The following is a 57,671-nucleotide window of genomic DNA, read 5'->3' as shown; positions in this document are numbered from 1 at the left end:
CAGGGGATAGAGCACCGCTCTCCTAAAGCGGGTGTCGCAGGTTCGAATCCTGCCGGGGGCACAAGATCGGAATGGCGAAGGCCCAGGTCACGGAGTGAGTCTCCGGGCCTGGGCCTTCGTTGTGTGCGTTTGCGGGCGTCCGGTCAGGTGCACGGTCCGCTGTGACGCCAGTACGGACTGTCGAGGATCAGGTTCTGGCGGCGCACGATCGCGGCGGTGCCTGCCGGGGTCGGTCCGAGGGGGGTGCAGACCGGGCAGATGCTGGAGCCCGCCGAGCTGCGGATGGTGCGCGTCGGTGGCCCCTCGTGCTCGGAGCAGATCGGGCCGCTGCTCAGCGAACGGCCATTGTCGGGCGGTGCCTTGCGCACGTCGTACGCCTCGGTGTCCGGGTCAGGTTGTGGCCGCTGCCGCGTCGAGCTCGTCCTTCGTCGCCCGGAACTCGTCGAAGTCACCCGCGATCACCCCGTCGAAGAACTCGGTCATCTCCACGCGGCTCATGAGGAGCACCGGAGCGGCCGGGTCCTTGTCGTCGCTGATCGCGATCATCCGCGTCCCGTCCGGGATGCCGTGATGCGGGTGGTTCTTGGCGGGCGGGGCCTCGGCGAGGATCACGCAGTCCTTCAGGATCGGGTCGAGGTCGGTGCGGCCCGCCTTGCGCCAGTTGAGGTGCGGGGCGGTCCAGTTGTCGTAGGGGATCGTGGTGCGGCCGTTGGTCAGCGTGCCCATGGGGCGTCTCCTGTCGGGTCGGGGTGGAGCGGGGGGCTCGGGTTCCTTGAGCAGGGACCGCACGGCCCGCAGCGCGCGGCGCATGCGTACGCCTTCCTCGCACTCCTCGGTGCGGCAGTCGGGGCAGCCCGGTGTGTGCCCACGGAGTCGGCTGGTCAGCAGAGCCACTGTCGCCTCCGGGCTGGACATCGCGAAGACCGCCCGTCCGCTGGGGGCATTCATCGTGCGCCCGCCCGTCGCGGGTCGCGGGCCATGTGGACGAGCGCCGCGACCGACGGCACGGCGCACAGGTCGCCGACGATGCGGGGGCGCACCGTCCAGTACAGGCCGGTCGGGCCGGTGAGGTCGGAGGCCGGGACGGAGAGGAAGTGGCCGGCGCCGAGCATGGGGGCCTCGGGGTACTGCTGCGACCAGGGCCGCCACGGGGTGCACGCCACGAGCGCGTAGTACCCGTTCTGAGGGTGGTTGTGGATGACCGGGCCGTCGAGCAGCTCGGCGAACGTGCGGGTCACGACGTGCAGGTCGCTGGTCCCGGCGGCGAGGTGCACGAGCGGGGCGGGCAGATGCACCGAGTTGAACCGCGTCCCCAGAGGCAGGAGCGCGATGCCTCGTTCCGTCCACTCGCGCTGGGCATGGCGCGGCGCGGCCTGAGCGCGCGCCAGCCAGTCGAACGCGGCGCTCAGCAGTTTCGGCGCTTCGCTGGTTCCCGCGTCGCAGGCTCGGTCCGTGATCCCTGCCATGTGGACTCCATTTCGGTCGGCCGTGCACCGAGGGCCCTCCGCGCGGCCATCGGCGATCTCACGCCTATGGAATCGACTCACTACGCAGCGTGACAGGGATGTGGCGTCCTACTTTTGCGACGTTAACCGGGGATCACGCGGCGACTACGCAGCGACCCCAAGGAACTCGGCCAACGGGCGCAGTCCTGCGGGGTGGTTGGGGAGCGACCACAGGTCACGCACGATGGCTACGGCCAACGTGTGGTGTTGCATCCAGGTCGGAGCCACCCGGCGCAGCGACTCCAGGGACTTCACCGCCTCTGCCGCGTTCCCGAGGTCCGTGTGGGCCCGGGCCACGTCCAGGAGCAGCCACGTGCGCCAGGACGGAGGGGTGTCCTTGCTCAGCCGCATCCCCGCGGCCAGCTCCAGGGCTTCCTCAGGGCGGCCGTACTGGACGGCCAGCCGGACGCGCTCGATACGCACCGAGGACGGGCTGAACACGCTGACCATGCGGCTGTCACTGCCTTCCGGCAGCTTGCCCACGCGCGCGGCTTCTCTTTCGGCCTGCGCCATCAACGCGGCCGCCCGTTCATAGTCGTTGCCGCGCGCGGCCGACGTGGCGGCGGACATGGTGAGCGCACCCCAGACCTTCAAGCCGTCGGCCGTGCTCGTGTGCCCGCAGTCCTTGGTGTCGTCCGCCGCGTGCAGGGCGATGCTCAGGGCATCCCTGAGACGGCCCTGCCGCTGGTACGTCCACGCAACGGAGTTGACGACCATGGGGCGCAGCAGGGCGTCGGACGATCGCCCCGCGGCTTCTATGGCGCGCTCCAGGCTGATGAGCGCGAGGTCCGTCTTCCCCATGCGTACGGCGACGTGCCCGGCCAGCTGGAGGGCCTTGCCCAGCGCTGCGAAACCGGCCCCGCGATCGTCGTCGTTGCTCGACGCCGCGGCCGCCCGCGCATCCGAGATCAGGTCCGGCAGTGCCTTCATCACCGTGTCGAACTCGGCCGCGTGATACTGGGTCCATCCCTCCGCGATCCGCTCGCGCAGGGCGTCCAGCGAGAAGCCGGGCTCCGGCGGCTTCGGCTCCGGGCCCCACAGCGCCGGCATGATGGCGCGGCGCACCGCCACGAAGCGTGGCCCGTCGTTCTCTCCTGTCGCCGAGACGGCCGGAGGATCTCCGAGGAGCGTCGTCAGTTCCACGCCGAGGCCGTTCGCCAGGGCGTGCAGCGTCGGCAGGCGCGCCGAGTGCTTACGCCGTTGCTCAAGCTGCCGGATCACGTCAACGGATACGTCGGAGCGCTCGGCCAGTTCCTCTTGTGTCAGGGAGGCCAGGCGGCGCAGACGTCGGAGAGTTCGCCCAAGGTCGTCGTTTGCCACGCTGCCACGGTACGCCCGCCCCGCGATCGAGGAGGGCGTCGGCCGCGCCCTGGACCCGCGTCCGGCGCGCTGTTCAAGTCCCCCCATGCGCAGGGCAGATGAAACCTGGAAAGTCTGGATCACCAGCCGCGATACTGACGCGGCGCTGGGCCGAACCGGTGCTTCCCGGTGTGGGCTGACAGTCAACGCTGAGGGCCCTTCTCCCATCGGGACGGAACGGCGCCGCACTGTGGGGCAAGGTCAAGGTTACATTTCCCAGGGGGGACGAGTGCCGACCACCAAAGAGCTCGTTTGTCTGGCGAATTCCCGGAAGCACAATGGGCGGTGCATCGCCGGAATCGACATCCAGTCGAATCTGTGGGTGCGGCCCGTGAGCAGTCGGCCGGGACATGAAGTCTCGGAGGCGGAAAGACGGTATCGAAACGGTGCGGAGCCGCGCATACTCGACGTCGTTTCCGTGCGGCTCCTCAGGCCCAAGAGGTTCGGGTTCCAGACCGAGAACTGGATACTCGACCCCGGCAGCCAGTGGGAGAAGCGGGGGCGTGTCGGGTGGGACGATTTACGTCGGCTTGAGCAGAGGCCCAAGCATCTGTGGGTGAACAGCGAGGACAGCACCCGGAAAGGGCTCAACGATCGAGTCGCCGTCGAGCAGGAATTCGCGCTGCTGAACTCCCTCAAGTTGATCAGAGTTAAAGCTGTCACCGTTGAGGTGGATCGGCCCTATGACGCGAACAGGGACCTTGAGGTACGGGCAAAGTTTCGCCATGCGGGGGCCACGTACATACTCAAGGTGACCGACGCCGTGTACGAGGAGAGGTTTCGGGCGCTGGGCGTCGGAAGTTATGAGTTATCCGAGTCTTTCCTGACCGTGAGCTTGGGCGAAGAGTTTAAGGGACACTTCTATAAGATGGTGGCGGCCATAATCGAACGTCGCACCACAGAACGCACTACAGAACCAGGCAGCGACGGATGAGCTCCGACATGTTGATGACGATCGGTCACTCCAACCACGAACTCCCCACGCTGATCGACTTGCTGCGCCGCAACGGCGTCACGGCCGTCGCGGACGTGCGGTCGGTCCCCGCCAGCCAGTTCGCGCCGCACTTCAACCGGAAGTCCATCGAGCCCGCGCTGCGCGAGGCCGGCATGAAGTACGTCTTCCTCGGCGAGGAGCTCGGCGCGCGCACGGACGACGCGACCTGTTACGTCGACGGGCGGGTCCAGTACGGCCGTCTCGCCCGGACCCGCAAGTTCCGGTCGGGCATCGAGCGCCTGACCAAAGGCGCGGCGACCGAGCGGATCGCCGTGATGTGCACCGAGGGAGAACCCCTGAACTGCCACCGCACGGTGCTCGTCTCGCGAGTGCTGGCGGAGGGCGGTGCCTCTGTCCACCACATTCACGGCGACGGGCGGGTGGAGAGCCACGACGCGGCGATGGAACGCCTCATGACCAAGTTCGGCCTCGCGGAACCGGAGCTGTTCCGCACGCCGGCCGAGCGTCTGGACGAGGCCTTGAGCCGTCAGGAAGAACGCATCGCCTACGTCAGACAGGACTCACCCGCGAACCGGACGGCGGACGTATGAAGATTTACACGATCGGCTTCACGAAAAAACCCGCGGAGAAGTTCTTCGGTCTGCTGAGGGACTCCGGCGCGTCGACCCTCGTCGACGTCCGGCTCAACAACGTGTCGCAACTGGCGGGCTTCGCCAAGCGCGACGACCTCAAGTACTTCCTCCGCGAACTGTGCGGAATGGCGTACGTCCACCGTCCCGACCTGGCTCCGACACAGCCCATCCTGGACGACCTCAAGAAACACGGCTCCGGCTGGGCGGCCTACGAGGAGAAGTTCCTCGACCTCATGACACAGCGGAGGGTGTCGGAGACCGTCCCGCAGGAACTGGTCACCAATGCGGTCCTTCTCTGCAGCGAGAAGGAACCGCACGAGTGTCACCGTCGACTGGTCGCGGAGTATCTGGCCGATCGGTGGGGTGGAGCGACCATCGAGCATCTGGTCTGACGGACGGATCCGTGCGCTCGCGGGCCTAGTTGGTGTTGTGCGTCGGGTAGACCTGGACGTCGGTGTACGCGCCCTTGATCGCGCCGGCGCCCGTCGGCCAGTTCAGGGTCACGGTGTGGGTCTCGTTCGGGGGCGTCACCAGGATGTGGGTCGGGGACGCGAGGCTCTCGCCGCTGTTGTCGATCTCGTAGGCCAGGTTGAAGACGGCGGCGTCGCCGGGCTTCAGGGTGGTGACGCGGGGCTGGGCCTGGCCGCGCTCGATCGGGCTGGAGGTGCCGTCCTCGTCCTTGATGTCGACGCCCGGGAAGCCCGTCGCGGAGCAGGTCTTCGAACCGCGGTTGATCATCGTGATGTCGATCCGGCCCGTGTTCTCGTCCGGCGCGGCGTCCTGCGCGTCGATCGCCAGGTCCGCCGTCTTGCAGAACGTGACCCTGGCCCCGGCCTTCGACGCGCTGCCCGCCGCCTCGGCCTTGATGTCCTCGCCGGACCCGTTCTTCGAGGACGCGGAGGACGAGTTCGAGGAGGAGGACGCGGAGCCCTTCGAGGACGTGTCGGAACCCGAGTCGCTGCCGCCGCAGGCGGTGAGCGAGAGGGCGGCGGCGACGGTGACGGCGGCGAGAGCGGTGGGGCGGATCTTCTTCATGGTGTCCCCCGGGGGAGTGGCGGGTGTCTGTGCGGTCTGAACTATTTGTAGCTCTCACGGAGTTACGGGCGGTCTCCCGCGACGTCTCCGTTCCGTCACAGGCGGTGCCCTAAGGGGCCTCGCGTTGCCCTAAGGGGTCCTCCCGTTGCCTAAGGGCCCTCCGCGCCGCCCTGACCGCCCGCCTTCCTCACCCTGGCCCCTGTGTCGCCGTACGGTGGATCCCGTACGGAACGGACAGGAGGGCCGAGGTGGACCGGACAGGGTCGACCGGCGTGACGGTCGCCGAGGTGATGGCAGAGCTCGGCGCGCTCGCGGACCCGAAGGTGCGCGCGGTGAACGAGAAGCACGGTGACGACCACGGTGTGAACCTGGGCAAGCTGCGTGCCCTCGCCAAGCGGCTCAAGACGCAGCAGGAGCTCGCACGCGGGCTCTGGGCGACCAAGGACAGCGCGGCGCGTCTGCTCGCGCTCCTGATCTGCCGCCCGAAAGCGTTCGGGCACGACGAGCTGGACGCGATGGTGCGCGAGGCGCGCACCCCCAAGGTGCACGACTGGCTCGTGAACTACGTGGTGAAGAAGAGCCCGCACGCCGAGGAGCTGCGGCTCGCCTGGTTCGACGATCCGGATCCGGTGGTCGCGAGCGCCGGCTGGGCACTGACCGCCGAACGCGTCACGAAGCGGCCCGAAGGGCTCGACCTCGCTGGGTTGCTCGACGTCATCGAGCGAGAGATGAAGGACGCCCCCGAGCGTCCGCAGTGGGCGATGAACACCTGCCTCGCCCAGATCGGCATCACGCACGCCGAGTACCGTCCCCGTGCGCTGGACATCGGCGAGCGGCTGGAAGTGCTCAAGGACTACCCGACGTCACCGGGGTGCACGTCCCCGTTCGCACCCGTCTGGATCAACGAGATGGTGCGCCGGCGGGACGCCTAGGGTCCGCGGTGGGACGGCCAGGGCCCGCGGTGGGACGGCCAGGGGCCCCGTCGTGTGCGGTCACGCCTCGTCCCTCGCGCCGTCGTTCAGCGACCTGGACGTGATGATGCCCGACTTGAGCTGGGCGCGTAAGTCCTCGATCTCCCGTTGCATCGATCTGAGCTGGCCGTACGTCTCGAAGAGGTAGCGCGCCTTCGTGCGGAGGGTGAGGGGGTCGATCGGTTTCAGGGCCACGTCCGCCACGCCCAGGCGGAACGCCGCCGCCGAGATCTCCCTGCTGACGTCGAAGCCCGTGAGGAGGACGATCGGTATGGCGCGGGTCTGTTCCAGGCGGCGGACGTAGCGGACGACGTCGAGGCCGCTCACGCCCGGCATGCGGACGTCCAGGAGGATCAGGCCCACGTTCCCGCGGAGGATCACGCGCAGGGCGTCGTCGCCGTTGGAGGCGCTCACCAAGGGGTAGCCGAGTGGGGCCAGCGCACTCTCCAGTGCGAACAGGGTGTCCTTGTGGTCGTCGACGACCAGGATCACGGAGTTGTTCAGCATGGACCGAGACCCCCTCTGTCAGTAACCACGCTAAACCGACACCGGGTTGCGTAATCCCCGTGTCCCCACACGGGCCGTAACTATGTTCATGCCCGCAGTATCAGCAGCAACAGAGAAAAAAGCGCCCCCTCACGGCACTCAACTCCCTTGTTCAGGCGCGAATTCGTACTCCGTGCCGGGTGCTCATCCGGTGGAGCTCCCACAGGGCCACCGCCGTCACCGACACCGGGCCGCCCAGGATCGCACCCCACTGCGCCGCCGGCGGGCCGTGCGGCAGTCCGCCCTCCAGCGCGACGCTGCAGAGCATCAGCTCCCAGACGAGTACGACGGTGAGTGCCGCCGGGAGCGCCGCGTGCACGTTCGCCGTGTTGAAGGCGTAGCGCGCGGCGTACGCGGACGCGAAGGCGAGGAAGGGGAGCAGCCAGATCAGGCCGATGAGGAGGGCCAGGGCCACCAGGCCGTTCAGGAGCGTGCCGTAGTTCTGCTTGAGGAGCAGGGCGCTGCCCGCCAGGACCAGGGCGACGCCGGCCAGGATCCCCACGTACCAGCCCACCGCCTTCAGCGGCGCGCCGAGGCGGGAGCGCAGCACGTGCCGCTGGTCGGCCGGTGCGTAACGGATGAAGGCGAGCACCACCAGCGGGCCCGTGAGGATCAGGAGCAGCGGCGCCAGGATCAGCTTCACCACCCCGTCGTTGGCGACTCCGCTCCAGCCGTCGTCCGCCCCGTACGTGTAGATCAGGTACAGGGTCGCCGCCGCGCCCGCGATCGCCCGCCACAGCTGGACCCGCGTCACCAGCCTGTCCTCCACGCGGCCCGGGCCCGGCCGGTTGAAGATCGCCTCCGCACGGCGGCGGGCGGAACGGATCACCGGGATGAGGGGGGAGACGAAGAGGAAGCCCCAGAGTGTGCGGCGGCGTCGGGGCGGTTGCGGTCGGGGGTGGGGGGCCGGTGGCACGTAGGGGGACGGCGGTGGTGTGTAGGGGGACGCCGGTGGCGGGACGTGGGGGTGGTTCGTGGCCGGGTGCGGGGGCGGCGGGCCGCCTCCCTGTGGCTGACCGTTCGTCGGGCCCCAACCCTGGTATCCCCCGTGTGCCACTGGTCTTCCTCACCTTTCCGAGACTGCCGTGATCCCTATGAGCGCGCGCAGTTTACTGGCCGAAAACGTCCTGGCGCCCTACCCGTGCGGTTCGTTGGCCTGAGGGCGACAGTGATCGACGGAGTATGCCGGACCATGTCGGAGTACGGAGGTATCGCCATGGGGAACGTCCTGCCGATTCCAGGGCCCGAGTGGTGCGACGACGGTGGGGCCGGGGCCATCTCGGACGCGGGCGGGCTGCATCTCCACCAGCTGCGGCTGCACGCCGAGTACGGGGGCGTCGTACGGTTCCAGCTGCCGGGCGCGGGGGTCGCGGTGTCCGTCTCCGATCCGCTGGTGCTGGAGCAGACCGCCCGTATCGACGAGCGTCCCGCCTCCCTCTTCGCATTCCTGGAGCCCCTCTGCGAAGCCGGGAACCTTCAGGTCATCGGGGCCGAGGAGCACGGGCCCTGGCGACGCGTGCTGTTGGAGGTGTTCGCCGGACGGCCGTCCCACGAACGGCACTTCGGGGAGTTCGTCTCCCTGGTGGAGGAGGTCGCCGAGCGGTGGGGTGGTGCGGGCGGAGATGCCGTCCTCCTCCAGAAGGATCTGACCGCGCTCTCCCTGCGCATGATCTGCGCCTACGCACTGGGCGGTGTCGGTGTCGGCAGTGAGGTCGTCCGAGCCGAGGACGTCGTCGACGCCTTCGAAGTCGTGCTCAGCGGGGACGACGGCACAGAGCAGCAGACCTCCCTCGACTACCTGCGCTCCACCGTCGACCGTGTCATCGCCGCCCGGGAGGAGAGCGACACGGGCGCCGACCGGAGCGATCTCATCGGTGCCCTCCTCGCCGCCGGCACCACTCCCGCCCGCATCCGCGACACCGTCATGGTGACCATGCTGGCCGCCCACCACACCACCGGCGTCGCCGTCTCCTGGACCCTGCACCTGCTGGGGCGCCACCCCGAGGTCGCCGAGCGCGTCGCCGCCGAACTCGACCGCGTCCTCGGCGAGCGGTCGGCGCCCGACTACGGGGACCTGCGCGAGCTCACGTATCTGGAGATGGTCCTGAAGGAGTCCATGCGGCTCTACCCGCCCGGGCCCTACGGGGCCCGCGAGGCGACCGAGGACATGGTCCTCGACGGCGCCGACGGCACGTACGAGATTCCCGCCGGCACCACCGTCTTCTATCCCTTCTGGGCCGTGCACATGAACCCCGACCACTGGCCCGAGCCCGCGAAGTTCGTGCCCGAGCGGTTCACCCCGGAGGCGGTGGCACAGCGGTCGCGGTTCGCCTACGTGCCCTTCGGGCTCGGGCCGCGCAGCTGCGAGGGCGCCGGGCTCGCCATGGTCGAGGCCCAGTTGACGCTGGCCGTGTTGCTGAAGCGGTTCCGGTTCCGGCCCGTGGCGGGGCACGAGGTGACGCCCGTCGAGCGGTTCGTGCTCTGGGCCGCCGACGACATTCCGATGGTCGTCACCCCGCGCGCCGTCGGCGACTGAGCTCAGCCGAGGTTCTCGCCGTACACGCGATCCACCGTCATCGTCATCAGCACCCTGCGGTCGGCCACCATCGTCGCGCGGTACTCGTCCCAGTCCGGGTGCTCCCCGGCGGCCCGGCGGTAGTAGGCCACGAGCGCCTCCACCTCGGGGCCGTCGGGGTCGGTGCCCGGGCCCGTCAGGGTCGCCGTGCCCTCGACGGTGGCCCACGAGCGGCCGTCGGGGCTCGTGACCTCCAGCGTGGCGCGCGGGTCCCTGCGCAGGTTCGCCGTCTTGGCGCGGCCCTCGGTCATCGATACGTGGAGGAGGTCCGTCTCGGCGTCGTAGAAGGGCATGACGGGGGAGAGCTGGGGGCGGCCGTCCTTCTTGATCGTGGCGAGTACGCCGAGACGGGAGGCCGCGAGCAGCGTGCGCGGGTCGTAGGCGGGGCGGGGGTGCGGGATTTGGACACGGGGCCTCTCCGAGGGTGGGCTCGGGCCGCGGTTCCGCGGCCCCTTGTCATCAGCAAGCCGTACCCGGGTCAAGTAATTCCCCCGCGGGGGCGCCGCGTTGTGACGGCGGCACCGCCACCTATGCTGCCCGCCGGGCCGTACACAGCACCGCCAGGAGACCCGGGGGACCATGACCACGAACGACACCGCCACCCCGGCCGAACCCGTCACCCCCTCCCCCCTCCGCCTCCCCGCCTTCCGCCGCTTCGTCCTCGCCCAGCTCGTCTCCGCGACCGGCTCCGCGATGGCACCCCTCGCCCTCGCCTACGCGGTGATCGGCGCGGGCGGCGGGGCCGGTGCGCTCGGGCTCGTGCTGGCCACCAGCACCGTGCCGACCGTCGTGTTCCTGCTCGTCGGCGGCGTCCTCGCCGACCGGCTGTCCCGGAGCCGGCTGCTGTTCCTCGGCAATCTGCTGGCCGCCGCCGGGCAGGGCGCCCTCGCCCTGGTGGTCGCCGCCGGGCACGCGGGCACCGGGGCCATCGCGGTCTGCGGCTTCGTGTCGGGCGTGGCGATCGCCTTCACCACGCCCGCCGCGCAGGGCGTGGTCACCCAGCTCGTCGCGCCGCACCAGTTGCAGCAGGCCAACGCCCTGCTCCGGCTGCCCACCAACGCCGTCAAGGTCGTCGGGCCCGTGGCCGGGGGGATCGTCGTGGCCGTGAGCGGGCCCGCCTGGGCGCTCGGCTTCGACGCGCTGACGTTCGGAGTCGCGGCACTGCTGCTCCTGGGACTGCGGCTCGGTGCGCCGGTCGCCAAGGGCAGTGCGCTCGCCGATCTGCGGGAGGGCTGGTCGGGCTTCTGGTCGCGGACGTGGCTGTGGACGTACACCGCCGCGGGGACCGTGCTCGTCGCCGCCTGGCTCGCGGGTTATCAGCTGCTCGGGCCCGTTGTCACCGAGCAGGAGTACGCGGGGGCCCGCACGTGGGGGCTGGTCCAGGGCGCGTTCTCGCTGGGGCTCCTCGCGGGGACCGTGGTGTGTCTGCGGTGGAGACCGGAGCGGCTGCTCGTCGTCGCCGTCGCCGCGAGTTCCGGGCTCGCGCTGCCCCTCGCGGCGCTCGCGCTCGGCCTGCCGCTGCCGTGGCTGCTGCTCTCCGCGGTGCTGGCGGGCGTCACCCTGGACGTCGCGGGCGTCTCCTGGGTGACCGCGTTCCAACAGAACGTTCCCGACGCGGAGTTGGGCCGGATGAGCTCCTTCAATCAGGTGGGCGAGCGCCTCGCGATCCCGCTCGGCTACCTGGTCGTCGCGCTCGCCTCGTCCGCGTTCACGGACCGGTCCGTCCTCGCCGTCTGTACGGGGATCATCGTCGCCGCGACCCTCCTCAACCTGTGCGTGCGGGACGTCCACCGGATCCGGCGCGTGCGGTAGTGCGCGTCCGCGCGCGGCGCAACCAAGCGCGTACGTCTAACAGTTGATGCTTTGACGTTATCGCCCAATGGCATCGGTACGAACGCGCCCCGTTCCCCGAATACTCGTCCCCGACCGGACGTCGCACCCCGCAGGCCTCCGGTCCCGGCGGCCCGGACATCCCGGGCCCACCGGATACCGGCCTTTCCCTGGAAGGGACACCCCCATGAACAGATCCCGCACCAGCATCCTCGCCGTTCTCGGCTCGGCCGCCCTCGTGGGCTCGCTGGCCGCCGCGCCCTCCGCGTTCGCGGCGCCGGCACCCGAGACGGTCAAGCCCTCGTCGGCGTACACCACGTCGTCGTACGTCGGGTCGGCCGAGGAGCAGGCCGCCAACAAGCAGTTCTTCGACGCCGTCATGAAGTCGGCGCTGGAGAAGCAGGCGGCGAAGCCCGGCATCCAGGTCGTCACCGTCACGTACAACACCAGCCGGGCGCCCAGCTTCCGCAGCCAGATAGCCCAGAGCACGCAGATCTGGAACTCCTCGGTCAGCAATGTGAAGCTGCAGGAGACCAGCTCGACCGGTAACTTCCAGTACCGCGAGGGCAATGACTCGCGTGGCTCGTACGCCTCCACCGACGGACACGGCCGCGGGTACATCTTCCTGGACTACCGGCAGAACCAGCAGTACAACTCGACGCGTGTGACGGCGCACGAGACGGGTCACGTGCTCGGTCTTCCCGACCACTACTCGGGTCCGTGCAGCGAGCTGATGTCCGGCGGCGGCCCCGGCACGTCCTGCACCAACGCGTACCCGAACGCGCAGGAGCGGTCCCGCGTCAACCAGCTCTGGGCGAACGGCCTCGCCGTCCTCAAGAACAAGGGTGCGCTGACCAAGGTCCGCTGACCCCCGTCGGCCGCGCGCGGTCTCCCCACCGCGCTCACGAGCGGTCTGTTACGTACCGCTGACCGGCCGCGGACCAACCCGGCCGCGTGCGGCGCGCTCTCCTCCGGCATGGGTACACATGCTCAGGGGAAGAAGACGCGTCGCCGCGGCCGGCGACGGTTCGTGGACTACCCGCGCGCCGGGAGGAGCGGTGTCCGGCGCTGGCTCCCGTCGTGGCGCCAGCTCCTCGGCACGACGGGCCTTCTCGCCATCGCCGTCGCCACGCTCTTCGTCTGCGTGTACGTCAGCGTGGACATTCCCGACGAGAACGCGGCGGCCCGCCGCGAGGCCAACGTCTACTACTGGTCCGACGGTTCGCAGATGGTCAGCACCGGGGCCGTCAACCGGCAGAACGTGGAGCTGAACCAGATCGCGCCCTCCGCCGTGGCCGCGGTGATCGCCGCCGAGAACGAGACCTTCTACGAGGACGCCGGGGTCTCCCTCACGGGCCTGGCCCGTGCCGCCGTGAACATGGCGCGCGGGCGGGAGACGCAGGGCGGCTCCACCATCACCCAGCAGTACGTGAAGAACACCTACCTCTCGCAGGACCAGACGGTCACGCGGAAGGTCAAGGAGTTCGTCATCGCCCTGAAGGTGGACCGCAAGAAGAGCAAGGGCGAGATCCTCAAGGGCTATCTCAACACCAGCTGGTTCGGGCGCGGCGCCAACGGCATCGAGGCGGCCGCCCGCGCCTACTACGGCATCCCCGCGAAGGAGCTGAACCCCAGCCAGGGGGCGATGCTCGCCGCCATGCTGAAGGGCGCCGACCTGTACGACCCGGCGGTCAGTGCCGCCAACCACGAGCGGGCGCGGCAGCGCTGGGCGTGGATCCTGGACCGGCAGGTCGCGGTCGGGCTGATGACGGAGAAGGAGCGGGCGAAGTACCGGACGTTCCCCGAGCCCCGCAGCCGGTCGCGCTCCACCAGCCTCGGCGGCCAGACCGGCTACCTCGTCGACGTCGCGAACCGGTACCTCAAGCAGCAGACCGGCCTCACCGACGAGGACCTCGCGCACGGCGGCCACGAGATCCACACCACGTTCGACAAGAGCAAGGTGCGCCGTCTGGAGCGGGCGGTGCGCCGCGTCGTCGCGCGCGACCTCGACCCGAAGAAGCGGTCGGCCGACCGGCACGTGCAGGTGGGCGCGGCGTCCGTGCGGCCCTCCGACGGGGCGCTCGTCGCGCTGTACGGCGGACCCGACGCCACCACGCACTTCACCAACAACGCCGACACCTCGGGCGTCCCCGTGGGCTCGGCGTTCAAGCCGTTCGTGCTGGCCGCGGCGTTGCAGCACGGAGTGTCCGGGCACGAGGCGGCGGCCGGTGGGGTGGCGCCCGTGCGGGATCGCGCGGCCGGGGCGGTCCGGAGCGTCCTGGCCGACAGCCGGTACGAGGCGGACGGTGTGCTGCGCCGGGCCGGCGGCGAGCCCGACCCGGACCGGCCGACGCTGCGGGAGGCGCTGGCGTCCGGCGGCAACGCCACGTACGTACGCCTCGGCAAGGACGTCGGGCAGGACATGGTGCGCAGGACCGCGGTCGCGGCCGGGCTGCTGCGGCAGAGCATGGCCCGTCTGGAGCCGACGTTCTCCATCGGCACGTCGACACCGAGCGCCATCCGCATGGCCACCGCGTACGGGACGTTCGCCGACGACGGCCTGCGGCGCGACCCGTACTCGGTGACGAAGGTCGTCAGGAACGGCGAGACCCTGCCCGGCCTCACCCCGCCCTCGGCCCGCCGCGCCCTCGACCCGCAGGTGGCCCAGGAAGTCGCCGACGCCCTGCGCTCGGCGGGCAGGCGCCTCGGCGTGGACGTCGCGGCGGGCCGCACGGGCGACCAGGACCGGCTCAGGTCCGCCTGGTTCACGGGCTTCTCGAAGGACCTGTCGACGGCGGTGACACTGTTCCGGCTGCGGCCCGGCACGCCACAGCTGCTGCCGCTCTCGGGGGTGGCCGGGAAGAAGTCGGAGCGCGGCAACGTGCTGCCGCCGCGGATCTGGAAAGAGTACGAGGGGTAGGCCCCGGCCGCACGCCGTCAGGTGACCGTGGGGCCGGTGCGCCGCGTGTGCTCCCCCGCGCTCCCTGCGTGCGCGGTCCTCCCCCTGCTCCACCTTGCAGCCCAGGAGCCTTTGACCGTCCCCGCACCTACCCTGAGGAAGCATGGAGGGGGACGCGGCACACGCGGGCGGGGGCGTCAACCTGCCGGTGGACCACGCGAGTTGGCGGGTCCGTCTGCGGCGCTGGGCGGCCTCGGGCAGCGGTGACGTGCTGGGTGCCGGGGTGCTGTTCGGCGCCGACCGCGTCCTCACCTGCGCCCATGTGATCCGCGACCCCGCGACGGGCCAGCGGCCCGACCGCGTGCAGGTCGAGTTCCCGCTGCTCCAGGGCCTCACCCGCACCCCGCACCGCACCGCGACCGTCGCGGCGGGCCACTGGGTGCCGCCCTTCGGCAAGGCGCAGGGCGACCTCGCGGTCCTCGTCCTCGACGACCCCGCGCCCCTCCCCTCGCCGGTCGCGCTGCACCGCACGCTCGACTACCGGGGCGCCACGGTCCTCGTCGACGGATTCCCCGAGCACCAGTCGGGCGGGCAGTGGCTCACCGGGGTCTGCCGGGGGCCCGGCGGGGAGGGCGACGAGCGGGTGCAGATCGACCTCACCGGGGCGGGCGCCGACTCCGGGCAGCGGCTGCGGGGCGGGTTCAGCGGGGCGGGCGTACGGGAGGAGGGCAGCGACCGGCTGCTCGGGATCCTGGCGCAGGCCGACGAGCGGGGCGAGCACGGGTACATGATCCCGGCGGCCACCGTCGCCAAGTACTTCCGCCGCTTCGCCGAGCGGTACGTGACCGGGCCGCACGCCATCCCCGGCCACCGCGTCGTCTCGGCCGACGCCGCCCGCACCGCCCGCCCGCACGGCCTCCAGCGCACCGTCACCCGCTGGCTCAACGGGGACGCGGACGCCTGGGACACCGAGGTCCTCTTCATCGCCGAGGACGACGACCGGGCACGCCAGGCCCTGTACGTCGTCCTGAACATGGCCGACCGCGAACAGTCCCCGCAACTGGCGGTGCGGCCCGTCGGACCCGGCACCGACGCGCCGCGGGACGGCGGCGACTCGCTCCTCTCGCGCGCCGGCATCGCACCCCGCGTCGGCAGCATCGGCCTCGTCCTCGACCTGGAGGGCGCCGCCCTGGAGGACCCCGGCCAGCCGGAGCTCCGCGAGGCCCTCGCCGTCCTGCGGCACGAACTGCGGCACGCCGCAGGAAGGCGCGCCGCCCCGCGGCGGCGCCCCGCCGTCGCCGTGCTCTATGCCGACCGCTCCGCCACCGAACCGGCCGCCGCGGCCAAGGCACTCGGCGAACTGGCCGCCTCCGGCGCCCGCCTGCTGCTCGTGGTCCGCTCCAGCACGCACGGCTTCACCTACGCCCTCGCGGAGAAGCTGCTGCCCGCCGAGCGTGCCGCCCAGTGGCTGCTGCGGATCGGCTCCCGCGTCGACGCCCTCGCCGACACCGAGCGCAGTGCGCGGCGCCTCTTCCACCGCGTCGAACCGCACGTCGTCGACCCGCCGGTCGCGACCGGGTACGCCGCGCGGGCCGCCCTGTGGACCGTCCAGCTCAGCAACGAGATGCGCCCGCTGACCGGCCGGGGCGGTCCTCGTCTCCTGGAGAAGCTCTCGTACGCCGAACAGGCCGTGGACACCTACCTGTTGCGGGCCGAACGCGCCGAGAGCGAGCTGCGCACCGTGCTCGACGAGCACCTGCGGCTGCGCGGGCTGCTCCGCGACCACCTGGCGCGGCTCGCCCGGCGCGGCCTCGCCGAGCACCCGGACGCGGTCGGGCCCTACCGCGCGGCACAGCGGCTCCTGCTCGCCGGACCCTGCCCGCTGGCCGACGCCGAACGGGCGGTGACGGCGTTCGCGCGGGTGGTGCGGCGGCTCGCCGACGCGGACGCGGGCGGTGAGGCGTGACGAAGGGCAAGTCGTGCCCGCACCCGGGCTGTTCCGGAACCGTGTCGCCGACCGGGTACTGCCTGGCCAGCGGCGAGCGCGTGGACGCCGAGACCGGGCTGCACTCCGCCACGGACACGGGGCACGCGGCACCGGTCTCCGAGCCGGGGCCTGAACCGACGCCCCCCGAACCGCCGTCGCGCCCCGGCCCGGCATCCGTCGAGGAGTCCTCCCAGCACTGGATCGTCGACCTCGGCGTCACCGCGGACCCACCGCGCCCGGCCCGCGTCGCCCTCCCCCCGGAACACCCCGACCCCACCGTCCTGCCCGAGATCACGCTCCTGGACCGGGCGGACAACGCGGGTGGCGCCCCCGTCGCCCTCAGCGGCCTGCCTCTGCCGCCCGGCACGCTCCTCGCCGGCCAGTACCGCCTGGTGCGGCCGCTCGGGTACGGCGGGATGGGCGAGGTCTGCCTCGCCCACGACACCAAGGTCGACGACCGCGCGGTCGCCGTGAAGATGCTGCACGCCGAGCTCGCCACGGAGTCGTACCGCCTCCTGGAAGGCGAACGCAGGGAGCTCGTCGAGCTCAACCACGACGGGTTCATCCGGGTGTTCAACTACGGGCACCACGCCGGGGTCGGGGACTTCCTCGTCCTCCAGTACGTCGACGGGCTCAACCTCGAAGAGGTGCGGGCCCGCGCCCACGAGCACCCCGACGAGTTCGGCGGCGACCGCTTCCCGGAGTTCGTCCTCGCGTACGGCGTGCGGATCCTCGCCGCGCTCGCGCACCTGCACGCCCCCGAGCGCGGCAAGGTGTACGGCGACCTGAAGCCGCCCAACGTCATGCACGACGGCTCCACCACCAAGCTCGTCGACGTCGGCAGCGTGCGCCGCGCGGGCGCACCCGGCCTCACCACCGCCCTCTACCGCGCGCCCAGCGTCGGCCCCCACGGCGAATCCGCGCCGCAGGACGACCTGTTCAGCCTCGGCGAGACGCTGCGCACCCTGTGCGGGCTCGGGGCGACCCGCCACGACCTGGCGGACCTCGCGGCGCTCGCCCCGCTCGACGACGCCACCGGGCACCACCGCGGACTCGGCCTCGTCTCCCTCGCCAGGGCCCTGCGCCGCGCCACCCGCACCGCGCGCGCCGAACGCTTCGCCACGGCGCGCGAGATGGAGGAGCAGCTCCGCGGCGTCTTCCGCGAACTGCGGTCCCTGCGCACGGGCGCCGAGACGTTCGAACCCTCGCCGCTCTTCCTCCAGTCCGCGTACGCCCTCGACGGCGGGCTCGGCGCCGCCCCCGAGGTCCGGCACTGGGCCGCCCCGCGGACCGCGCCCCACCACCCCGCCCCCGCCCCGCCCGAGGTGGCCCGACGGCTCCCCGTACCGCGCCCCGACCCGGACGACGACCACCACGGCGAGCTCAGCAGGCTCAGCGACGACGACCCCGAGGCGCTGCTCCAGCACACCGGCGACTGGCGGGACTCCCCCGAGGTGCACCTGCTGCGGTGCAGGCTGCGGCTGCGGGTGGCGCTGCGCGCGGAGGACCTCACCGGCGCCGAGACCGCGCTCGCCCTGGCCGAGGACGCCATAGGGCCCGCGAACGGGCCGCACGACTGGCGGCTCGACTGGCACCGGGGGCTGCTCGCGCTGGCCCGCTCCCGGGTGCCGGAGGCCCGCGGCCGCTTCGACCGGGTCTACGCCGCGATCCCCGGCGAGTACGCGCCGAAGCTGGCCCTCGGCCACTGCGCGGAACAGCTCGGGCGGCCGCACGAGGCCCTCACCTTCTACGAGGCCGTCCGGCTGCGGAACCCCTCGCTGGGCAGCGCGGCCTTCGGCGCCGTCCGGGCGCGGCTCGCCCTCGGCGGCCCCGACGCCCTCACCGACGCAATCGCCGCGCTCGACACCGTGCCACAGCACTCCCGGCACCGCACCGCCGCCCGCACGGCCGCCGTGCGCATCCGCGTCGACCACGCGCGGGACGCCGAAGGACTGGGCGCGGCGGTACGCGCGCTGGCCCAGCTCTTCTCCGCGCACGGCCTGACCGACGAACCGTCGCGCGTACGGATGAAGGCGGAGGTGTGGGGTGCGGCGCACCGGCTCCTGGGAGAAGAAGACGGCGGTGGGAGAGGTGGCGCGATCACCGCTGCCCAGCTGCGAGCCGTCGCCGCGCACGCCGACCCGCTGCTCGAATTCCCCGCGGACATAAGGGCGTTGCGCACCGACCTCTCCCGCTTCTACCGGATCCTGGCCCACCAGGCCGCCCGGGACGCGCCGACGCCGGACGACGGCGTACCGCTCGCCGAGATCCTCCTCGACCGCGCCTACGCGGTACGCCCCTTCGGCTTCCTGCACGCACGCATCGGCAAGGACTTCCCATGGCTGGGCAAGAAGACCAAGAACCGGCCGCTTCGGTCGGCCTGGAAGTGAGCCAGGTCGTCGAGCTGCCCCGCCCGCGCACCCCGGGCGGACAGGACACGGCCCGCATGTACGCCGTCCTCACCGTGACGGTCCGCAGGACGGGCGTCGCGCACGCGCCGCCCGCCGCCACCGAGCGCGACCCGGCGGACGCAGGTGCGGGTACGGCCGGGGCGCGGCTCGCCGAGGTGCTGCTCATCGACCACTCCTCCTCGATGGTGATGCCGCCGAGCCGGCTCGGCGCCGCCCGCGCCGCCGCCGTCAGCGCGCTGGCCCGCATTCCCGACGGCTCGCTGTTCGCCCTGGTCGCCGGGGGCGACAGGACCGCCATGATCTATCCCAGGCGGCCCGGACTCGCCGTCGCGCACGCCGAGTCGCGGGCCGCCGCCGAGGCCGCCCTGCACGACTGCACCCCGGGCGGCGGCACCGCGATGGGCACCTGGCTGGAGCGGGCCCGGCAGCTCTTCCGGGAACTGCCCGCCGCGGGCGACGGCGGCTGGGTGCGGCACGCGCTGCTCCTCACCGACGGCAGGAACGAGCCCGGGTACGAGACGCGCGCCGAGCTGCAGGAACGCGTCGAACGGTGCGCGCGGGCCTTCACCTGCGACGTCGTGGGCATCGGGGACGCCTGGGAGACCGAGGAACTCCTCCTCATCGCGCGCGCGTTGAGCGGCCGCACCCGGGCCGTGGCGGATCTGACGCGGCTGCCCGACGAGCTGGCCTCGCTCACCGGGCGGGCCGCCGGACGCCACGTCACGGGCCTGCGCCTGCGCCTCTACCACCGTGCAGGGGTGCGCCCGCACGCCTTCGAGCAGGTCCACCCCACGCGGGTCGCGCTCCGCCCCGACCGCGTCGATCTGTCGGGCGTCGGGACGGGCGCGGGCGGCCCCGTCGAGGAGTACGACCTCGGTCCGTGCGGCGAGGAGACCCGCGCCTACCTCCTCTGCGTCGGCGCGCCTTACGACCCGGCCAAGATCGGCAAGGAACTCCTCCTGACGGAGGTCGAACTGGACGCGGAGGGCCCGGCGCCGCTGCGGCTGCCCGCGCCCCAGCCCGTGCTGATGCGCTGGACCGACGACCCCGATCTCTACAGCCGCCTCGACCCGCAGGTCGCCCACTACCGGCAGGAGGAGGAGCTGCACCGCACCTTCGAGGAGGCCTGCGCGGAGCTGAGGCTCGGCAGGCGGGCGGCGGCCGAGACCCTGCTCGGCGCCGCGTGGCGGCTCGCCGTCGAGACGGGCGACACCGCCATGCAGGACCATCTGCGGCGCCTCGTCCGCGTCCGCGACTCGGCGAGCGGCGTCGTCGAACTCCGGGACCGCGTCGCGAAGTTCGACGTGGAGGCCGCCCGCATCCAGTCCAGCACGACCGTCCTGCCCGGCGTCCACCTGCCCGGCCCCCGCCCGCCCGGAGCCGCCCGGTGACGGCCCTGTGGCGCGCCGTCCCGCCCCTCGCCGGTGACGCGCTGCGCGCCCTGCGCCGGTACGCGTGGCCGGAGCCGCTCACCGAACGCCCGCGCAACCGCGCGTACCTGCGGGACCGGCTCGTCGCGCTGCCGCTGCTCACCGTCGTCGCGGCCGTCGCGTTCGGCTGGGCGTACGCGGACGTGCGCGAGGACTCGGCGGCCCTGCGGGACAGCTTCCTGCCCGCGCTCGTCGGGCTCGCCGAGGCCGAGACGTCCCTGCGCATCGCCGACCGCGAGGCCGCACAGAGTCTGGCGGCCGGGGAGGCCGTGCAGCTCAGCGGGTTGAGCAAGCGGTACACCACCCGCACCACGCGGGCCGTGCAGAACCTCAACCAGGTGGCCCGCAGCGGCGCCCTGACCACCGCCGAACGCCAGGAGCTCGACGTCGTCTCCGGGCTCGTCGTCGACTACGGCACCTGGATCACCTTCGCGCAGAACAACGTCGCCGACCCCGCGCTGCGCGACGCCGGACTCTCGTACGCGCGCAGCATGCTCTGCTCGACACCCGGGCCCGCGCCCACCGCGAAGGCCGACGCGGACGGCTATCCGGCCTGCCGTCCCGCCACCGGTTCGCGCTCCGACGCGACCGCCGTCGTCGACCGCATCTCCTCCCTGGAGGACCGGCTGCGCGACAGGCTCGCGGACCGGGCGGCGCCGGGCGGCCGCGTGCTCGCCGCGGGGTCCCTGTCCGTCCTCGCCCTGGGGCTGCTCGCGTTCGGGCAGTGGCGCACCCAGGTGTTCCTCCACCACCGCCTGCACCTCCACGTCAGCGTCCCGCTGCTGGTGGCCGCCCTGCCGCTGCTGGCCGTGCCGTTCCTGACGGCCGACGCCGTCCTCGCCCACCGGGCGCAGCAGCGTGTGGTGACGACGGCGACGCGGATCGCCGAGCGCACGACCCCGGCGATCGAGTCGACCGTCGACGAGCGGCCGTTCGGCGACCGCCATCCCCTCCTGATCCGGTCCCTGGACGACCGCGCGGGCCGCGACCTGTCCGCGGGACGGCTCTCCTCGCTGGACGGGGTCGCGCCGTGGGTGGCGCCCGCCGGGCTGTTCAGCGCGGCGGTGACCGCGGCCACGCTCCACGCCTACCGCCGCGAGTACGTCCTCGTCTCGCGCCCAGGAGCCGCCCCATGAAGCGCCGCACCGCCCTCCGCGCCTTCCTCGCGGCCTGCCTGCTGGCCGTCACCGCGGGCGCCTGCACGAGCGAGCGGCCCGAGACCCTCGTCGTGCTCGGCCCCTGGACGGGCCCGGAGGGCAAGGCCTTCGAGGCGATGCTGCACCGCCTCGACGACGGCACCGGAAAGTCGTACACCTACCAGGGGACCCGTTCGCTGCGGGAGACGCTCGGCGCGCAGCTGGAGGCGGGCGACCCGCCGGACGTGGCGATCCTCAACAGCATCGGCGAGCTCGTGGAGCACGCCCGCGCGGGACACCTCACCCCGCTCGACCGCGCCGCCACCGCCCGCGCCTATCCGCCCTGGGCGCCCCGCCTCGACGTGGACGGCGGACGCCGCACCTACTGGGTGCCGCTGAAGGTCGACCTGAAGAGCCTGGTGTGGAGCAAGGAGGGCCGCACCGGTGACCGCCCCGCGTGGTGCGTGGGGCTGGCCTCGCAGGCCACGTCCGGCTGGCCGGGCACCGACTGGATCGAGGACATCCTCCTCCACCAGGCGGGCCCCGCCACGTACACGCGGTGGGCCACCGGGGACGTGCACTGGCGCGACCCGCGGGTCCGCAAGGCGTGGACGACCTGGGCCGAGCTCCTCGGCCAGCGCACCACGGCGTCGATCGACCGGTCCCTCACGACGCCGTACGTCGGCCCGCGCGGCCTCCTCGACTCCCTCGGACCGCGCTGCACACACGAGCACCAGGGCGCCTTCGTCCGCTACGTGTACGCGCACGACCGGGTCCGCGTCGAACCCGCGGCGGGCTATCTGGGCGGCCGGGACGAGCACGACGGCGCGTACGAGGTGGCGGGCGACATGGCCGCCGTGTTCAGCGACGACCCGGCGGCGCGCGCCCTCGTCGACCGCCTCTCCGGCGAGCGGGCCCGCACGCTCTGGCGGGCCCGGGCCGCGGACGGGCTGCAGCCGTTCTTCCCCGACGCGTCCGACCCCCAGCCGACCGACCCGACCGGCCGCCGCATCGCGGACATCCTCACCGCGAAGGCGCGCACGCTCTGCTTCGACGCGTCGGACGTGATGCCGCCGGGCGTGCGCGACGCGTTCCACCGGGCCGTCCTGCAGTACTTCGGCGACCCGACGGAGAAGCGCCTCGACGAGCTCCTCGCCCAACTGGACACCGTGCGCACCGAAGCCGCGAAGGACGCGGCCCCCGGGCACCTGCCGGAGTCCGAGGTCTGCGCTCCGCCCGGCGGCTGAGCGCCGTCAGCGGGCCAGCTCCTCCGGGCAGGGCGTGCCGCGGGGAATCTGGTAGGGCGAGCCGAGCCGGTAGACGCCTGCCTTGGGGGCGAGCAGCTCGACCCACTTGTCGCCCGCCCGGTCCTCCCGCGCCTCGGACAGACAGCCGTTGACGTTCTCGTAGACCTTGGGGCGCTTCTCGTTCAGCTCGCGCTGCCGCTTGGACGCCTCGGTCTCCTGCGGCGCCTTCAGGCCCTTGCCGTGCTCGTCGACGACGCTCAGCCACGGCGAGTACGGGATGCGGATCAGGATCCGGCCCGGCTTGTCGACGCGCAGCGTCATCTCGCCCTGCTCGGCGCGCGTCACCACGGCGTTCGGCTCGGCGAGCGGCCGCGGGTCGGTGACCTCGTAGAGCTGCCAGTTGTCGTCGACCCACACCTTCTTCAGGTACGGCAGGCCGTCCGTGATGAGCTGCGCCTCGCGCTTGCCGCCGTCGCCGTCGGGCTCGCCCTTGGGGAGCGCCACGTAATGCACGGACCAGCGCTGCAGCCACTCGTGGTAGTTCGCCGAGTTCAGGGTGTCGTCGTAGAAGAGCGGGTTGCGCTCCATGTCGGCCTGCCGGTTCCAGCCCCGCGCGAGCTGCACGTACGCGGGGAGCGCGGACGCCTCGCGGTGGCTGCGGGCCGGGACCACTTCCAGGCGGCCCTTCGCGGCGCCCTTCTCCTTCAACTCGTTGACCAGCGGCGCGACCTCGCGCGTCCAGGAGGCGTCCGAGCGGGTGTGCACGATGTCGTCGACGGCCTTGAAGCCGATCCACCCGGTGAAGCCCACGAACGCCACGATGATCACGTACCAGGTACGGGACTTCGGCACCGCGTACGGCAGCGCGGCGATCAGCGCGACGCCCGCGAAGGACATCGCGAGCCGCGAGATGTTGGAGCCGATCTGCGAGCTGATCAGCCAGACGCCGAGCACGAACGCCGCGTACACGGCCGTGGTGATCCGGACGGTCTTCCACTGCTTCGGCACGACGAAGTAGACGATGATCGAGGCGATCAGGGGCAGCGACGCCGAGCCGAACGACATCGGCTGCGTGCCGGAGAACGGGAAGAGCCACGCGGAGAGACCCACGACGATGGCGGGCGCGATGCCCAGCGCGTACGCCCCCGGGTACCGCTTGCTGAGGAACAGCGCGACGGCGACGAGCCCGACGAAGAGGCCCGCGACCGGGCTGCCCATCGTCGCGAGCGCCGCGAACGGGGCGGCGACCAGGGCCTTCGCCCACCGCTTGTAGCGCCAGCGGTGCGGCCAGCAGAAGACGGCGGCGACGGCCGCGAGCGCGAACATCTGGCCGAGGCCGTAGGTCACGCGGCCCGACACGGCGTTGGCCAGGAGCGCGAAGACACCCGCGGCGACCGGCCACAGCAGCCTGCCCCGCACCGCACGGCTGCGCATGAGGATCATGGTGAGCAGCGCCGCGGAGACGGTGCCCGCGATCATCATCGTGGTGCGCACGCCGAGCACCGACATGAGGTACGGCGAGATCACGCTGTATGACACGGGGTGCATGCCGCCGTACCAGCCGAGGTTGTACGCAGACGCCGGGTGCCGCCCGACGAACTCGGCCCAGGCGTCCTGCGCCGCCAGGTCTCCGCCGCTGTTGGCGAAGACCAGGAACCAGACGACGTGCAGCACGGCGGCGACCGCCGTCGTGATCGTCACCGGGTGGCGCAGGAAGCGCTGCTGCCACGGCTGCTCGGGACCGCTCTCGGTCGTGCGGCGCTGGGCCGGCAGCTTGACCCGCCCACCGGTGCGGGGGCCGTCGCCCGTGTCAGGTGCGGCGGCGTCGTCGGCGCGCGTCGGCTCCGCTGTTGCCACTGGAGGCTCTCCCCGTGTCGTCCATGTTTCCGGAGTACCCCGGGTCCCCGAGCTTGTGACGCTAGCACGCACGCGCGAGGGGAGGCCCGGGGCGGGCCTCCCCTCGCGGGGCTCAGCCGATCCGGGTCAGCTTCGCGCCGAAGCCCGGTTCCGCGAGGTCCTTCTGCAGTGCCACCGGCACCTCGACGGCATCACCCTTGCCGTCGCCGACGTGCAGCACACCGACCTCGGTGCCCGCCTTGGCGGTGTTCGGGATGGTTTTGCCCTTGATGTCGTCGAGCTCCAGCTTGACGGTCAGGCCCGACCAGCCGACGGCCGAGACGTCCTTGGTGGCGACGACCGGAGTCGTACCTCCGAGCCCGTCGTCCACCTGTCCGACGACGTCGCCCTTCTTCACGATCGTCTTGGCCTTCAGCGCGTCCTGACCGGCCGCGATCAGGTTCTTGGTGACGTCGGTGACCTTGTCGATGTTGGCGACGCCGTTGCTGCCGTACTGGCCGAGGGCGGCACCGATGATCGTCTGCGTCTCGCCGCCGACCTTCTTCTCCGCGGCGAAGAGGATGTTGCCGCCTGCCGCGGTGGTGGTGCCGGTCTTGATGCCGATGGCCACGGTCGGGACGAGCTTGAAGAAGTTCGTCTGCTTCTCGTTGTTGAGGTCCGTGTAGCTCGGCTGGCGGGAGATCTCGTTGAAGACGGGGTTCTCCATGGCCGCGCGGCCCAGCTTCACCAGGTCCTCGGCGGTCGACACGGTCGTCTTGTCCAGGCCGCTGGGGTCCGTGTAGTGGGTGTTCTTCATCCCCAGCTCCTTGGCGGTCTTGTTCATCTTCTCGACGAACGCGTCCTCGGAGCCGCTCTTGGTGTCCCAGCGGGCGAGCAGCTTGGCGATGTTGTTCGCCGACGGGAGCATGACCGCCTGCAGCGCCTCGTACTCGGTGATCTTCTGGCCCTCGGTGACCTTGACGACCGACTCGTTGGCCGGCTTGCCGGTCTCGTAGTGCTTCTGGGCCGCGGCGTCGACGGGGATCTTCGGGCCGTCGTCGCCCTTCTTCAGCGGGTGGTCCCGCAGGATCAGGTAGACCGTCATGACCTTGGCGATGCTCGCGATCGGCACGGGCTTCTGCTCGCCCGATGTACCGAACGTGCCGATGCCGTTGACGTCCATCGCGGCCTGGCCGTCGGCCGGCCACGGCACGTCCGGCTTGCCGCCCTCGAACTTCGAGGTCTCCTGCGCGGTGAGCTGCAGAGTGGGCGTCGGGAGCGGCCGCACGACCTGCACGACTGCAAAGACGACCAGCAGGAGCAGGACCAGCGGCGTCCAGATCTTGACCCGGCGCACGGCCGTGCGGACCGGGGTCTCGGGCGGCGGCGGGGTATTGGTCAGCTCGGCGAGCAGGTCGATCGGCGGCTTCGGCGGCAGCGGCTGCTGCGTGGTGCGCTCGACCGGCGGCGGGACGGCGGGGCCTGCGGGGGCCGTGGGGGAAGCCTTGGCCTGGGCGGCCTGGGGGCTCTTGGGCGCGGGGCTCTTGGGCTCCGCCCCGGGTACGGCCTTCGGCGCCGGCACCGGTCCCGCCTTCGGCGCGGGCTTCGCCTTCGGCTCGTCGAGCGGCTTCAGCGCGACGAACTTGCTCGTCCGCTCGGCGTCGGCCTCGGGCTTCGCGGTTTCCTTCTTTGCAGTTCCCTTTGCGCCTTCGCCCAGCTTGAGCATGGTGGTGGGCTGGTCGACGGCCTTGCCCTTGGCCTCCGGGACCTTCGGCGCCTTGAAGACGGCGGTGGCCTGGTCGACGCCGGTGGACTTGGCGTCGGCGGCGTCGGCCTCGGCCGGGTCGTCCTCGGCGGCGGCATCGAGTTCGGGGGCGGGGTCGGACTCGGGCTCGGCGTCGGCCTTCGACGCGGCGTCGGGCCACGAGACGGACTCGGGCCCGGCCCCGGACTCGGCCTTCGCCCCGACCTTCGCCCCGGGTCCGGCCACGGGCTTGCCTTCAGTCTTGGGCTTGGGCTCGCCTTCAGCCTTCGGCTCGGGCTTGCCCTCAGCCTTCGGCTCGGCCTCGGGCGCGGCTCCAGCCTTGGCCTCAGGCTTGGCTCCAGCCCCTGCCTCGGGCGCGGCCTTCGGCTCGGGCTTCGCCTCGGAGGTCGGCTCGGGCTTCGCCTCCTGGCTCGGCTCCGGCTCCGGCTCGCGCTTCGCGGAAGCCTCGGGTCCGGCATCGGCAGCCCCGAAGGTTTCGCCCCTGTCCGACTCTTCGGTCCTGTCCGACCCTTCGGGCTCGACCGTCGTGTCCGACTTCGGATCGGAGTCATCGGAGGCAGCCGTCGGCTCCGCGTCCTCGTCGGACGTCGCGACCCACGCCGCCACCGCGTTCCGCAGCCGCGCGTCCCCGTTGGCCTCGCCCTTGGGGGCGTCCTCCTCGGGAGCGTCCTCCGCGCCGGAATCCGCCTCGTCGGGCCCGTCGGAACCGTCGGAACCGTCCGCCGCCTCGGCGACGTCCTTCGTCGAGAAGACGGCGGTCGCCCGGTCCTCCGGGACCTCCTCCCGCACCTGCGGCGTCTCGCGCGTGATCGCGAGACGCGGGTCGCGTTCCTCCGGCGCCGGCCCGGAGGTCTCCTCCGGGGTCGGGTTCCCCGACGACTTCCGCTGCTTCGATCTGTCGGGGGTCTCGCCCGCCACCGATGCCTCCTCGTACGCCATGCCGTTTGCCGATACTGATGCTTGCCGTGTGCTGACCGTGCGCCAAATCCGGCCGGACAACCGCTGTCCGAACCGTGTACCAGTGTCCTGTGTGAGGGCTTAACCCCCGTGGTAGACGAGAACGACATACCTACTGGTTCCCGTACAACCCGACCACGCGCTCTCGACAGACCAATGTGAGAGGGGTCACCCTGTCATTCATCCACGCGGGGAGGCATGGATGGGCAGGAGCCGCAGAACAATTCCGGAGGAGCTTCTGCTGCTCGCTTTGGACCCGGCCACGGGTACCACAGCGCAGCCGCAGTCGCTCGACCTCGGTCTGGCCGGAGCACAGCTAGTGGAGCTGGCGCTGGCCGGACGGATAGCCCCAGACGGGGATCGTATCGCCGTGGTGATGCCACGGCCGACCGGAGATCCGACTCTGGACTCCGCACTGGAACTGCTGCGCAGGCGCGGCAGTCCGGTCCGGGCGGTCCACTGGATCGGCGGGCCCCGACTGGGGCTCCGCCAGACGTACCTCTCGCACCTGGAGCGGTGCGGCATGGTTCATGCCGTGGCGGGCCAGATGTGCGGGGTGCTGCCGACGACTCGCTACCAAGCGACGGACACGGCCATCAGCCGGGAGATCAGGTCCCGGCTCGATTCGGCGATCCGCACCGGTGTACCGCCGGATCCGCGGACCGCCGCGCTCGCCGCCCTGGCCCACGCGGTCGGTCTCGGCAAGCATCTGTACCCCGGGAACGAGGGGCGTTCATCGCGCTCCCGGCTCCGGGACCTGATCAGGCACGACCCCATGGGCGGCCTCGTGGCGCACGCCGTGATGGACGTCCAGAACGGCGTGGCGGCCCAGCCGCGACGCAGCGCCGCACCCGCGGGTCCCACAGGACCGGGCGGTGGCAGGCAGCCGGCGAGGGCGACAGCGGACCCCGGAGGGGTGCCGATGCAGCCACGCCGAGGATCGATGGCACGCGCCGTCGCCCACTGAGCACGCACACCGCTCGCACCGGGCACGGCTCAGCACCAGCACCAGCACCAGCACCAGCACCAGCTCGTCAACGCGCACCATCACCGCGCGACCGCGCACCACCGTCGCGCGACCGCTCAGCACCACCGCACCAGCGCCGCGCCGCAGTCCCCAGACCCGGTTCGGGAGCCGCTGGGCCGCGTGGGGCGTGGGACCGGACCGTCCGGACGACGACACCCGGTTCCACCGCCCCGCGCGGCCGCCTCACGATCGCACATCCGCTGTTTCCCAGCGGTGCCGACCACGTTGGTGGCACTCTGCTGAGCAGTAGATACGCAAAGTAGAGGAATGCAAGCCGGAGGTGCACGTCCCGTGGCGTCCAGTGTCAATCCCACCGTCAGGCGGCGCCGGTTGGGCCAGGAGCTCCGCAGGCTCCGTGAGCTCAAGGGCATGACGGCCGAGGAGGTCGCCGAGCGACTGCTCGTTTCGCAGTCGAAGATCAGCCGCCTGGAGAACGGGCGCCGTTCGATCAGCCAGCGCGACGTCCGCGACCTGTGCGGCGTCTACGAGGTCGAGGACCACCGCGTCGTCGACTCGCTCATGCAGATGGCCAAGGACTCGCGCCAGCAGGGCTGGTGGCACTCCTTCGGCGATATCCCGTACAGCGTGTACATCGGCCTGGAGACGGACGCCGCGTCCCTGCGCGTGTACGACCCGCAGGTCGTCCCCGGTCTCCTGCAGACCCGGGCGTACGCGGAGGCGCTGATCACCGGCGCGCTCCCGGAGACCACGCCGACGGACATCGAGAAGCGCGTCCAGGTGCGCATGCGCCGGCAGGACCGCATCTCGGCGCCCGACATGCCGCTGCGCCTGTGGACCGTCCTGGACGAGTCCGCGCTGCGCCGCGTCGTCGGCTCCCGGCATCTGATGCGCGACCAGCTGGAGCACCTCGTCGAGCAGTCCCAGCTGCCGCACGTGACGGTCCAGGTGATCCCCTTCGAGATGGGCGCGCACCCGGGCCTCAACGGGCAGTACGCGATCCTGGAGTTCCCCGATGCGGCCGATTCCAGCGTGGTCTACATCGAGGGCGTCACCAGCGACCTGTACCTGGAGAAGGCGAACGACGTGCAGCAGTACAGCGTCATGTACGAACACCTGCGGGCGCAGGCGCTGAACGTCGAGCAGTCGAGGCAGCTGATCGCGGACATCGCGAAGGACTACGCCCGCTGAGCGGTGGCTCCCGAGCGAAAGCGGCGGCACGGTACACCCTCGTCATGTCGCCGCGTAAGCCCCCACTGGAATATGCCATCCGGTCGAGTGAACGATCCCTTCACGCCACGATGTTGGCGAGTAGCGTCATTCACGCCATCGAGCAGCACCGTTGGCGCACACCGCAGGGATGCGGCGACAGCAACTCAACGACTGGACAGACCGGAGCGGACATGGCGATTCAGCAGGGTACTGCGCACACGTGGGTCAAGTCTTCCTATTCGACCGGAAACGGCGCGTGTGTCGAGGTCAAATCACCGGTGCGACACGGGATTTCCGTGCGCGACTCGAAGGTCGTGGAGGGCCCGGTCCTCGCCTTCCCCGCCGAGTCGTGGAACGCGTTCGTCAGCGAGGTGGGCAGGGGGGCTGCCGACCTCGCGTGAGAACGCAGCACACACCAGCAGAAGCACCATCGCAGCAGAACAACCGCATAGGCACCATCTTCATGAGCCCTCTCGACTGGCCCGCCGTCCCGGCCGAGGGGGCTCGGCCGCGCCCGGCGTCACCTGAGGGCGTCGACGTACAGATCCGTCCCCGGCACGGTGGGGATGAACGGCGCGACCAGCTCCACCCGCCCGAGCCCCGACTCCGCGACCGCCTCGTCACGCCCGGTGAAGTACGCCTCCCAGCAGTCCCGCGGGTCCTCCTGGAGGAACCACAGCAGCGTCAGCCGGGTGTCCACGCCCTCGACCTGTTTCACATACGTCATCCGGTCCCCCGGCAGCGGCGTCGGCCGGAACAGCGTGACCATGGCGGCGGGCGATCCCGCGAGCGCCCGCGGCAGATGGCGGGCCCGCAGCCACTCCAGGAGTTCGTCGCGCTGTCGCGGCCCCTCGGCGTCGACGACCTCCAGGACCAGGCCCTTGTACGGGTGGTCGAGGGCGTGGAAGTCGCGGGGGCCCGCGGCGCCGTCGCGGTAGACGGTCGCCTCGTGGTCCTGGAAGGCGGTGAAGACGTGGGTGCGGGCCTGGTGGACGCGGCCGTCGCGGTTGAGGCGCTTGTTGATGCCGACGGTCCACTTCATGTGCTCGTCGTAGCGCCCTTCCGTCACCCAGTACGTGGAGAGGTAGCACCCGGCGGTGACCGGCTCGGCGATCGCGGACTTGTCCGGGTAGCGCAAGAGCTGGAGGTCGCGCGTGGCCACCCAGCGGCGCCCCGCGTACATCCAGGGCATGGCCATCGCGCCCGCGTAGTAGTGGTCGTCCTCGTACCAGCGGTTGTACGCGAACTCGTGCCCAGGGTGCGGCTCGACCATGGTGATCAGGGCGTGGCCGGGGTGGACGCCGTAGGGGCCGACGGCGGCCAGCTCGGCATAGACGTCACTCCGGGTGTCCTGCCGGGTGTCCGCACGGGTGTCCTGACGGACGTCTCCACGGGCGCCCTCACCGGCGCCGGCGCTGGGGTCATCACTCACGTCTCTCCCCTTCCTTCCTCCGATGCACGCCCATACTCTGACGCCCCGTCAGCAAAACTGCCAGAGCCGGGAGGCGCCCCATGCAGTCGTCGCTCCTCGAGGGAAAGACCGTCGTCGTCTCGGGCGTCGGTGCCGGGCTCGGCCATCAGGTCGCCGCGGCCGTGGTGCGCGACGGCGGCCACGTCGTGCTCGGGGCGCGCACGGAGGCGAACCTCGCGAAGACGGCCGCCGAGATCGACCCCGACGGCGCCCGCGCCGCCTACAAGTCCACCGACATCACCGACGAGGGCCAGTGCGAGGCGCTCGTGGAACTGGCCGTGGAACGCTTCGGCGGGATCGACGCCGTCGTCCATGTCGCCGCCTGGGACAGCTACTTCGGAGGCCTGGAGGACGCGGACTTCGCCACCTGGCAGCAGGTCATCAACGTCAACCTGCTCGGCACCCTGCGCATGACGCGCGCCTGCCTGCCGTCGCTCAGGGAGCGGTCCGGCGGTTCGGTGGTGTTCATCGGCACGCAGTCGGCGATCGCGGCGCCCTCCCAGGTGCGCCAGGCGGCGTACGGGGCGTCGAAGGGAGCGCTGACCTCGGCGATGTACTCGCTGGCGCACGAGCTCGGCCCGGACCGGATCCGGGTCAACACCGTGCTGCCCGGCTGGATGTGGGGCCCGCCGGTCGAGGCGTACGTCCAGTTCACCGCGCACACCGAGGGCGTACCGGAGGACGAGGTGCGGGACCGCCTCGCGGCGCGCATGGCGCTGCCGGAGCTGGCGACGGACGGGGACGTGGCGGACGCGGCGGTGTTCCTCGCGTCGGACCGGGCGCGGTCGATCACGGGTCAGTCGTTGCTGGTCAACGCGGGGGAGATCATGCGGTAGCCGCGGGGGCGAGGGCGCGCGAAGGCCGTACGGGAGACAAGTCCCGTACGGCCTTCGCACGTTCGGGCCCCCGCACCGCATATTCAAGTACGTGAACACAGGTCAGCAAACAGAACGATTTTACTTGCTCTTGACGCAGCGACAGGTTGTCGCCGACGTCCGCCCGAACCCACGATGAGCGGGCACTTCTGGGCCGCTCTCGTCCCCACCGGCCCGTTCACCAGGCGGACCCCTGGAGGGCCATATGAACAGTCTCGACTGGGCGGTGCTCATCGGCTACTTCGGCGTGATGGTCGCGATCGGCGTGTGGTCCCACAAGCGGGTCGACAACGTCAGCGACTTCTTCACGGCCGGCGGAAAGATGCCGTGGTGGCTGTCCGGCATCTCGCACCACATGTCGGGCTACAGCGCGGTGATGTTCACCGGATACGCGGGCATCGCGTACACCTACGGCGTGACGTCCTTCGTCACGTGGTCCTTCCCCATCGCGCTCGGCATAGCCATCGGGGCCCGGCTCTTCGCCCCCCGCATCAACCGGCTGCGCTCACGCCTGCACGTGGCCTCGCCGCTCGAATACCTGAAGAACCGCTACAACCTGCAGACCCAGCAGGCGCTCGCCTGGTCCGGCATGCTCCTCAAGATCGTGGACGTGGGCGCCAAGTGGGCGGCGATCGCCACCCTGTTGTCCGTCTTCACCGGCGTCTCCCTCAACCAGGGCATCCTCGTCACCGGCGTCATCACGGCGATCTACTGCACCATCGGCGGGCTCTGGGCCGACGCGCTCACCGAGCTCGGCCAGTTCATCATCCAGCTCCTCGCGGGCATCGCCATGTTCGTGGCGGTCGTCGCCGAGCTCGGGCCGCACGGCGGGTTCTTCGGCGTCTGGGACGAGCCCGAACTCGCGGGCCACGGCAAGCCGCTCGTCGGCCCCTACGGCACGGTCTTCCTGCTCGCGTTCCTGTTCATCAAGCTCTTCGAGTACAACGGCGGCATGCTCAACCAGGCGCAGCGCTACATGGCGACCGCCAACGCGAAGGAGGCGGCGCGCTCCGCGAAGCTCTCCGCGATTCTGTGGCTGGTCTGGCCCGTCGTCCTCTTCTTCCCGATGTGGATGTCGCCGCTGCTCGTCGACGCGAAGAAGCCGGACGGCTCGGACGCGTACGCCCTGATGACCGAGCAACTCCTGCCCCACGGACTGTTGGGCCTGGTCATCGTCGGCTTCTTCTCGCACACCATGGCGATGTGCTCCTCCGACGCCAACGCGATCGCCGCGGTCTTCACCCGGGACGTGGCGCCCGCGTTCTCCGCGAAGGCGCGGGCCTGGACCGAGCGCAAGGGCCTGATCGCGGCCCGCCTCACCACGGTCGTCTTCCTCGGCCTCTCCATGGCGGTGGCGACGCAGGTCAACTCCCCCACGTTCAAGGACATCATCACGGTCGTCATCAAGTGGGTCGCCGGTCTGATGGGGCCGATCGCGATCCCGATGATGCTGGGCCTGCTGCGCACGTTCCGGAAGTCCGGGCCGACGGCGGCGCTCTCCAGCTGGGCGGCGGGTCTCTTCGCCTTCTACTTGGTCAACTACCCGATCGACAAGGCGATCGAGGGCGGCGTCGCGCTCCAGTACCAGGTGTCGATACCGCTGGCGGTCTCGCTCGTCCTCTACGTCGTCATCGGCTACGTGAAGCCGGAGGACACGCCGGAGCGGGATGCGCTGATCGAGCGCATCAACACGGACGACGACGGCTCTGCTGGAGCCGTTGTGCCCACTCCTTCGCAGCGGCGGGGCGACGCGGTGGCCCCGTAGGGGGTGGGGGCTGCGCCCCGTCAGGGGCGCGGGGAACTGCGCGCTCTGCGCACGAAAAGCCGCAGTCGCGTCTGCCGAGGACCCGGCAGGTGCGGCTGCGGCTTGTTCTTGGTTGCTCGCGCAGTTCCCCGCGCCCCTGAAGCGGCTCCGCCGCCCAGGGAGGCCTTCTTGGGGGCGCGGGGAACTGCGCGCTCAGCCACAGAAAGGCCGCAGACGCGTCTGCCGGGGTCTCAGCAGTCGCGGCTGCGGCTTGTTCTTGGTTGCTCGCGCAGTTCCCCGCGCCCCTGGAGCGGCTCCGCCGCACAGGGGCTCCCTTACGGGGCTCCCACCCGCTCCGGGACCGGCGGGGTCGTCGGGACGTGGGTCGGGCGCGGGGCGTGGTGGGGGGTGAGGCCCAGGAGGGCCACGGCCACCACCAGGACGAACGCGCCGCCCGCGATGGCGAAGCTCAGGGTGAACTGGCCTTCCTGCGGGAGCGCCGGCATGCCCGCCGGGAGGGGGATCGTCTTCGACGCGAGCAGTGACGTGATCATCGCGCTGGCGATCGCACTGCCCACCGACCGGGAGATCGAGTTGATGCCGTTGGCGATCCCCGTCTGGTGGGCGGGGACGCTGGCGACGATGAGCGCGGGCATCGACGCGTAGCCGAAGCTGATCGCGAGGCCGATGACCATGCCCGCGCCGATGACCGAGGCACTCGTGTCGTGCGCCAGGGTCAGCCAGGCGAAGCCGACCACACCGAACGCGGCGCCCGCCGCGAGCGTGACGCGCGCGCCGATCCGGCGGACCAGGATGCCGCCGAACTGCGCGCCGAGGAGCGAGACGATCGTGGTGGGCAGCAGGTAGACGACGGAGGCGCCGAGCACCGAGGCGCCGAAGCCGTACCCGGCGACGTCCTCGGGCATCTGCACGAGGTACGAGACGCCGATGAACTGGGCGAACATCGCGAAGCCGAGCAGCAGTCCGGCCAGGTTGGTGAAGAGGACCGGGCGGTGGGCGAACATCTTCATGTCCACCATCGGCTCCGCGACCCGCAGTTCGGTCAGGACCCACACGCCCGCCATGACGACGGCGCCCGCGAAGGAGCCGAGGGTGCGGCCGGAGGTCCAGCCCCACTCGTGGCCCTGCGAGATCGGCAGGAGGAGAAGGACGAGGAGCAGGGCGAGCGTGCCGGCGCCGAGCCAGTCGGTGCGGCCGCCGGTCTTGGAGCGGGAGGCGGGGACGGCGAACAGCACACCCACGAGCGCGGCCACGGCGAGTACGACTGCCAGCCAGAACACGCGGTGGTAGTCGGGGTCCGAGCCCTGGGTGAGCAGGCCCGCGCCCACCAGGGCGAGGCCGCTGCCGAACGCGAGGGTGCCGCTGACCAGCGCCATGGCGCCGTGGAGCTTGGCGGGCCTGACCTCCTCGCGGAGCACGGAGAGCGCGAGCGGGAAGATCGCGGTGGCGGCGCCCTGCATGATCCGGCCGACGATCAGCCAGGTGAGAGAGGTCGTGGTGGCGGCCAGCACCGAGCCCGCGATCATCACGAGCAGTACGCCGATGAGTGTGGGCTTCTTGCCGTGCTGGTCGCCGAAGCGGCCGAGCAGCGGGGTGAAGACGGCCGCCGAGAGCAGGGTGGCCGTGGTGACCCAGCTGACGCCCGCCGTCGTGGCGTCCAGGTCCTTCTGGATGATCGACAGGATCGGCACGACCAGGGTCTGCATCATCGAGACGACCATGGCGGCGAGCCCGAGCACCAGGACGACGGCGGTCTGTCCGGTGGGTTTCGGCGGGGCCGCGTGCGGCTGTGCTTGGGACACGGTGGTTTCTTCTCCAGCTGCTCAACTGTCTGAGGCCCCGATACTTGAAGACCTCGATACTTGAGTACTTCAAGTAACTCGACAGAAGGTAAGCCTCAATATTTGAGATCGTCAAGTTTCATGGCGTAAGGTGGCTCACATGTCTGGATCACCGAGCGGCGACAAGGCCCGGCTCATGGAGCTTCTCGCGGTGTCGCTCCGTGCCTACTACGCGGACTTCACCGAGGCCGCGGCGGCCGAGAACCTCACCGCGAGCCAGGGCAAGACGCTGAGCGTGCTGCGCCAGGGCCCCGCCGCGATGCGGGTCCTCGCCCGGACGCTGTCCTGCGACGCCTCCAACATCACCGGGCTCATCGACCGCCTGGAGAAGCGCGGCCTGGTCCACCGGGAGCCGAGCCCCACCGACCGCCGCGTGAAGAACGTCGTCCTCACCCCCGAGGGCGAGCGGGCCGTCGACGCGATCCGCGCCAACATGCACGCCACGATGGCCGGCCTGGACGCGCTGGACGACGCCGAGCGCGCCACCCTCCACGACCTCCTGAGCCGCACGTTCGACGTGACGGCCGTCACGGCCTAGGAGTCACCGGTCACGCCCGCGGATAGCGGGCCAGCCAGCCGGGCGACGAGAGCGCGGGGCCGTGCAGCGCGGGCCCCTGCGTCATCTCCATGGCGAAGTCGTCCGCGAGCTCCAGGATCGTGGGGCGGCCCTCCAGCTCGGTCAGCCACCCCGGCGGCAGCGCGGTCTCCCCGTGCAGCGCGCCGAGCAGCGCCCCGCACAGCGCGCCGCAGGCCGCCGACGCCCCGCCGTGGTTCACGGCGAGCCGTAGCCCGTGCCGGATGTCCTCGCACACGAGGGCGCAGTACACGGCGCCGGCCAGGACGCCTTCCGCCGTGCCGTCCCCGATGAGCTCCTCCACGCGCGTGGGCGTGGGCATGCCCTGCCGCACGGCGCCCAGCGCGTGCCGGAGCGCGTCCGTGACGGGCGGGTGCCCCGGGCGCGTGGCGAGCAGGGCCAGGCACCGCTGGATCGCGCCGTCCAGGGACTCCCCGCGGGCCAGGCCGTGCACGATGACCGTGTGGGCGCCCGCCGCGAGATGGGCGGTGGGGTGGCCGTGCGTCTGGACGGCGCACTCGACGGCGAGCTGCAGGACGAGCTGCGGCTCCCAGCCGACGAGGAGGCCGAACGGCGCGGACCTGACGGCGGCCTCGGCGCCGCGCTCGTCGGGGTTCTTGGGGGCGTCGAGGGTGCCCATGACGTCGTCGCCGAGCCCCGTCAGGCAGGCGCGGGACGGGCTCCGGCGCGCGTACAGCCACTCCTCGCGGGCCAGCCAGCCGTCCTCCTTGCGCCGCTCGTCCGGACCCCAGTCGCTCTGCGTCGCCGCCCAGCGGCGGTAGGCGCGGTGCAGGTCGGTCGGCGGGTGCCAGGCGCCGGTGTCGCGGCGGACCTGGGCGCGTATGAGTCCGTCGACGGTGAAGAGGGTGAGCTGGGTGCCCGCGGTGACGGCGCCGCGGCGGCCGTGGGCCGGGGCGGGTTCGGTGAGGCCGTCGGCTCCGTGGGCCTCGCGGATCGCGTCGAGCGTGAGTCCGTCGACGGGTGCGCCCAGCGCGTCGCCCACGGCGGCCCCGAGGAGCGTGCCGCGGACCCGGCTCCGGAAGTCCTGCTGCTCGGCGCGGCCCCAGACACCGGTGGCTGCTGCGGTACCCACGCGGGCCTCCCCTCCGTGCAGTGACGTGCCTCGACGTGCCTTGACGTGCCGCGACCGGTTGCGACTTTGCAGCACTGTAATCGACCGGGAACGATCGGTTCAGGCCCGAAGAGGTATGCGAAGAGTCGCCCCTGAGGTCGCATTTGAACGACGTTCACGGGAGCTTCGCAGTAGCTACGGAATTGTCGGTTCCGGGGTGCGTGTCGCCCCGGTCGCCGCGTAGCGGGCCCGGAACGCGTCCCTGGCGGCGGTGAGGCGTGCCAGGCGCGCGGCGAGGCAGGCGCGGTCCACGCTCGGAGCCCTCATGAGCGCGGTCGTGAACACCACCATCTCGGCCAGGTCGTCCCACTCCAGGTCCGCGAGGACCGGACCGAGGAGACGGTCGAGGTGGGCGTCGGCGGCGGCCCAGTCGCCCAGCGCCGCCGCGCCGAGCGCGAGTCCGTAGTCGCTCCAGACCGGGAACTCCTCCGACGCCCGCACGAGTTCGGCGCTCCTGTGCCACAGCCGGGCGGCGGCGTCCGGTCCCTCGGCGCAGGTCGTCACGAGCGCGAGCAGCAGCGTGCTGAGCTCCTCGTCGTCCCCGCGCATGCGCTCCGCGGTCGCGCGGGCCCGCGCCCACTGTCCCGTCAGGCAGTACACCTGGGCGAGCTCCTCGGTGCCGTCGGTCCCCGTGCCGTCCGCGTCGGGGGCCAGCAGCCGCAGCGCCTCGTCGAACCGCCCTTCCCACACGTGTAGTTCGGCATGCCGACGCCGCACCCAGTCCGCGTCCCCGTCGTTCTCGGCGTAGGCGGCGAGGTCCGTCAGGGCCTGGTCCGTCCTGCCGGTCGCCAGCGCCAGCCTGACCCGGCACAACCGGACCCAGAGGGAGCCCGGTTCGAGCCCGAGGGCCCGGTCCAGATCGGCCCACGCCTCCTCGTACCGGCCGAGCCGGCGCCGGGTGATGCCCCTGCGGCAGAGCGCCAGCAGGTACTCGGGGTCCAGCTCGATCGCGCGGTCCAGGTCGGCGAGGGCCTCCTCGTACCGCTCCAGGGAGAAGAGGGTCTCGGCGCGGCGGTAGTGGATCCAGTCGACACCGGGCGAGAGCTCCAGCGCCCGGTCGGCGTCCACCAGGGCGCGTGCGTACTCCCCCATGTCGTGCAGGAGCATGGCGCGGCGGCCCCGCACCCACGCGTAGTCCGGGTCGTCCTCCAGCACCACGTCGAGGTCGGCGAGGGCCTCGCGGTACTGTTCCAGGTTGTGCCGTGCGCAGCCGCGGCCCGCGTACGCCGCCCAGTTCTCCGCATCGATCTCGATCGCCCTGTCGTAGGCGGCCAGGGAGTCCTGCTGCCGGCCCGACATGCGCAGCACGTCACCCCGGCTCCACGCCACCCAGCTGAAGTCGGGGGCCAGTTCGGCGGCGCGGCCGCTGTCCGCGTCGGCCTGCTCGTACTCGTCGCGGGAGGCCCGCACCCTGGCCCGGTGCGCCAGCGCCCACGCGTAGTCCGGGGAGAGAGCGAGTGCCCGGTCCAGGTCGGCCAGCGCCTCCTCGTTCCTGCCGAGGCCGAAGCGGGCGATGCCCCGGCTCGTCAGCGCCTCCGCGTCCGACGGATCCAGCGCGAGCGCCCGGTCCAGGTCCTGGACCGCCTCCTCGAAGCGCCGCAGGACCCGGCGGACCTCACCCCGCATCCCGTACGTCCTGGACTGTGCGGGACCCAGCTCCACCGCCCGGTCGAGGGCGACGAGGGCGGTCTCCTCCTCGTCCATGTACCAGTACGTGACGCCCCTGCCGTAGTACGCCCGCTCCAGCTCAGGATCGAGCGCGACGGCCCGGTCGTACTCCGCGAGCGCCTCCGCGTGCGCGCCGCTCTCCCGCAGCTCCCGCCCCCGCACCACCCGCGCGAGCGCGAGCCCCGGCACGTCGAACCCCGCACGGTCGATGAGCAGTTGCAACGCCGCCGCGCACCCGCCCTCCTCCAGCGCCGACAGGAGATCGCGGCCCCACGCCGTGGCCTCCGCCGCCTCCGTGTCCGACCCCGCGTCCACGAGCAGCCGCGCCCACCGCCTGGCCACCGCCGCGCCCACGTCGCACGCGTCGACGACGTCCCGCAGAACGACGGGGAGCGCGGTCCGGGGCGCCCCGCACAGCAGGTGGTACGACTCCGCGAGCCGCAGCTCCCGCCACTGCTCGTCCTCCCACAGGTCGTCGTGCGCCCGGCCCGCTTCCGCCTCCGCCCGCCACCCCGCATACGTCCCCGCGAGCACCCCCTGCAACTCCGCCCACCCGCGCGGCGACCGAAGCCGCTGGAGGCGCAGCATCGGGGCGCGCACCACGTCGTGGTACTGCAGGCGGCCGCCGCGGTCGCCGACGAAGGGCAGGCCCCGCAGCCAGGCGAAGATGCCGGGTACGTCGTCCGCGGCGCACACCCCTTCGACCGCCGCCGCGACCACGTCCGCGTCCAGGCGCCTGGGCAGCGCGCACGCCAGCGCGGACGCCCGACGCACCGGGTCCTGCTCCCACTTCAGGAACCGCTCCACCGCCGTCACGCTCGGGTCGCCGACGTCGTCCGGGTCGGCGGGGCGGTTCTCCGCGAGGGTGGAGACCAGGACGGGCAGGCAGCCCGAGAGGCGCAGGACCTCCTCGACGACCGGCTCGGAGACGACGCCCTTGCCCGCGAGGAGGCTGCGGGACTCCTCCTCGGTGAAGGGGGCCAGTGCGATGTCCGTGACGAAGTCCGCGTAGCCGCCCCAGCGGGCGGTGTCGAAGGGCTGCTGTCCTGCCGTGACCACGACGACGTGCGCGGACAGCGCGCCGTGCCGCGTCGTCGTCATCACCTCGTGCAGCCAGCCGTCGAGGAACGGCCCGGTCCGCTCGTACGTGTCGAAGAACAGGACGATCCACGGCACCGTCCTCGCGGCCTGCGCCAGCTCCTTCAGGAGGACCGGGGTGAGGACGCGTTCGGGGGAGAGGACCAGCTGGACGTCCTCCTGGTTGCGGAAACGCGCGCTGAGCCCGGCCCGCAACCGGTCGGCGCCCTGGGCGAGCTGGGCCGGGTCCACCGCGCCGGCGAGCGCGCCGACGCCCGGCACGAGTCCGAGGCCGACGAGGCTCGCGCGGGCGGCCGTCATGGCCCCCGGGGAGGGAGCGGGCGCCGCCGGGGCCGCATCCCCCGCGTTCTGCGCGGGGACGACCGGCACCGACTCCGCTTCGTGGCGGCGCTCGCGGTGCGTGGTGAGGAGCTGGTCGAGGTCCTTCAGCCGACGTCCCTGACGGGCGAACTCCGCGCTGATGGCGGCAAGGGCCTCGGGGACGCTGCTGACCCGGTCGTCGACGTACGCCGTCAACGCGCCGCGCTCGGCGGCCAGTTGTTCCAGCTCGTGCACCAGGGACGTCTTGCCCACGCCCGCGTTGCCGTGGACGTGGAAGAGGAAGCAGTGGCGCAGGTCCGCGGGCGGCACGTCGAAGTTCTCTCTGAACGCCGCGAGTTCGCCGCGGCGGCCGATGAACCCGGCCCGCCCCCTGCGCCGGATCAGCTCCTGCATCGACGGCTCTTCCGCGTCGGCCGACGCCATGGCCACTCCCCCCGTTCCGGTCAGAGCCTGTGTCATAACCCCGGTCGGATCAGTGGGCGTCGTCAACGCGGCGAGCGTGCGTGCCAGGCGGCGACCACCCGGCCGGGGTTATGACACAGGCTCTCAGACAGGCTCCGCGTCCGTGTCGGCCCCCATCATCCGCTGTCGCTGCTCCCGCGCCCACCCGTACTGCCGGTCGATCCGCAGCGCCTCGTCCAGGGACGCCACGGCCTCCTCCACGCGCCCCAGCGCCTCCAGCGACAGGGCCCTGCTGCCCCACGCCCAGGTGTGGCCGCGGTCCTTGGCCAACGCCGTGTCGTACGCGGCGACCGCCTCCTCGTGGCGGCACGCGAAGCGCAGGATGTCGCCCCGGTCGCTGTGGGCACCCGGCGCGTCCGGGGCCACTTCGTGGGCGCGGTCGAGATCGGCGAGGGCGCCCGGCAGGTCGTCGAGCGCCTGCCGGACCCGCGCCCTGCGCAGCAGCGCCCAGGGGTAGTCGGGCCACAGGTCGATCGCGCGGTCCAGGTCGTCCAGGGCCTCGCGGTGGCGGCCGAGCACGAACTTGGCCTGGCCGCGGCTGCCCAGCGTCAGCGGTTCCCGCGGGTCGATGGCGTGCGCGCGGTCGAGCCAGGGCAGGGCCTCCTCGGGGCGGCCCATGCGCCGGTACGTCTCGCCGCGCTGCCGCGCCACCCACTCCGCGCCGGGCGCCGCCTCGTCGGCGGCGGCCAGGTGGCGCAGCGCCGTCTCGAAGTTGCCGAGGGCCCGGTGGGTGACGGCGAGGCCGTGGTGGCCCCACGGGTCGCCGGGGTCGATGGCGAGCGCACGCTCGTGGTCGTCGAGGGCCTCGCGCAGCCTGCCGAGGTGGAAGAGGCGAAGGCCGTGCTCGTTGTGCGCGGCCGCCCGGTCGGCGTCGTCGAATCCGGCGCGGGCGAGGAGGAGTTCGAGGACGCGCAGGGCGCCGAGCGTCTCGTCGGCGAGCGCGTCGCGCAGGTCGTCGGACCAGACCCGCAGGTGGTCCGCGCCGGTGTCCTCGGCGGCGTCGGTCACCGCCCGCGCCCACTCGCGGGCCACCGCCGTGTCGAAGCGGCAGGCCTCGATCCCCTCGCGGAGCACGCCGGGGAGCGCGGCACGCGGGCTCGCGCACAGGGAGTGGTACAGCTCGTCGATGCGCGGGGCGCGCCACTCCGCGCGCATCCAGGGGCGGCCCGGCGCGTCCCGCAGCTCCTCGTCGAGCGCCGCGCGCCGCCGCGCGTACAGCTCGGCGAGGCGGGTGTGGCCCGCGCTCCACAGGGTGGGCGCGGTGTTGCGGCGCAGGCGCAGCATGGGCGCGCGTACGACGTCGTGGTAGCGGGCGGTGCCTCTGCGGTCCGGCCGGACGAACGGCATGGTGCGCAGCCACGCGTAGAGCTCCGCGGGACCGTCGCCCGTGTCGTCGACGTCCCGGACCACGGCGGCCCGCGCGATCTCCTCGTCGAGGCGCCTGGGCAGCGCGCAGTCCAGGGCGGCCGCGCGCCGGGCCGGGTCCTGCTCGCCCTTCAGGAAGCGTTCCACGGCGGTGGCGCTCGGGTCGCCGACGTCGTCCGGCGCCGTGGGGCCCGTCTCGGCGAGGGTGGAGACGAGCACGGGCAGGCGGCCCGAGAGCCGGAGGACCTCGGCGACGACCGGCTCCTCGGTGACGCCCTTCGCCGCGAGGAGGCCGCGCGCCTCGCTCTCCGTGAAGGGGCGCAGCGGGAGTTCGGCGGCGAAGTCCGCGGCGCCCTCCCAGCGGTCGGGGTCGAGGGGGCGCTGCCCCGCGGTCACCACGACGGTGTTGGCCGGAATCCCTCCATACCGGTCGGTCGTCATCACGTCGTGCAGCCAGCGGTCGAGGAACGGCGCGGTCCGCTCGTACGCGTCGAGGAGCAGCACGAGCCAGGGTGCGGTGTCGGCGGCCCCGGCCAGCTCGTCCAGGAGCACGGGTGTCAGGGCGCGCTCGGGTTCCACGGCGAGGCGGGCGTCCTCGGGGGTGCGGAAGCGGGCCCTGAGCCGTTCGGCGCGCAGGGCGACCCGCTCCGTGTCGACGACTCCGGAGAGGGCGCCGACGACCGGCACCATGCCGAGTCCGACCACGCCCGCGCGGGCCAGCGCCAGGCTGCCCGCCGAGGGTCCGTCGGGTTCCGGTGCGCGGGTGGCGGCCGCGACGGCCTCGTGGATGCGCTGGCGGTGTGCCGCGAGGGCGCGGTCGAGCGCCTTCATGGTGCGGCCCTGCTGGGCGAAGTGCGCCGCCAGCTCGCCGAGCGCCTCGGGGAGGTCGGGGACGGTGTCGTCGACGTAGGCGACAAGTGCGCCGCGCTCTGCGGCGAGTTGTCCCATTTCGCGTACGAGTGAGGTCTTGCCGACACCGGCCGGGCCGTGCACGTGGAAGAGGAAGCGGTGCCGGTCGTCCTCGGGCGGCAGCTCGAAGTTCTCCCTGAAGAACCGCAGTTCGTCGCGGCGGCCCACGAAGGCCGCGCGGCGCCTGCGCCGGATGAGCTCCTGCATCGACACTTTCGGCCGCGCCATCGGTCCCTCCCCGTCCCGTGGGCCTCCAGTCTGGCGCACCGAATGAGACATCACGAGGCCGATATCCGGTGAACGGGAACCGAGTTCGGACATAAGTGCGTGTGCATCACAGAAGTCTCTGCGGTGTACAACCTTCCCCGCGGAACGCTCGTCTCCCTACACGACCACACAAATTCCCACAGGAGGAACAGTGCGCCGCAGTCTCATCACCGCTGTCGCAGTCGCCTCGCTCGCGGCACCCCTCGCCCTGGCCGGCGCCGGCACGGCGGCGGCCGCGCCCACCCCGCCGAAGGCCCCGGTCACCGACTTCAACCACGACGGGTACGCGGACCTCGCCATATCCGCCCCGGGCAACTACAACAGCGACGAGCCCGGCAGCGTCTCCATCGTGTACGGCTCGGCGAACGGCCCCGACAAGGCCCACGCCGTCACCATCAGCCGTGACACGGCCGGCGTACCCGGCACCGCCGCGGACGGCGGGCACTTCGGCAACCAGACCGCCGCCTCCGACCTCGACGGCGACGGCTACACCGACCTCGTCGTCAACGGCGGCAAGAAGGCCGTCGTCCTGTGGGGCTCCGCCCAGGGCCTCAGCGGCCAGGGCAGCGTCGAGCTGGACTCCGACGGTGCGCGCGTCACCGCCGGTGACTTCAACGGCGACGGCAAGGGGGACCTGGTCACGGCCGAGTACCCGGAGCCCGAGGACCCGATGGACAACGACGACGCGGGCATGACCATCGCGTACGGCCCGTTCCAGAAGGACGGCAAGGCCGCGAAGACCCAGCAGATCGTCACCAGCCAGACCTTCGGCCCCGGTGACTTCGTCACGGGCGACGTGACCGGCGACGGCGTCGACGACATCGTCACCAGCCACGGCTTCGAGGAGATGGCCCACAAGAGCCAGCTGTGGAAGGGCGGCAAGGACGGGGTGGCCACCACCTCGCAGAAGCTCGCGCCCTCCCTCGGCGGCGCCATCGCGGACGTCGACGGCGACGGCTACGGCGACTTCGTCACCCGCGACATCGGCACCAACTTCGAGGACATGCCGTACCAGAAGGGCACCGTCCTCGTCCGCTACGGCTCGGCGTCCGGCCTCTCGGACCGCTCCGCGAAGATCACCCAGGACAGCGCGGGCGTCCCCGGCGTCGGTGAGGACGGCGACGAGTTCGGCTCCTCCATCACCGCGGGCGACGTGAACGGCGACGGCCTCGCCGACATCGCCGTCGGCGTCCCCGGCGAGGACATCGAGACCACCGCCGACGCCGGCAGCGTCGTCATCCTCAAGGGCGCCCGCACCGGCCTCTCCGGCACGGGTGCGCAGGCCTTCGACCAGTCGAAGCCCGGCATCCCCGGCGCGTCCGAGAAGGGCGACAAGTTCGGCGCCACCGTCCTGCTCTCGGACACCAACAAGGACGGCAAGGCCGACCTGACGGTGGGCGCGCCCGCCGAGGACGGCACCCTCGCCGACACCGGCGCCGTCTGGCACCTGCGCGGCTCCGCGAGCGGCCTCACCACCACCGGCATCGACTCGTTCGGCCCGGCCGCGGTCGGCTCCCCGGACAAGGCGGGCGTGAGCTTCGGCGCGTTCCTGGCGCACTGACGCACGACGCCCTGACGCACCCCATGACATCGGCACCCGGCGGCGGCCGGGTGCCGATGTCGTTCCGGTCCCGGCTCAGTCCGCCAGCGGCAGCAGCTCCGGCAGATGCCCGTCCGAGGCCGCGGCCGCCCGCTGCCGCTCCTCGGGCACCTCGCCGTACAGCGTCGTACGCGGCTTCGCGGGCCGGCCCGCGGCGTCCGCGATGGCGACGAGGTCCTCGACGGACCGGTACGAGCCGTAACTCGACCCCGCCATGCGGGAGATGGTCTCCTCCATCAGTGTTCCGCCCAGGTCGTTCGCGCCCGACCTGAGCATCTCGGCGGCGCCCTCCTGGCCCAGCTTCACCCAGCTCGTCTGGATGTTGGGGATGTGCGGGTGGAGCAGCACGCGCGCCATCGCGGTGACGGCACGGTTGTCGCGGGTGGTCGGGCCGGGCCGGGCGATGCCGGCCAGGTAGACGGGCGCGTTGGTGTGGATGAACGGCAGCGTCACGAACTCCGTGAACCCGCCGGTCTCGCGCTGGATGGCGGCCAGCGTGCGGAAGTGGCCGAGCCAGTGCCGGGGCTGGTCCACGTGCCCGTACATCATCGTCGAGCTCGACCGGATGCCGAGCTCGTGCGCGGTCTTGATCACCTCGATCCAGGTGGCCGTCGGCAGCTTGCCCTTGGTGAGGATCCACCGCACCTCGTCGTCGAGGATCTCGGCGGCCGTCCCCGGGATGGAGCCGAGCCCCGCCTCCTTGGCGGCGGTGAGCCACTCGCGGATCGAGAGGCCGGTCCGCGTCGCCCCGTTGACGACCTCCATCGGCGAGAACGCGTGCACGTGCATGCCCGGCACGCGCTCCTTCACCGCACGCGCGATGTCGAAGTAGGCGCTGCCCGGCAGGTCGGGGTGGATGCCGCCCTGCATGCACACCTCGACGGCGCCGACGTCCCAGGCCTGCGCGGCCCGGTCGGCGACCTGGTCCAGGGAGAGGGTGTAGGCGTCCGCGTCGGTCCTGCGCTGCGCGAAGGCGCAGAACCGGCAGCCCGTGTAACAGACGTTGGTGAAGTTGATGTTGCGGGTGACGATGTACGTGACGTCGTCGCCGTTGACCGTCTTGCGGATGTCGTCCGCGACGGCGCAGAGCGCGTCGAGCGCGGGCCCGTCCGCATGCAGCAGGGCGAGCGCCTCGTCGTCGGTGAGCTTCGTCGGGTCGTCGGCGGCCTGCTTCAGGGCCGCGCGCACGTCGCCGTCGATGCGGGACGGCACCATGCCGGGCGCGGCCTGCTCGCGCAGCGCCTCCCAGTCGCCGTACACCTCGTCGAAGTCGTCGCGCCGGTCCGAGGTCCGCCCGGCGGTGTCGATGGTGGCGTGCAGGTCGGTGCGGCCCGAGGAGGCCACGTACCCCTCGTCGGGCTCCTGCCAGGGGTGGCCCTCGACCACCGCGTCGGGGCGGGCGAGGCCGGTCTCCGGGTCGGCGAGGGCCCGCAGGTGCGGCAGGAGCCGCGGGTCGAGCCACGGCTCACCGCGCCGCACGAACTCGGGATACACGCAGAGCCGTTCGGCGAGCCGGAACCCTGCCGCCGCCGACCGCTCGGCGAGCTCCTCGACCTGCGGCCACGGCTTCTCGGGGTTGACGTGGTCGATCGTGACGGGCGAGACGCCGCCCCAGTCGTCGATGCCCGCCCCGATGAGCCGCTCGTACTCACCCGCGATGAGGTTCGGCGGTGCCTGGATGTTCCCCGAGGGGCCCATGATGTGCCGGGCGACGGCGATCGTGGCGACCAGGTCGTCGATCTCCGCGTCGGGCATGCCGCGCATCGCCGTGTCCGGCTTGGCGCGGAAGTTCTGGATGATCAGCTCCTGGACGCCGTGGTACGAGCGCGCCACGCGGCGCAGCGCGAACAGCGAGTCGGCCCGCTCCTCGTAAGTCTCGCCGATCCCGATCAGCAGTCCGCTGGTGAACGGCACCGACGAGCGGCCCGCGTCCTCCAGGACCCGCAGCCGGACGGCGGGCTCCTTGTCGGGCGAGCCGTAGTGCGGCTGTCCCGGCTCGCTCCACAGCCGCTCCGACGTCGTCTCCAGCATCATGCCCATGCTGGGCGCGACGGGCTTGAGCCGCTGGAAGTCCGTCCACGTCATGACGCCCGGGTTGAGGTGCGGGAGCAGACCCGTCTCCTCAAGGATGCGGATCGAGATGGCACGCACGTACGCGATGGTGTCGTCGTACCCCTCCGCCTCCAGCCACTCGCGCGCCTCGGGCCAGCGGTCCTCCGGCTTGTCGCCGAGGGTGATCAGGGCTTCCTTGCAGCCCATCGCCGCGCCGCGCCGCGCGACGTCCAGGACCTCGTCCGGGGACATGAACATGCCGTGGCCGTCCCTGCGGAGCCTGCCGGGCACGGTCGCGAAGGTGCAGTAGTGGCACTTGTCCCGGCAGAGCCGGGTGAGCGGGATGAACACGCTCTTCGAATACGTGATGACGCCGGGACGGCCCGCCGCCTCCAGGCCCGCGTCGCGCACCCGGGCCGCGGACGCGGTGAGGTCGTCGAGATCCCCGCCACGTGCCCGCAACAGGACCGCGGCCTCGCTCACGTCGAGCGCGACGCCGTCCCTGGCCCTCCTGAGCGCGCGGCGCATGGCATTCGCGGTGGGTCGTTCGGCCTGTGGGGGCTGCGCGCTGTTGGTCATGTCCCCGAGCATACGAGCGAGTACACCTGCCTCTTACAGATAGTTCTCACGGCATGACATAGCGCCCGAGGGCATCGAGCGCCGCACACACCTCCGCCTCCCCGGCCGGCGGCAGCTGCACGATCACCTCGTCCACGCCGAGCCCCCGGTAGTACGCGAGCTTGCCCGGATCGGGTGCGACGGCCGTCACCGCCACATACAGGTCCTGCGCCCCGCGCCCCGCGTCCGCCCACGCCGACCTGAGCACGGGCAGCGCCTCGCCCAGGCCGCTGCCGCCGACCGGCATCCAGCCGTCCGCGTACTCCGCGACGTGCGCGAACAGACCCGGCCCCGCCGCACCGCCGATGAGGGTGCGCGGCCCGAACAGCGGCCCCTTCGCGAGCCGTTTGCGGGGCGCCCGCGCCGGCTTCGGATGGACCTCGCTCGCCCGTACGCCGCCGAACTCCCCCTCGTACGCCTTCGGCCGGTCCGCCCACAGCGCCCGCATGACCGCCATCCGCTCCCGCACCACCGCGCGGCGCCGCGGCCACGGGACACCGTGGTCCTCGGCCTCCTCGCGGTTCCAGCCGAAGCCGATGCCGAGGGTGACGCGGCCGCCGGAGAGATGGTCGAGGGTCGCGATCTGCTTGGCGAGGTCGATCGGGTCGTGCTGGGCGACCAGGGCGATGTTCGTGCCGAGGGTGATGCGTTCCGTGACGGCGGCGGCCTGGGCGAGGGCGACGAACGGGCTGAGCATGCGGGCGCACTCGGGCGGCAGGTCGCCGCCCGGGTAGGGGGTTTCGCGGGGCACCGGGATGTGGGTGTGCTCGGGGAGGTAGAGCCCGGCGAAGCCGCGACGCTCCAGTTCCACGGCCAGGCGTACCGGAGTGATCGTCGCGTCGGTCATGTAGAGCGTCGCGGAGATGCGCACGGGTCCCTCCGAGCGTGTTCGGGGCGGGCCGGGTGTCGGCGCGGGCCGGGTGTCGGCGCGGACACTCTTCCTATCCCTGGAAAGTCGGTTGGTCCATGCCCGTGCGCCGATTAGCGTGACGCGCGTGAACCGACGACGACGGAAGAAACTGACCCCGCGCCTGGTGTTCGCGGCGTCGCAGGGCGAGACGGCCACCGTCAGGTCGCTGCTGCGTTCCGGCCTCCTCCACCCGGAACTGCCGGACGCCGACGGCACCACCGCCCTGTACGCGGCCTCGGTGCACGGGGCGGCCGACACCGTGCGGGTCCTGCTGCGGGCGGGAGCGCTGCCGGACACCGAGAGCCTCGGCGTCACCGAAGGCACTCCCCTGTGCGCGGCCGCCGCCTGGGGCCATGTCGACACGGTCCGCGAACTCCTCGCGCACGGCGCCGACCCGAACCTCCGCGAGGACCTCGGCACGGGGCGTACGCCGCTGCGATGGGCGCGTGACGGAGCGGGCGGCCCGCACCCGGAGACGGAGGCGGCGCTCCTCGCGGCGGGTGCGACCGAGGACGCGGCGGGTGCGACCGGGAACGCGGCGGCCGCTCCCCGAGCCGTCTGAATCGGCCCCACCCACCCGGCAACCGGGCGTAAAACTGCCAACCGCCTTCCCTTGCCGCACAGTTCACGGCTCAATACCAGGGTTGCACGCACCACCCATGTCACCGTCGACACGACACCCTGGGGAGCCGCAGCATGTGTGAGGACGTACACCACCCGATCGGCCCGAACCGGCGCGGACTGTTCGTGACGGGCGCCGCCGCCGCGATTACGTTGGGCACCGTGAGCTTCGCCAGCGGCGCCGAGCGGCGCGCCCCCGCGCGGGACAGGAAGCCGGGCGGCACGGAGACGAGAACGGTGCGCGGGACGCTGCCCACCGGCTCGCCCGACTTCGTGTACCTGCCGGTCGAAGTACCGGACGGTGTCGCCGAGTTCCGCGCCGCCTACACCTACGAGAAGCCGACCGTGCCGCCCGGCACCCAGGGCAACGCCCTCGACATCGGCGTCTTCGACGAACGCGGCACCGAGCCGGGCGGCAAGGGCTTCCGGGGCTGGTCCGGCGGCGCCCGCACCGAGTTCTTCATCCGCGCCGACGAGGCGACACCCGGCTACATCCCGGGCCGCGTCCGCGAGGGCACCTGGTACATCGCCCTCGGCCCGTACACGGTCGCCCCCGAAGGCCTCCCCTACGAGGTGACCATCACCCTCACCTACGGGGCACCCGGCAGGACCCCGAGGCCGGCCTACCCGCCCGAGCGCGCCAAGGGCCGGGGCCGCGCCTGGTACCGCGGCGACTGCCACCTCCACTCGGTCCACTCCGACGGCAGGCGCACCCCCGCCGAGATCGCCGCGCTGGCCCGCGAGGCCGGCCTCGACTTCATCAACAGCTCGGAGCACAACACGCACTCCGCGCACCCCCACTGGGCCGAGCTCGCCGGGGACGACCTCCTGATCATGCTCGGCGAGGAGGTGACCACCCGCAACGGCCATGTCGTCGCCCTCGGCGTGGACCCCGGCACCTTCATCGACTGGCGCTACCGCGCCCGCGACAACCGCTTCGGGAAGTACGCGCGGAAGGTCAGGGACGCGGGCGGCCTCGTCGTCCCCGCCCATCCGCACGCCACCTGCGTCGGCTGCAACTGGAAGTTCGGCTTCGGCGACGCCGACGTCATCGAGGCGTGGAACGGCGCGTACACGCCGGACGACGAGATCGCCCTGGCCGACTGGGACAGCCAGCTCGTCGCCTCCGTGCGCGGCGGCCGCCCGTGGATCCCCGCCATGGGCAACAGCGACGCGCACCGCGATCCCGACCGCATCGGCGGCCCGCAGACCGTCGTCCTCGCCGACGACCTGACCCGCGAGGCCATCCAGGACGGCATCCGCCGCGGCCGCTCCTACGTCGCCGAGTCGAATTCCGTGGAGCTCGCCTTCTCGGCGGCGGGCGGCAAGGGCAGGCACGCGGGCATCGGCGGCCGCCTCGACGTCGACCGCGACGACCCCGTCACGGTCCGCCTCGACGTGAAGGGCGCCCCGGGCTGCACGGCCCGCATCGTCACCGACCAGGGCGTCCTGCACACGAGCCCCGCGCTGCCGGAGTCGGGCACGGGGACGGTCGAGTGGCGCACGACGGCCTCGTACGCCGCCTACGTGCGGGCAGAGGTGCGCCACGCACCCGTGACGCCCGGCCTGCCGGGCCCGCTGACGGCGTTCACGAACCCGATCTTCCTGGGCCGGTAGCGGCCCCCTCGCAGCTGGCCGGGGCGCGCTCTCACCCCGGCCACACAAGGGACTGCAGTTCGCTGTACGCGTGCAGGGCGTACGAGCCGACGTCCCGCCCCACCCCGCTCTTCTTGAAGCCGCCGAACGGCGCCTCCATGTTCCGCGCGATCGTGTTGACGCCGACGCCGCCCGCCCGCAGCCGACGGGCCACCCGGAAGGCGCGGGCGACGTCGCCCGACCACACGTAGTCGATGAGGCCGTAATCACTGTCGCCTGCGAGGGCGATCGCCGTCTCCTCGGCGGCCTCGGGCCCGTCCGCGTCGAAGGGGACCACGACCACCACAGGACCGAAGATCTCCTCGCGGACCACCCGCATGTCGGACGTGCAGTCGGCGAGGAGGGTCGGCGCGACGTAGAAGCCCTTGTCCGACAGAGGCCGTTCGCCGCCCGCGACGACCCGCGCGCCTTCCTTGCGCCCCTCCTCGACGTACGCCTCGACGCGGTCACGGTGGGCGGCGGAGATCACGGGTCCGACGACGGTGCCGGGCGCGGCCGGATCGCCGACCTTCAAGTAGCCGATGTAGGCGGAGAGTCTGTCGAGGAGCTCCTCGTACACGCCTCGCTGGACGATGACACGGGTCGGCGCCGTACAGATCTGCCCGCTGTAGAAGGAGAACGTCGTGCCGATGCCCGCCACCGCGGCGTCCAGGTCGGCGTCGTCGAGGACGATCGCCGCGCCCTTCCCGCCCAGCTCCATCAGCTGCCGCTTCATGTCGCGGCCGCACACCTCGCCGATGCGCTGCCCGACGGCCGTGGAGCCGGTGAAGCTCACCATGTCGACGTCGGGGGAGGCGACGGCCGCCTCGCCCACGGCGGAGTCCGTGCCGGACACGACGTTCACGACACCGGGCGGCACACCGGCTTCCTCCAGGGCCGCCGCCATCCCGTAAACGGACAGCGGGTCCTGCGGCGCGGGCTTCACGACGACGGTGTTGCCCATGGCGAGGGCGGGCGCGACCTTGCCCGCCGGGTTCGCCCAGGGATTGTTGTACGAGGTGATGCAGGTGACGACACCGACAGGTCTGCGCACGGCGAGCGCCCCCACGACACCGGCCCCACCCATGGGCCCGGCCTCATGGATCTGGGGCGGAAGCGCGGCCTCGACCGGTTCGAGCGCCCCCTTCGCGTACCGCTCGAAGCGCGCCACGGCCACCGCCACCTGCATGCCGCGCGCCGTCGCGGTCGTGGCGCCGCTCTCCGCCTGCGCGAGCTCGGCGTGCGCGGCGAAGTCGCGCCGCAGGATGCCCGCGGCGCGGGACAGGATCCCGGCACGCTCCTCCGGCGTCGTGCGCGACCAGGCGGCGAACGCCTCGCGGGCCGCCGAGGCCGCCGCGCGGACCTGCTCGCCGCTCGCCTCGGGCGCGAGCCCGACGACGCCCTCGGTGGCCGGATTGACGACTTCGTAGTGCCCGCCGTCGGGTTCGACCCACTCACCACCGATGAACAGCCGTCGCGGGGTGCCGTCGCCGCTCACTTGGTGCTCACCGTCCTGGTGTCGCGCCCGGACCGCAGAATCCTCCCGGGCACGGCCCCGGTCACCACGTCGTCACGAATGGCCTCGACGCCGTTGACCCAGACCGCGTCGATGCCGATCGCCTTGGAGTCGAGGCGCGGGCTGTCGCCGGGCAGGTCGTGGACGAGGGTGGCCTTGCCCGCGTCGATGCGCTCGGGGTCGAAGAGGACGAGGTCGGCGTGGTACCCCTCGGCGATCCGCCCGCGCTCACGCAGCCCGAACAGCTGGGCCGGATCGTCGGTCAGCATCTTCACGGCCTGCTCCAGGCCGACCAGCTGCCGCCCGCGCAGACAGTCCCCGATGAACCGGGTCGTGTACGGGGCTCCGCACATCCGGTCCAGATGCGCGCCGGCGTCCGAGCCGCCCAGCATGACGTCCTCGTGCTGCCAGGTCTCGGCGCGCAGCGCCCACGAGTCCGGGTCGTTGTCGGTGGGCATCGGCCACAGCACGGTGCGCATGTCGTCGTTCGCGCAGATCTCGACGATGCAGTGGAACGGCTCCTGCCCGCGCTCGGCGGCGATGTCGCCGACGACGCGGCCGGTGAGCCCTTCGTTGGCGGCGGAGTACGTGTCGCCGATGACGTACCGGTCGAACCGCGCGAGCCGCCGGAACACCCCGGCCTCCTTGCTCGCGGCCCGCGCCAGCATCTCCTCCCGCACGGCCGGGTCGCGCAGCTTCGCGATCCGCTCGGGAACGGGCAGGCCGAGGACGTCGCCCCAGCCGGGGATGAGGTTGAGGGCGCAGAACGTGCCGAGGGACATGTTCATGGGCGTGAGGATCGGCATGGTGAGCGCGACGATGCGGCCGCCCGCCTTGCGGGCACGCTCACTGGGCACGAGCTGCCGGGGTACGCGCTCCGGCACGGCGGCGTCGATGGTGAGCACGTTCCAGTTGAGCGGCCGCCCCGCCGCGGCGCTCATCTCGACGAACAACTCGACCTCGTCGTCGCTGAACTGATCGAGACACCCGGCGACGATCGCCTCGATCTGCGTCCCCTCGTGCTCGCCGACGGCACGGCTGAGGGCGAGCAGCTCCGCGGGCTCCGCGTGCCGCGAGGCGACGGGCCGGCCGTCGCCGTCCGAGTGGGTGGACGACTGCGTGGTGGAAAGCCCCCAGGCACCGGCGTCCATCGCTTCGCGCAGCAGTCGCACCATGGCGTCCAACTGCTCATTGGACGGCTGCCCGCCGACGGCGTCCTCCCCCATGACGTACCGCCGCAGCGCGCAGTGCCCCACCATGAAGCCCGCGTTGACGGCGACGCGCCCCTCCAGGGCGTCGAGGTACTCCCCGAAGGAACTCCAGGTCCAGGGCGCGCCCTCTTCGAGCGCCACGAGCGACATCCCCTCGACCTTCGACATCATCCGCCGCGTGTAGTCGGCGTCGCCGGGCCGCTCGGGATGGAGCGGAGCGAGCGTGAACCCGCAGTTGCCGCCCGCGACGGTGGTCACGCCGTGGTTGAGGGACGGCGTCGCGTACGGGTCCCAGAACAGCTGGGCGTCGTAGTGCGTGTGCGGATCGACGAACCCCGGCGCGAGCACACGCCCCCGGGCGTCCTCACTGGTCCGTGCCTCCTCGGTGACGGTGCCCGGCGCGGCGACGACGGCGATGCGCCCGTCCCGGATCCCGACGTCGGCAACGCGCCCGGGCACACCGGTCCCGTCGACGACGGTCGCGCCCTTGATGAGGTGGTCGAGCATGACGGGACGTCCCCTTTCGAGGGTTCGAGGGTTCGGGGTTCGGTATTCAGCCCGTCCGGCGTTTGAGGACGAGCCCGGAGGGCGATCGACGGGGGCCCGGGGGCTCGCCCCCGTGACGGCAACCCCGTGGCACCGCAAAACGTCCGGCAGGACCCCGGCTTCCCGTCCGGGAGGGGGAAGCCGGGGTGGCTCAGAGGGACTACGCGCCGCCGGCCGCCTGCCGGAACCGCGTCGTCCGGTGCACCGGATCCGTGTCGATCTTCGGAATCACGTGCTCACCGATCAACCGGATCGTGTTCTTCGTGTCCTCGGGCGAGATCCCGATCGGCAGCCCGAAGCTGAGCTGGTCCGCCCCGGCCTGCTCCCACCGCTTGCACTGCGTGAGCACCTCGTCCGGATCGCCGCAGATCATCAGCTCCTCGGCGATGAGCAGCTCGATGAGCTCCTCGGTGTACTCGGGGAGCAGCTCGGGCCACTCGGGGATGCCCTCGGGCCGGGGGAACGTGTCGTGGTAGCGGAACAGCAGTGACTGGAGGTAGTTGAGGCCGCCGCCGACCGCGATCTCGACCGCCTTCTTGTGCGTCTCCGCGCAGATCGCCGTCGACGTCACCATGACGTTGTCGTTGACGAAGTCCCCGATCGCCAGCGCCTCCTTGACCGCCGTCTTGTACGACTCGACGACCCACTCCATGTCGGAGACCTTCTGCACGCTGAAGCCGAGGACTCCGAGGCCCTTCTTGCCGGCCATGGCGTACGAGGACGGGGACCCGGCGGCGTACCACATGGCCGGGTGCGACTTCCCGTACGGCTTCGGCAGGATCTTCCGGGGCGGCAGGGACCAGTGCTTGCCCTGGAACCCCACGTACTCGTCCTGCAGCCACATCTTGGGGAACTCGGCGATCGTCTCTTCCCAGATCTCCTTGGTGTGGTTCATGTCCGTGATGCCCGGCATGAAGCCGAGGATCTCGTGCGAACCGGCACCGCGCCCCGTGCCGAACTCGAACCGCCCCTGCGAGAGATGGTCGAGCATCGTCACCTTCTCCGCCACCTTCACGGGGTGGTTGACGGGTGCGAGCGGGTTGAAGATGCCGGAGCCGAGGTGGATGCGGTCGGTGGCGTGGGCGAGGTAGCCGAGGTAGACGTCGTTGGCGGAGAGGTGCGAGTACTCCTCCAGGAAGTGGTGCTCGGACGCCCAGGCGTACTTGAACCCGGACTTGTCCGCCTCGATGACGTACTCGGTCTCCTCGATGAGCGCCTTGTGCTCCGCTTCGGGGTCGACCTTGGCCCGCTGGGCGGGCACGTATCCCTGTACAAAGAGACCGAATTCCAAGGGAGGTTCACCGTCCTCGTGAGGTCTGACGGTTTCTGACGCCCCGTCAGATTGCGATGGGTCGACTGTTCCACCGCCCCGCCGGAGCGTCAATAGCTGACGCAACGTCAGCGACGGTCCCGGGCCGGGGTCACACGACGCTGACCCCCGCCAGCCATCCGCCGTCGATGACGAACGGCTGCCCCGTGATGTACGCCGAGTCGTCCCCGGTCAGGAACAGCGCCAGCGCGGCCACTTCCTGCGGCTGCCCGATCCGCCCGAGCGGCACGAGCTTCTTGTACAGCCCCGCGACCGCCTCCTTCGCCGCCTCCGGGTCGGCGGCCGGGCCGGCCTGCGGGTCCAGCTGCGCGGGGTTGGTCATCGGTGTGTCGACCGCCCCCGGGCACACGGCGTTCACGCGGATGTCGCGGCTCGCGAGCTCCAGGGCGGCGACCCGGGTGAGGCCGAGGATGGCGTGCTTGGTCGCCGCGTACGCGCCCACGTACGCCATGCCCGTGAGGGCCGTGTAGGAGGCGGTGTTCACGATCGTGCCGCCGCCGGCCGCGCCGATCTCGGGGGCGACGGTGCGGATGCCGAGGAAACAGCCGATCTGGTTGACGCGGATGATCTGCTCGAACTCTTCGAGGGGCGTGCTGGTGAGTTCGTTGAAGCGGAGGATGCCCGCGTTGTTCACGAGTCCGTCCACCTTGCCGAAGGCGTCCTTGGCGGAGGCTATCGCGGCGTGCCAGTCGTCCTCCACGCCGACGTCGAGGTGGACGTACGCCGCGGACTCCTCCCCCAGTTCTTTCGCGAGGGCGCCGCCCTGCTCGTCCAGCACGTCGGCGATGACGACGCGGGCTCCCTCCTCCACGAAGAGGCGCGCCTCCTGCTCGCCCTGTCCGCGCGCGGCGCCGGTCACGATGACGACGCGGCCGTCCAGCTTGCCCATGGGGAACTCCTCTTGGTGGGGGACGTTCTGACGACGGTGATCAATTGAGGTGCGGGGCGACGTCGGCGGCGAAGGCCGCCATCTGGTCGGTGAGTTCGCCGCGTCCGCGGCTGCGGAAGCGCACCTGGATCTGGTCGACGCCCATCGCGGCGTACGCGCGGAGGGACTCGGCGAGGGCGTCCGGCTTCCCGGCGAGCGTGCGGCGGCCGACGGGCCAGGCGGGTTCCCCGACGTACAGCGGCTCGGTGATCGCGCCGACGGTGACGGGCTCGGCGATCCCGGCTTCCTCGCGCAACCGCTTCAGCCTCGCGATCTGCTCGGGCAGCTTGTCGCGCGGGTCGCCCTGCGGCAGCCACCCGTCGGCGCGGGTCGCCGCGCGGCGGACGGCGGCGGGGGAGGATCCGCCGACCCAGAGGGGTACGCGGGCCTGGGCGGGCCGTGGCAGCTGCCCCAGATCCTTGAAGGCGAAGGTCTCGCCCTGGTACTCCGGGTACTCCTCCGTCCCCAGAGCCGTCCTCAGCGCGTCGATCGTCTCGTCGAGGATCGGGCCGCGGCGCGCGAAGTCGACGCCGAGCGCCTCGAACTCCTCCTGCACGTGCCCGGCGCCCACGCCGAGGATCAGCCGTCCTCCGCTGAGGCGGTCGAGGGTGGCGTACTGCTTGGCGGAGAGGAGGGGGTGCCGCAGGCCGACGATGGCGACGTGGCTCATCAGGCGGACGTTCTCGGTGACGGCGGCGAGGTGGGCGAGGGTGGCGACGGGGTCGTACCAGACGGTGCTCATGGCTTCGGCGAGGCGGCGGGGGATGGCCACGTGGTCGCAGCATGCGATGTAGGCGAAGCCGGTGCGGTCGGCGACGCGGGCGATCTCCACGAGCTCCTCGGGCCCGGCGTCCTTCTCCCACCCTTCCGCGTACATGGAACTCTGCGACTGCACGGGCAACTGCATCCCATAAACCATCGCCCCACTACCCACACCCCACCCACTCTCCCGCCAGCCCAGCTGACGCACCGTCACTTGTCGGGTACGAACACATGCTCATACCTGACACCCCGTCAGACAAGGGGTCTGGCGGGGCGCCTTGGGCGATGTGTTTGCGGTTTGTCGGCGGGGCGGAGGCGGGGCGTGGGCGTGGCGGGGCGTGGGCGTGGCGGGGCGGGGGCGCGCGGGTGCGGCTCGGTGTCGGGCTGCGCCCGCGATTCGTCGGCGGGGCGGGGGTGCGCGGGTGCGGCTCGGTGTCGGGTTGCGCCCGCGATTCGTCGGCGGGGCGGGGCGCGCGAGTGCGGACCGGTGGCGGCTGCGCCCGCGATTCGTCGGCGGGGCGGGGGCGCGCGAGTGCGGCCCGGTGTCGAGTTGCGCCCGCGATTCGTCGGCGGGGCGGGGCGCGCGAGTGCGGCCCGGTGGCGGCTGCGCCCGCGATTCGTCGGCGGGGCGGGGGCGCGCGAGTGCGGCCCGGTGTCGAGTTGCGCCCGCGATTCGTCGGCGGGGCGGGGCGCGCGAGTGCGGCCCGGTGGCGGCTGCGCCCGCGATTCGTCGGCGGGCGGGAGCGCGCGGGTGCGGCTCGGGGGGCGGGTGCGCGCGGGGTTCGTCTGTGGGTGCGGGGCCGCGGGGGTATGTCCGTACTCGCCATCCCTGCGCCGCGTGGAATGTTTCCGGCCGCCCCCGTGCGCTCGGTGCTGCGTGCGCACATACCCCCACGTCCCCTCCCGTTTCGTGCGCGGGTG

The 57,671-nt window shown here is 72.1% G+C and carries 44 protein-coding genes and 1 tRNA gene (1 of these 45 only partly in view); 23 read left to right on the top strand and 22 right to left on the bottom strand.

Annotated features, from left to right (window positions below):
- Nucleotides 1-61, top strand: a tRNA-Arg gene (locus DEJ48_RS22655) (it extends 12 nt beyond the left edge of the window).
- Between the two features lie 82 nt (nucleotides 62-143).
- On the opposite strand, the gene DEJ48_RS22650 is transcribed toward DEJ48_RS22655, so the two are convergent.
- From DEJ48_RS22650 to DEJ48_RS22635, 4 genes are all read right to left on the bottom strand, one after another.
- Nucleotides 144-368 carry a hypothetical protein gene (locus DEJ48_RS22650; protein ID WP_150217917.1) on the bottom strand — a complete coding sequence of 75 codons (225 nt, stop codon included), beginning with the start codon at nucleotides 366-368 and terminating at the stop codon, nucleotides 144-146.
- A 22-nt stretch (nucleotides 369-390) separates the two neighbouring features.
- Nucleotides 391-948 (bottom strand): hypothetical protein, encoded by a 558-nt coding sequence (locus tag DEJ48_RS40410; RefSeq protein WP_223832160.1) that lies wholly within the window; start codon nucleotides 946-948, stop codon nucleotides 391-393.
- Nucleotides 945-1,466: a hypothetical protein gene (locus DEJ48_RS22640; RefSeq protein WP_150217916.1), complete on the bottom strand. Its 522-nt coding sequence runs from the start codon at nucleotides 1,464-1,466 to the stop codon at nucleotides 945-947. The genes DEJ48_RS40410 and DEJ48_RS22640 overlap by 4 nt, the downstream gene beginning before the upstream one ends.
- Before the next feature lie 144 nt (nucleotides 1,467-1,610).
- Complete coding sequence (locus tag DEJ48_RS22635) at nucleotides 1,611-2,825, bottom strand: helix-turn-helix domain-containing protein (RefSeq protein WP_150217915.1); 1,215 nt, start codon at nucleotides 2,823-2,825, stop codon at nucleotides 1,611-1,613.
- A gap of 268 nt (nucleotides 2,826-3,093) precedes the next feature.
- On the opposite strand from DEJ48_RS22635, the gene DEJ48_RS22630 reads away from it, so the two are divergent.
- From DEJ48_RS22630 to DEJ48_RS22620, 3 genes are read left to right on the top strand one after another with little or no spacing between them, the layout of a single operon-like run.
- A complete protein-coding gene (locus DEJ48_RS22630) occupies nucleotides 3,094-3,798 on the top strand; it encodes a dual OB domain-containing protein (RefSeq protein ID WP_150217914.1) in 705 nt (234 codons plus the stop codon).
- Nucleotides 3,799-3,806: 8 nt separating this feature from the next.
- Nucleotides 3,807-4,409, top strand: coding sequence for a DUF488 family protein (locus DEJ48_RS22625; protein WP_223832159.1), 603 nt, complete (start codon nucleotides 3,807-3,809; stop codon nucleotides 4,407-4,409).
- On the top strand, nucleotides 4,406-4,843 hold the full coding sequence (locus tag DEJ48_RS22620) for a DUF488 family protein (RefSeq protein ID WP_150217912.1): 438 nt from the start codon (nucleotides 4,406-4,408) through the stop codon (nucleotides 4,841-4,843). Before DEJ48_RS22625 ends, DEJ48_RS22620 begins: the two co-directional genes overlap by 4 nt.
- Nucleotides 4,844-4,868: 25 nt before the next feature.
- Here the strand turns inward: DEJ48_RS22620 and DEJ48_RS22615 are convergent, their stop codons facing one another.
- Nucleotides 4,869-5,486, bottom strand: coding sequence for a DUF4232 domain-containing protein (locus DEJ48_RS22615; RefSeq protein ID WP_150217911.1), 618 nt, complete (start codon nucleotides 5,484-5,486; stop codon nucleotides 4,869-4,871).
- Between the two features lie 290 nt (nucleotides 5,487-5,776).
- Here DEJ48_RS22615 and DEJ48_RS22610 point away from each other — a divergent pair, with 290 nt between their 5' ends.
- Nucleotides 5,777-6,418 (top strand): DNA alkylation repair protein, encoded by a 642-nt coding sequence (locus DEJ48_RS22610; RefSeq protein ID WP_150221322.1) that lies wholly within the window; start codon nucleotides 5,777-5,779, stop codon nucleotides 6,416-6,418.
- 60 nt (nucleotides 6,419-6,478) lie between these two features.
- Here DEJ48_RS22610 and DEJ48_RS22605 read toward each other — a convergent pair whose 3' ends face one another.
- Together DEJ48_RS22605 and DEJ48_RS22600 are read right to left on the bottom strand one after the other, a co-directional pair.
- Entirely contained in the window at nucleotides 6,479-6,964 is a 486-nt protein-coding gene (locus DEJ48_RS22605; protein WP_150217910.1) for a two-component system response regulator, read from the bottom strand.
- Nucleotides 6,965-7,115: 151 nt separating this feature from the next.
- Nucleotides 7,116-7,832: a hypothetical protein gene (locus DEJ48_RS22600; protein ID WP_223832158.1), complete on the bottom strand. Its 717-nt coding sequence runs from the start codon at nucleotides 7,830-7,832 to the stop codon at nucleotides 7,116-7,118.
- Nucleotides 7,833-8,195: 363 nt separating this feature from the next.
- Here DEJ48_RS22600 and DEJ48_RS22595 point away from each other — a divergent pair, with 363 nt between their 5' ends.
- On the top strand, nucleotides 8,196-9,539 hold the full coding sequence (locus tag DEJ48_RS22595) for a cytochrome P450 (protein WP_223832157.1): 1,344 nt from the start codon (nucleotides 8,196-8,198) through the stop codon (nucleotides 9,537-9,539).
- Nucleotides 9,540-9,541: 2 nt separating this feature from the next.
- Here DEJ48_RS22595 and DEJ48_RS22590 read toward each other — a convergent pair whose 3' ends face one another.
- The gene (locus DEJ48_RS22590) at nucleotides 9,542-9,979 is read right to left on the bottom strand and encodes a PPOX class F420-dependent oxidoreductase (protein ID WP_150221320.1); all 438 of its coding nucleotides are present in this window, start codon (nucleotides 9,977-9,979) and stop codon (nucleotides 9,542-9,544) included.
- Between the two features lie 178 nt (nucleotides 9,980-10,157).
- On the opposite strand from DEJ48_RS22590, the gene DEJ48_RS22585 reads away from it, so the two are divergent.
- The 8 genes from DEJ48_RS22585 to DEJ48_RS22550 all read left to right on the top strand — a co-directional run bounded on the left by DEJ48_RS22585 (nucleotide 10,158) and on the right by DEJ48_RS22550 (nucleotide 22,518).
- Nucleotides 10,158-11,390, top strand: coding sequence for an MFS transporter (locus DEJ48_RS22585; protein WP_150217908.1), 1,233 nt, complete (start codon nucleotides 10,158-10,160; stop codon nucleotides 11,388-11,390).
- A gap of 205 nt (nucleotides 11,391-11,595) precedes the next feature.
- The gene (snpA, locus tag DEJ48_RS22580; protein ID WP_150217907.1) at nucleotides 11,596-12,276 is read left to right on the top strand and encodes a snapalysin; all 681 of its coding nucleotides are present in this window, start codon (nucleotides 11,596-11,598) and stop codon (nucleotides 12,274-12,276) included.
- Nucleotides 12,277-12,384: 108 nt separating this feature from the next.
- Nucleotides 12,385-14,328 (top strand): transglycosylase domain-containing protein, encoded by a 1,944-nt coding sequence (locus DEJ48_RS22575; RefSeq protein ID WP_150217906.1) that lies wholly within the window; start codon nucleotides 12,385-12,387, stop codon nucleotides 14,326-14,328.
- 142 nt (nucleotides 14,329-14,470) lie between these two features.
- The gene (locus DEJ48_RS22570) at nucleotides 14,471-16,273 is read left to right on the top strand and encodes a trypsin-like serine peptidase (protein ID WP_150217905.1); all 1,803 of its coding nucleotides are present in this window, start codon (nucleotides 14,471-14,473) and stop codon (nucleotides 16,271-16,273) included.
- Nucleotides 16,270-18,684 (top strand): tetratricopeptide repeat protein, encoded by a 2,415-nt coding sequence (locus tag DEJ48_RS22565; RefSeq protein WP_223832156.1) that lies wholly within the window; start codon nucleotides 16,270-16,272, stop codon nucleotides 18,682-18,684. The genes DEJ48_RS22570 and DEJ48_RS22565 overlap by 4 nt, the downstream gene beginning before the upstream one ends.
- Complete coding sequence (locus tag DEJ48_RS22560; RefSeq protein WP_150217904.1) at nucleotides 18,633-20,096, top strand: VWA domain-containing protein; 1,464 nt, start codon at nucleotides 18,633-18,635, stop codon at nucleotides 20,094-20,096. The genes DEJ48_RS22565 and DEJ48_RS22560 overlap by 52 nt, the downstream gene beginning before the upstream one ends.
- Nucleotides 20,093-21,271, top strand: a complete 1,179-nt coding sequence (locus tag DEJ48_RS22555) for a hypothetical protein (protein ID WP_223832155.1) — start codon at nucleotides 20,093-20,095, stop codon at nucleotides 21,269-21,271. Before DEJ48_RS22560 ends, DEJ48_RS22555 begins: the two co-directional genes overlap by 4 nt.
- Complete coding sequence (locus DEJ48_RS22550; protein ID WP_150217903.1) at nucleotides 21,268-22,518, top strand: alpha-glucoside ABC transporter substrate-binding protein; 1,251 nt, start codon at nucleotides 21,268-21,270, stop codon at nucleotides 22,516-22,518. The genes DEJ48_RS22555 and DEJ48_RS22550 overlap by 4 nt, the downstream gene beginning before the upstream one ends.
- Before the next feature lie 6 nt (nucleotides 22,519-22,524).
- On the opposite strand, the gene DEJ48_RS22545 is transcribed toward DEJ48_RS22550, so the two are convergent.
- Nucleotides 22,525-24,375, bottom strand: coding sequence for a DMT family transporter (locus DEJ48_RS22545; RefSeq protein ID WP_150217902.1), 1,851 nt, complete (start codon nucleotides 24,373-24,375; stop codon nucleotides 22,525-22,527).
- Between the two features lie 112 nt (nucleotides 24,376-24,487).
- Complete coding sequence (locus DEJ48_RS22540) at nucleotides 24,488-27,058, bottom strand: D-alanyl-D-alanine carboxypeptidase (RefSeq protein ID WP_223832154.1); 2,571 nt, start codon at nucleotides 27,056-27,058, stop codon at nucleotides 24,488-24,490.
- Between the two features lie 220 nt (nucleotides 27,059-27,278).
- On the opposite strand from DEJ48_RS22540, the gene DEJ48_RS22535 reads away from it, so the two are divergent.
- From DEJ48_RS22535 to DEJ48_RS22525, 3 genes are all read left to right on the top strand, one after another.
- Complete coding sequence (locus tag DEJ48_RS22535) at nucleotides 27,279-28,043, top strand: GOLPH3/VPS74 family protein (RefSeq protein WP_150169050.1); 765 nt, start codon at nucleotides 27,279-27,281, stop codon at nucleotides 28,041-28,043.
- Nucleotides 28,044-28,394: 351 nt separating this feature from the next.
- On the top strand, nucleotides 28,395-29,252 hold the full coding sequence (locus DEJ48_RS22530) for a helix-turn-helix domain-containing protein (protein WP_150217901.1): 858 nt from the start codon (nucleotides 28,395-28,397) through the stop codon (nucleotides 29,250-29,252).
- Between the two features lie 212 nt (nucleotides 29,253-29,464).
- Nucleotides 29,465-29,674 (top strand): DUF397 domain-containing protein, encoded by a 210-nt coding sequence (locus DEJ48_RS22525; RefSeq protein ID WP_150217900.1) that lies wholly within the window; start codon nucleotides 29,465-29,467, stop codon nucleotides 29,672-29,674.
- A 119-nt stretch (nucleotides 29,675-29,793) separates the two neighbouring features.
- Here the strand turns inward: DEJ48_RS22525 and DEJ48_RS22520 are convergent, their stop codons facing one another.
- The gene (locus DEJ48_RS22520) at nucleotides 29,794-30,597 is read right to left on the bottom strand and encodes a hypothetical protein (protein ID WP_150221316.1); all 804 of its coding nucleotides are present in this window, start codon (nucleotides 30,595-30,597) and stop codon (nucleotides 29,794-29,796) included.
- A 188-nt stretch (nucleotides 30,598-30,785) separates the two neighbouring features.
- On the opposite strand from DEJ48_RS22520, the gene DEJ48_RS22515 reads away from it, so the two are divergent.
- Together DEJ48_RS22515 and DEJ48_RS22510 are read left to right on the top strand one after the other, a co-directional pair.
- The gene (locus DEJ48_RS22515) at nucleotides 30,786-31,580 is read left to right on the top strand and encodes an SDR family oxidoreductase (protein WP_150217899.1); all 795 of its coding nucleotides are present in this window, start codon (nucleotides 30,786-30,788) and stop codon (nucleotides 31,578-31,580) included.
- Between the two features lie 244 nt (nucleotides 31,581-31,824).
- A complete protein-coding gene (locus DEJ48_RS22510) occupies nucleotides 31,825-33,384 on the top strand; it encodes a sodium:solute symporter family protein (RefSeq protein WP_150217898.1) in 1,560 nt (519 codons plus the stop codon).
- 314 nt (nucleotides 33,385-33,698) lie between these two features.
- Here the strand turns inward: DEJ48_RS22510 and DEJ48_RS22505 are convergent, their stop codons facing one another.
- Complete coding sequence (locus DEJ48_RS22505; protein WP_150217897.1) at nucleotides 33,699-35,186, bottom strand: MFS transporter; 1,488 nt, start codon at nucleotides 35,184-35,186, stop codon at nucleotides 33,699-33,701.
- 139 nt (nucleotides 35,187-35,325) lie between these two features.
- Between DEJ48_RS22505 and DEJ48_RS22500 the strand changes: the two genes are divergently transcribed.
- On the top strand, nucleotides 35,326-35,763 hold the full coding sequence (locus DEJ48_RS22500) for a MarR family winged helix-turn-helix transcriptional regulator (protein WP_223832153.1): 438 nt from the start codon (nucleotides 35,326-35,328) through the stop codon (nucleotides 35,761-35,763).
- Nucleotides 35,764-35,773: 10 nt separating this feature from the next.
- Here DEJ48_RS22500 and DEJ48_RS22495 read toward each other — a convergent pair whose 3' ends face one another.
- From DEJ48_RS22495 to DEJ48_RS22485, 3 genes are all read right to left on the bottom strand, one after another.
- Nucleotides 35,774-36,892, bottom strand: a complete 1,119-nt coding sequence (locus tag DEJ48_RS22495) for an ADP-ribosylglycohydrolase family protein (protein WP_150217896.1) — start codon at nucleotides 36,890-36,892, stop codon at nucleotides 35,774-35,776.
- A gap of 174 nt (nucleotides 36,893-37,066) precedes the next feature.
- Nucleotides 37,067-40,441, bottom strand: coding sequence for an ATP-binding protein (locus DEJ48_RS22490; protein WP_150217895.1), 3,375 nt, complete (start codon nucleotides 40,439-40,441; stop codon nucleotides 37,067-37,069).
- Between the two features lie 123 nt (nucleotides 40,442-40,564).
- Nucleotides 40,565-42,982: a tetratricopeptide repeat protein gene (locus DEJ48_RS22485; protein ID WP_223832152.1), complete on the bottom strand. Its 2,418-nt coding sequence runs from the start codon at nucleotides 42,980-42,982 to the stop codon at nucleotides 40,565-40,567.
- Nucleotides 42,983-43,172: 190 nt separating this feature from the next.
- On the opposite strand from DEJ48_RS22485, the gene DEJ48_RS22480 reads away from it, so the two are divergent.
- Nucleotides 43,173-44,582, top strand: a complete 1,410-nt coding sequence (locus DEJ48_RS22480) for an FG-GAP-like repeat-containing protein (RefSeq protein WP_150217894.1) — start codon at nucleotides 43,173-43,175, stop codon at nucleotides 44,580-44,582.
- A gap of 75 nt (nucleotides 44,583-44,657) precedes the next feature.
- Here DEJ48_RS22480 and DEJ48_RS22475 read toward each other — a convergent pair whose 3' ends face one another.
- Together DEJ48_RS22475 and DEJ48_RS22470 are read right to left on the bottom strand one after the other, a co-directional pair.
- Nucleotides 44,658-47,252: a bifunctional FO biosynthesis protein CofGH gene (locus DEJ48_RS22475; protein WP_150217893.1), complete on the bottom strand. Its 2,595-nt coding sequence runs from the start codon at nucleotides 47,250-47,252 to the stop codon at nucleotides 44,658-44,660.
- A 46-nt stretch (nucleotides 47,253-47,298) separates the two neighbouring features.
- Nucleotides 47,299-48,162, bottom strand: coding sequence for a TIGR03619 family F420-dependent LLM class oxidoreductase (locus tag DEJ48_RS22470; RefSeq protein WP_150217892.1), 864 nt, complete (start codon nucleotides 48,160-48,162; stop codon nucleotides 47,299-47,301).
- A 124-nt stretch (nucleotides 48,163-48,286) separates the two neighbouring features.
- Here DEJ48_RS22470 and DEJ48_RS22465 point away from each other — a divergent pair, with 124 nt between their 5' ends.
- Both DEJ48_RS22465 and DEJ48_RS22460 read left to right on the top strand, forming a co-directional pair.
- Nucleotides 48,287-48,763: an ankyrin repeat domain-containing protein gene (locus tag DEJ48_RS22465; protein ID WP_150217891.1), complete on the top strand. Its 477-nt coding sequence runs from the start codon at nucleotides 48,287-48,289 to the stop codon at nucleotides 48,761-48,763.
- 134 nt (nucleotides 48,764-48,897) lie between these two features.
- Nucleotides 48,898-50,439 (top strand): CehA/McbA family metallohydrolase, encoded by a 1,542-nt coding sequence (locus tag DEJ48_RS22460; protein ID WP_150217890.1) that lies wholly within the window; start codon nucleotides 48,898-48,900, stop codon nucleotides 50,437-50,439.
- Nucleotides 50,440-50,470: 31 nt separating this feature from the next.
- Here the strand turns inward: DEJ48_RS22460 and DEJ48_RS22455 are convergent, their stop codons facing one another.
- From DEJ48_RS22455 to DEJ48_RS22435, 5 genes are all read right to left on the bottom strand, one after another.
- On the bottom strand, nucleotides 50,471-51,955 hold the full coding sequence (locus DEJ48_RS22455; RefSeq protein ID WP_150217889.1) for an aldehyde dehydrogenase family protein: 1,485 nt from the start codon (nucleotides 51,953-51,955) through the stop codon (nucleotides 50,471-50,473).
- A complete protein-coding gene (locus tag DEJ48_RS22450) occupies nucleotides 51,952-53,691 on the bottom strand; it encodes an N-acyl-D-amino-acid deacylase family protein (protein WP_150217888.1) in 1,740 nt (579 codons plus the stop codon). Before DEJ48_RS22450 ends, DEJ48_RS22455 begins: the two co-directional genes overlap by 4 nt.
- Nucleotides 53,692-53,890: 199 nt before the next feature.
- Nucleotides 53,891-55,021 carry an LLM class flavin-dependent oxidoreductase gene (locus DEJ48_RS22445; RefSeq protein WP_150217887.1) on the bottom strand — a complete coding sequence of 377 codons (1,131 nt, stop codon included), beginning with the start codon at nucleotides 55,019-55,021 and terminating at the stop codon, nucleotides 53,891-53,893.
- 130 nt (nucleotides 55,022-55,151) lie between these two features.
- Nucleotides 55,152-55,949, bottom strand: a complete 798-nt coding sequence (locus DEJ48_RS22440; RefSeq protein ID WP_150217886.1) for an SDR family NAD(P)-dependent oxidoreductase — start codon at nucleotides 55,947-55,949, stop codon at nucleotides 55,152-55,154.
- 40 nt (nucleotides 55,950-55,989) lie between these two features.
- On the bottom strand, nucleotides 55,990-56,907 hold the full coding sequence (locus DEJ48_RS22435; protein WP_150217885.1) for an LLM class F420-dependent oxidoreductase: 918 nt from the start codon (nucleotides 56,905-56,907) through the stop codon (nucleotides 55,990-55,992).
- Nucleotides 56,908-57,671 lie beyond the last annotated feature (764 nt).

Source organism: Streptomyces venezuelae, assembly GCF_008642315.1.
GTDB classification, from domain to species: Bacteria; Actinomycetota; Actinomycetes; order Streptomycetales; family Streptomycetaceae; genus Streptomyces; species Streptomyces venezuelae_D.
This window is presented reverse-complemented; position numbering and strand designations above follow the sequence as displayed.

Bases quoted from the DNA above. Each gene is read 5' to 3' on its own strand.
- DEJ48_RS22620 (WP_150217912.1), top strand. From the start codon at position 4,406: ATGAAGATTTACACGATCGGCTTCACGAAAAAACCCGCGGAGAAGTTC.
- DEJ48_RS22550 (WP_150217903.1), top strand. From the start codon at position 21,268: ATGAAGCGCCGCACCGCCCTCCGCGCCTTCCTCGCGGCCTGCCTGCTG.
- DEJ48_RS22510 (WP_150217898.1), top strand. From the start codon at position 31,825: ATGAACAGTCTCGACTGGGCGGTGCTCATCGGCTACTTCGGCGTGATG.
- DEJ48_RS22490 (WP_150217895.1), bottom strand. From the start codon at position 40,441: ATGGCGTCGGCCGACGCGGAAGAGCCGTCGATGCAGGAGCTGATCCGG.
- DEJ48_RS22450 (WP_150217888.1), bottom strand. From the start codon at position 53,691: ATGCTCGACCACCTCATCAAGGGCGCGACCGTCGTCGACGGGACCGGT.
- DEJ48_RS22440 (WP_150217886.1), bottom strand. From the start codon at position 55,949: ATGGGCAAGCTGGACGGCCGCGTCGTCATCGTGACCGGCGCCGCGCGC.
- snpA (WP_150217907.1), top strand. From the start codon at position 11,596: ATGAACAGATCCCGCACCAGCATCCTCGCCGTTCTCGGCTCGGCCGCC.
- DEJ48_RS22475 (WP_150217893.1), bottom strand. From the start codon at position 47,252: ATGACCAACAGCGCGCAGCCCCCACAGGCCGAACGACCCACCGCGAAT.
- DEJ48_RS22435 (WP_150217885.1), bottom strand. From the start codon at position 56,907: ATGGTTTATGGGATGCAGTTGCCCGTGCAGTCGCAGAGTTCCATGTAC.
- DEJ48_RS22485 (WP_223832152.1), bottom strand. From the start codon at position 42,982: ATGGCGCGGCCGAAAGTGTCGATGCAGGAGCTCATCCGGCGCAGGCGC.
- DEJ48_RS22595 (WP_223832157.1), top strand. From the start codon at position 8,196: ATGTCGGAGTACGGAGGTATCGCCATGGGGAACGTCCTGCCGATTCCA.
- DEJ48_RS22615 (WP_150217911.1), bottom strand. From the start codon at position 5,486: ATGAAGAAGATCCGCCCCACCGCTCTCGCCGCCGTCACCGTCGCCGCC.
- DEJ48_RS22460 (WP_150217890.1), top strand. From the start codon at position 48,898: ATGTGTGAGGACGTACACCACCCGATCGGCCCGAACCGGCGCGGACTG.
- DEJ48_RS22640 (WP_150217916.1), bottom strand. From the start codon at position 1,466: ATGGCAGGGATCACGGACCGAGCCTGCGACGCGGGAACCAGCGAAGCG.
- DEJ48_RS22575 (WP_150217906.1), top strand. From the start codon at position 12,385: ATGGGTACACATGCTCAGGGGAAGAAGACGCGTCGCCGCGGCCGGCGA.
- DEJ48_RS22525 (WP_150217900.1), top strand. From the start codon at position 29,465: ATGGCGATTCAGCAGGGTACTGCGCACACGTGGGTCAAGTCTTCCTAT.
- DEJ48_RS22610 (WP_150221322.1), top strand. From the start codon at position 5,777: ATGGCAGAGCTCGGCGCGCTCGCGGACCCGAAGGTGCGCGCGGTGAAC.
- DEJ48_RS22535 (WP_150169050.1), top strand. From the start codon at position 27,279: ATGGGCAGGAGCCGCAGAACAATTCCGGAGGAGCTTCTGCTGCTCGCT.
- DEJ48_RS22540 (WP_223832154.1), bottom strand. From the start codon at position 27,058: ATGGCGTACGAGGAGGCATCGGTGGCGGGCGAGACCCCCGACAGATCG.
- DEJ48_RS22585 (WP_150217908.1), top strand. From the start codon at position 10,158: ATGACCACGAACGACACCGCCACCCCGGCCGAACCCGTCACCCCCTCC.
- DEJ48_RS22515 (WP_150217899.1), top strand. From the start codon at position 30,786: ATGCAGTCGTCGCTCCTCGAGGGAAAGACCGTCGTCGTCTCGGGCGTC.
- DEJ48_RS22570 (WP_150217905.1), top strand. From the start codon at position 14,471: ATGGAGGGGGACGCGGCACACGCGGGCGGGGGCGTCAACCTGCCGGTG.
- DEJ48_RS40410 (WP_223832160.1), bottom strand. From the start codon at position 948: ATGAATGCCCCCAGCGGACGGGCGGTCTTCGCGATGTCCAGCCCGGAG.
- DEJ48_RS22500 (WP_223832153.1), top strand. From the start codon at position 35,326: ATGTCTGGATCACCGAGCGGCGACAAGGCCCGGCTCATGGAGCTTCTC.
- DEJ48_RS22625 (WP_223832159.1), top strand. From the start codon at position 3,807: ATGTTGATGACGATCGGTCACTCCAACCACGAACTCCCCACGCTGATC.
- DEJ48_RS22560 (WP_150217904.1), top strand. From the start codon at position 18,633: ATGGCTGGGCAAGAAGACCAAGAACCGGCCGCTTCGGTCGGCCTGGAA.
- DEJ48_RS22605 (WP_150217910.1), bottom strand. From the start codon at position 6,964: ATGCTGAACAACTCCGTGATCCTGGTCGTCGACGACCACAAGGACACC.